This is a genomic window from Massilia timonae CCUG 45783, from assembly GCF_000315425.1.
Lineage (GTDB): Bacteria > Pseudomonadota > Gammaproteobacteria > Burkholderiales > Burkholderiaceae_D > Telluria > Telluria timonae.
Map to the genome: position 1 here is coordinate 218620 of NZ_JH992926.1, position 55148 is coordinate 273767.

Here is a 55148-nt window from a genome sequence, read left to right on the forward strand (position 1 = left end):
TGCGCCATTCGGACACCGTCTGCTGGTTCTTGGTGCTGGTATTGACGAGGCGGTAGGTCAGGTCGCCGGCCGTCTGCATGCGGGTAAGCGAAGTGGCGGCCATGGCCAATAGCAGGGCAAGCACGACGGCAAAGGCAAGCCCCAGGCGGGCGCCTATCTTCAGGTTCTTCACTGGATCAGTCTTTCGTGGTTGGCGGCGCGACCGTCGAGCCGCTCGCGTGAAGCGAGACGGAGGCGGGGCCGATGCATAACAAGCATCAATCGAGATGCCGAAACCAATAGTGTATCGCAATAATCGGATGCATGTTGCCGTGCGGCATCAGTTTGTGACCAATCCGTATCGGAACAGTTGCACGCCCAGTCCTACAGGCTGCGAGGTCGCCCGCCTATTGCCGTCACGAGCCCACCGGCTAAGATGGGCCGACATGATTGAACATGAGGAGATCGCCATGTCGACGCACAACGAAAGCAAGGATGTGAAGGGACGCAGCTGGGATCAGGTGACCGACGGCACCACCAGCGCGGCGACGATGGGCGCCGGCGCGACCGGCGAGGTCGGCGCCAGCGCCGAGCGCAAGGATCCGGCCCAGCGCCAGGGCGATGGCGCAATGCAACAAGGCAGCCAGGGCAGTCAGGCCGGCCGCACCGACGACCTGCTGGCGGGTGGTTCGAACGACGAACAGTCCGACCAGGGCTTCCAGGGTGGGGCCAACCGCCAGTCGGGTCCTGCGGGGACGCTTCAGACTGCGGGCCAGACTGAGGCAGGCGCGGCCGATGCCGACGATGACGAGTACGACCAGGGGACGGCGCGGCGCGGTTAGTCGGCTGGATGCGTCAGGTGCGCAGCAGCGGTCGTTCGGCACAACGCCATGGCCGCCTCGCGCCGTCGGGCGGCGCGCTTACCGACATTCGTCGCTTTTTGATAACTTTCGGCAAGTTTGTGTCAAAATGTGGCGATGAACCACGAGCTTTCCAATATGCCCGCGCTGACGCGGTCCTACCGCGGCCAGTCCCAGGAGCAGCGCCGCGCCGAGCGTCGCAGCCGCCTGGTCGCGGGCGCGATCGCCGTCTACGGCGAGCGGGGCTACCACCAGGCGACGGTGAAGGCGGTCTGCGAGGCGGCCGGCCTGACCGAACGTTATTTTTATGAGTCCTTCGCCAACAGCGAGGCGCTGCTGATCGATTCCTACAATACCGTCACCTACGCGGTGCTGGGCGAGATCCTGCGCGCCGGCGAAGCGGCCGGGCGCGGCCGGGTGGCGCGTTCGCGCGCCATGCTGCACGCGTATTTCGCGGCCCTGCAGCGCGAACCGCAGTCGGCGCGCGTGTTCCTGGTCGAGATCCGGGGCGTGAGCCGCGCCGTGGACCAGGCGTTCGACACCTCGCTGCGCGCCATCGGCCGCGACGTCGCGCGCCTGCTGGACTCGAGCGCCGCGAACGATGAATTGCTGCAGGCGGGGGTGATCGGCGGGGTGATCCACATTGCCCTGCGCTGGATCGAGGACGGCTACCAGCCGCCGATCGAGCGCGCGGTCGAGACGGCGCTGCGCCTGGGCACGGCCCTGGCCGCGCCGCCGCGCAGGCGCGTCCGGCCGGCCTGAGCATGAACGCCGCCCCGAGCGGGGCGGCGCGCCGGTTCAGATGTGCAGGGCGTGGCCGAGCGCGCGCAGCGCGGCTTCCTGCACCGCTTCGCCCAGGGTCGGATGGGCGTGGATCGTGCGCGCGACGTCTTCCAGCTGGGCGCCCAGCTCGATCGACTGGGTGAAGCCGGCCGCCAGCTCCGACACGCCGACGCCCACCGCCTGCCAGCCGAGGATCAGGTGGTTGTCCTTGCGCGCGACCACGCGCACGAAGCCGTCCGTGCCCTCGATCGTCATCGCGCGGCCGTTGGCGCTGAACGGGAAGCTGGCCTGGATGGCGTCGATGCCGGCGGCTTGCGCCTCGGATGGCGACATGCCGGCCACGACGATCTCCGGGTCGGTGTAGCACACCGCCGGAATCGCCGCCGGCTGGAACCAGCGGCGCTTGCCGGCGATGATCTCGGCCACCATCTCGCCCTGGGCCATGGCGCGGTGGGCCAGCATCGGCTCGCCGGTGAGGTCGCCGATCGCCCACACATTGCGCATCGACGTGCGGCATTGCTCGTCGACCTTGATGGCGCGGCCCGCCATGTCGAGCATCAGGTTTTCGAGGCCCCAGCCGGTGGTCGCCGGCTTGCGGCCGACGGCCACCAGCACCTTGTCGGCTTCCAGGTAGGCCTCGACGCCGGATGCGTCGCGCACTTTCACCCGTTCGCCCTCCATCCCCAGCACCGAGGTCGCCAGGCGCAGCTCGACCCCGAGTCGTTCGAGCGACCTCGCCACCGGCTTGACCAGGTCGGCGTCGTAGGCCGGCAGGATGCGCTCGGCCGCTTCGACCACCGTCACCTGGCTGCCCAGCTTGCGGTAGGCCGTGCCCAGCTCGAGGCCGATGTAGCCGGCGCCGACCACCACCAGGCGGCGCGGCACGCTGTCCTGGGCCAACGCCTCGGTGGAGGAGATCACCGGCCCACCGAACGGCATGAACGGCAGCTCGACCGCCTGCGAACCGCTGGCCAGCAGCAGGTGCTCGCAGCGGATGCGCACCGTTTCCTGGCCGTCGGCCTCGACTTCGACGGTCTTGCCGTCCAGGACCCGCGCCCAGCCGTGCACCACGCGCACGTCCTGTTTCTTCAGCAGGGCGCCGACGCCGCCGGTCAGGCGCTTGACGATGCCGTCCTTCCAGGCCACGGTGCGCGCCAGGTCGATCCTGGCGCTGTCCACGGTAATCCCGAGCGGCGACTCCTGGGCCGCGTAGGTTGCGGCCTTGTGGAACTCGTCGGCGGCGTGGATCAGCGCCTTCGACGGGATGCAGCCGACGTTCAGGCAGGTGCCGCCGGGGTTCGCGCCCTCGACCACGATGGCCGGGATGCCCAGCTGGCCGGCGCGGATGCCGGCCACGTAGCCGCCGGGACCGCCGCCGATGATCAGTAAGGTCGTGTTGATCGTCTCCATCGGCTCACTCCACGAACAGGGTTGCAGGGAACTCGAGGTAGCCGCGGATCGCCTGCACGAACTGGGCCGCCACCATGCCGTCGATTACGCGGTGGTCGAACGAGGACGACAGGTTCATCATCTTGCGCGCCACCATGGCGCCATCCCTGATCACCGGGCGGTCGACGATGCGGTTGACGCCGACGATCGCGACTTCGGGGCGGTTGATCACCGGCGTGGTGACGATGCCGCCCAGGGCGCCCAGGCTGGTGATCGTGATGGTGGAGCCGGTGAGTTCGTCGCGCGTGGCCTTGCCATTGCGGGCGGCGTCGGCCAGGCGCGCAATCTCGGCTGCGCTCGACCACGGGTCGCGCGACTCGGCGTGGCGCACCACCGGCACCATCAGGCCGTTGTCGGTCTGGGCCGCGATGCCGATATGGGCCGCGTCATAGGTGGTGAGCAGATTGCGCTCGTCGTCGTAGCGCGCGCTCATCATCGGGAACTCGCGCAGGGCCAGCACCACGGCGCGCATCAGCAGCGGCAGCAGGGTGAGTTTGCCGCGCTCCGCCCCGTAGCGGGCGTTGAGCTGCAGGCGCAGCGCTTCGAGTTCGGTGACGTCGACTTCTTCCACATAGGTGAAGTGCGGGATGTTGCGCTTGGCTTCCTGCATCTTCTCCGCGATCTTGCGGCGCAGGCCAATCACTTGCGTCGCATGTTCGCCATGCTGCTCGGCGTAGCGTTCATCGGGGCCGCCATTGGCCGCGCCGCCGCGGTGGCCGGCCACGTGGGCGTCGAGGTCGGCGTGGGTGATGCGGCCGGCCGGGCCGCTGCCGGCCACGAACTGCAGCTCGACGCCCAGGTCCCAGGCGCGCTGGCGCACGGCCGGCGCGGCCAGCGGTTTGTCGCCCTCGGCGCGCAGTAGCGGCGCGCTCCTGGAAACCGGCGCCGGCCGGGAGGCCGGGGCAGAGACAGGAGCAGAGGCGGACCCCGATGCTTCGTTGGCCGCCACGGCTTCGAGCTGCGGCTCGGCCACTTCTTCGGCTGGCGCGGCGGCGGCGGCGGCGGTGACCGGTTCCTGGCCGGCCCTGGGCGCGCCCTTGTCCTTCAGGTTGCCGGCTCCCTCGACCTCGAGGCGGATCAGTTCCGCGCCCACGGCGAGCGACTGGCCGATCGCGCCGCCCAGGCTCGTGATGGTGCCAGCGACCGGCGACGGGATCTCGACCGTCGCCTTGTCGGTCATGACGTCGGCCAGCACCTGGTCTTCTTTTACGACGTCGCCTGGCTGGACGTGCCAGGCCACCACTTCGACTTCGGCGATGCCTTCGCCGAGGTCGGGCATCTTGATGACGTGAATACCCATCGGATCAACCCTCCATCACGCGTTTCAGGGCCGCGCCGACACGGTCGGGCCCCGGGAAATAAGCCCATTCCTGCGCATGCGGATACGGGGTGTCCCAGCCGGCGACGCGCCCGATCGGCGCTTCGAGCTGGTAGAAGCAGTGCTCTTGCACCAGCGCCGCCAGTTCGGCGCCGAAGCCGCTGGTCTGGGTCGCTTCGTGCACGATCACGCAGCGGCCGGTCTTCTTGACCGAGGCGACGATGGTGCCCAAGTCGAGCGGCCAGATGCTGCGCAGGTCGATCACCTCGGCATCGACGCCGGACTCGCGCGCCGCCGCTTCGGCGACCCAGACCATGGTGCCGTAGGCCAGCACGGTGACGTCATTGCCGGGGCGGACGATGGCGGCTTTATCCAGGTCGACGGTGTAGTAACCCGTTGGGACTTCGCCCTTCGGATGGCCGGACCAGGGCACGACCGGACGGTCGTGGTGGCCGTCGAACGGGCCGTTGTAAAGACGTTTCGGTTCCAGGAAGATCACCGGATCGTCGTTCTCGATCGAGGCGATCAGCAGGCCCTTGGCGTCGTACGGGTTCGAGGGCATCACGGTGCGCAGGCCGCACACGTGGGTGAAGAAGGCTTCGGGGCTCTGGCTGTGGGTCTGGCCGCCGTAGATGCCGCCGCCGCAGGGCATGCGGATCACCATCGACGCCGTGAATTCGCCGGCCGAGCGATAGCGCAGGCGCGCCGCCTCGGACACGATCTGGTCGGTCGCCGGATAAAAATAGTCGGCGAACTGGATCTCGACCACCGGGCGCAGGCCATAGGCGGCCATGCCGACCGCGGTGCCGACGATGCCGCCTTCCGAGATCGGCGCGTCGAACACGCGCGACTTGCCGTATTTTGCTTGCAGCCCATCGGTGACGCGGAACACGCCGCCAAAGTAGCCGACGTCCTGGCCATACACCACGACGTTGTCGTCGCGTTCCATCATCACGTCCATGGCCGAGCGCAGGGCCTGGATCATGGTCATCGACATCGATGCGATGTCCTTGGGTTGATCGTCTCGTGCCATCCTCATACTCCCAACTGCTGACGCTGACGGCGCAGGTGCTCCGGCATGTCTTTATAAACGTCCTCGAACATGGTCGCGGCGCTCGGCGCGCGCTCGTCGCCCAGGGTGCCGTGGCTTTCGGCTTCCTTCTGCGCGGCCAGCACTTCGGCTTCGAGCTCGGCGTGCACGGCCTCGTGCTCGGCATCCGACCACCAGCCCAGATTCGTCAGGTACTGGCGCAGGCGCGCGATCGGGTCGCCCAGCGGGAAGCGGGCATAGTCGTCGGCCGGACGGTAGCGCGATGGATCGTCCGAGGTCGAGTGCGGGCCGCCGCGGTAGGTGACCCATTCGATCAGGGTCGGACCGAGATTGCTGCGCGCTCTTTCGGCGGCCCAGCGCGAGGCCGACAGCACGGCCAGGAAGTCGTTGCCGTCCACGCGCAGCGAGGCGATGCCGCTGCCGATGCCGCGGGTGGCGAAGGTCACGCTCTCGCCGCCGGCGATCGCCTGGAAGCTCGAGATCGCCCACTGGTTGTTGACCACGTTGAGGATGACCGGCGCGCGGTACACATGGGCAAAGGTGAGGGCGGTCGAGAAATCGGATTCGGCGGTGGCGCCGTCGCCGATCCAGGCCGACGCTATTTTCGTGTCGCCCTTGATGCTTGACGCCATGGCCCAGCCCACCGCTTGCGGGTACTGGGTGGCGAGGTTGCCGGAAATGGTGAAGAAGCCGGCCTCGCGCACCGAATACATCACGGGCAGCTGGCGGCCCTTGAGCGGATCGCGCTCGTTGGACAGCAGCTGGCAGATCATGTCGACCAGCGGTACCTGGCGCGCCATCAACAGGCTTTGCTGGCGGTAGGTCGGGAAATTCATGTCGCCGTCGCGCAGGGCGAGGGCGTGGGCGGTGCCGATCGCCTCTTCGCCGAGCGAGACCATGTAGAACGACATCTTCTTCTGGCGCTGGGCGATCACCATGCGCGCGTCGAAGATGCGGGTCTTCATCATGGTGCGCAAGCCGAAGCGCAGCAGCTCGCGGTCGGGTTCCTCGGCCCAGGGGCCGACGGCGTTGCCGTGCTCGTCGAGCACGCGGATCAGTTGTTGGGCGATGTCGCTTGTCTCCAATGGAGCGACATCGATCGGTGGACGCCGGACCGAACCGGCAGCGCTCACCTGGAGAAACGAAAAATCGGTCTTGCAGCCCGGGCGGCCGGTAGGCTCCGGTACGTGCAGCGACAGAGGATTGCTCTGGCTCATATTATGCTTTCCCTTTTGAGGTGTTTTGCAGCAAGAGGCATCATAGACCTTTACTTGACGTTTACGTCAACTGCGCGAAACTATTTTCATATTGCTGTGCACCATAGAAAGCCGCCATTGCTTGCCATTGCGGGTGGCGTTGCCTGGATTGGCGCGACTGCGGCGGTTCATGCGGCATGGGTGCGCCGCACAGCGCGCGGGTGCACGGATGACAATAGAGCATTGAGCGGGCAGGTCGTTGGGCTTGGCTAAACGGACGCAAGCATATGGGTGCCCGGGCGGCGTTTGGCCGCATTCGTCGCACCATCGTGCATTTCGTCGCAAACCGCATGCCGTGCAGAAGGGGCGGCGCTAGCATCGTGCATTCGCGATGAGCTGACCGACAGGACCATTGAAAGCACGCATGCATCCACGACTGCTGTCCAGGATTTCCCGATTTAGCCCGCTACTGGCGACCTTCCTCCTTGCCTGCGGGCCGGCGGCTGCGGCGGATGGCGCGCCGCAGCCCATCAGCGCGGCGCAGTTTCGCGAGGATATCGCCTTCGTCCGCGCCATGATCGCGCGCATGCATCCGGATCCCGGCTTCTCGACCGATCCGCCGGCCCTGCACCGCGCGCTCGACCGGATGGCGCACGAGGCGCCGCTCACGCTCACGCGCGACGAGGCCTGGCGGCGCCTGGCAGCGGTCAATGCGCTGCTGGCCGACGGTCACTTCTTGATCGGCTATCCGGACTGGCGCAAGGAAACGCGTGCGTGGCTGGCGCAGGGCGGCGGCCTGTTTCCGGTCGAGGTGAACGTCGATCCGGATGGCGCACTCCATCTGTCGACAGCGCCGGCCCGGGTGGTCTCGGTCAATGGCGTGGCCGCAGGGGAGCTCGTGTCGACCCTGTCGTCCATGGTGCACGGCGATACGCCGCGATTCCGGGCAAACCTGCTGGGCCAGCGCTGGTGGCTGTACTACTGGAAGCGGTTTGGCGCTCCCGAGACCTACGAACTGGTGCTGGAAGAGGAGGGTGTGCGGCGTACGGTCACCATGCCCGCTCGCCGCACGCTCCCGCACGTCCTGGAACAGGAGGCACGCCAGCCCTTCGATCTCGCGATCGACCGGGATGGCCGCGCAGTGCTGACGGTCGACACCTTCGGCCTGGCCGATCCCGCGCCATTCCTGGCGTTTACGCGTGACGCCTTCGCCCGCATCCGGGCGCAGGGTGTGACCAGCCTGGTGATCGACGTCAGCAAGAACGGTGGAGGCGACGACGTGGTGTGGCTGGACGGCTTGATGCCGTATCTGGCGACGCAACCCTACCGGACCGGCTCGAGCTATCGCGGCCTGGCGCGGGCCCCGGCGGGTGCGCCGGCCAAGCCCATGCAGGGAGAAATCGCGACCTGGCGCCAGCCGCAGCCGGATAATCCGCTGCGCTTCGCGGGCAAGACGTACGTACGGATCGGACCCGGCACCTATTCGTCCGCCATCCTGTTCGCCAACGTGATGCACGATTTCGGCTTCGCGACCCTGGTCGGCGCGGGCGGCGCCGCCAGGCGCTCGCAATCGGGCGGCATCCGCGACGTCGTCCTGCCGCACAGCGGCCTGGCGCTGACCCTGCCGCGCTTCATTCTGGACCCGCCTTCCGGTCGTGCGCCGGAGTCGCTTCTCGAGGAGAATGCGGCAGGTTCGGGCAACTAGCGGGTCTTGCGCCGCTCGCGCAGCCAGTAGCCCAGGCCAAGCACCGCCAGCCATACCGGAATGAGGAATACCGAGATGCGCAGGCCGGGCGTGAGCAGCATCACGACCAGCAGGATGGCGACGAATCCCAGGCAGACGTAATTCGACAGCGGGAACCAGGGGCTGCGAAAGCTCGTCTTCGCGCCGAGCTGGTCCTTGCTGCGTCGAAAACGCAGGTGGCTCCACGAGATCATGGCCCAGTTCAGGACCAGGGCGGTCGTGGCCAGCGTCATCACCATGCCCAGCGCCTCGCGCGGCAGGAAGTAATTGATCAGGATTGCCGACCCGGTCGCCACGGCCGACACGCCCAGCGCCACCAGCGGCACGCCGCGGCGGTTGGTGTACTTCAGCGACGCCGGCGCATTGCCCTGTTCGGCCAGGCCGAACAGCATGCGGCTGTTGGCATACACGCAGCCGTTATACACCGACAGCGCGGCGGTCAGCACGACCAGGTTGAGGACGTTGGCGACCCAGCCGCTGTCGAGCGCCTGGAAGATCAGGACGAAGGGGCTGCCGCCGGTGACCACCTTTTGCCACGGGTACAGCATCAGGAGCACGGCCAGCGCGCCGATGTAGAAGATCAGGATCCGGTACAGCGCGTTGTTGGTGGCGCGCGGGATCGTGCGCGCCGGGTCGTCGGCTTCGGCGGCGGTGATGCCGATCAGCTCCAGGCCGCCAAAGGAGAACATGATCACCGCCATCGCCATCGCGAGGCCGGCCACGCCGTGCGGGAAGAAGCCGCCGTGCTGCCACAGATTGGCCACGCCGGCCTCGGGGCCGGCGCCGCCGCCCACCAGCAGGTAGATGCCGAACACGATCATGCCGACCACCGCGACCACCTTGATCACGGCGAACCAGAATTCCATTTCGCCGAAGGCCTTCACGTTGAGCAGGCTGATGCAGTTGACCAGCACGAAGAAGCCGAGCGCCGAGACCCAGGTCGGCAGGTCCGGGAACCAGTACTGCATATAGATGCCGAGCGCGGTCAGCTCGGCCAGGCTGACGAGGATGTACATCACCCAGTAGTTCCAGCCCGAGACGAAGCCGGCCCAGCGCCCGCAATACTTGTCGGCGAAGTGGCTGAAGGAACCGGCCACCGGCTCGTCGACGATCATTTCGCCGAGCTGGCGCATGATCAGGAAGGCGACCGCGCCGGCGATCGCATAGCCCAGCAGCACCGAGGGGCCGGCCATCTGGATGGTGGAGGCGATGCCGAGGAACAGGCCGGTGCCGATGGCGCCGCCGAGGGCGATCAGCTGGATGTGGCGGTTCTTCAGCCCGCGCTTGAGTTCGTTGTGCCCGTCGGCCATGGTCCGTCTCGTGGTCTTGCCAGAAAGACAGGGATTCTACTGCATCCTTTGGGCCAGGCAAACCTGCGCCGCGAAGTGCGGGCTCGGGCTATGCTGGCGGCAACGGCATGTCGCCGATCACCAACGAGGAGAAACCATGCGCAAGATGATCATGATGGCCCTGGCCGGGCTGATCTGGAAACAGTTTCAAACGAAGGTAATGAAGCGTCCACCGGCGCCCAAGCGCACCTGGCGCTACTGATCCGTCGCGTTTAATCCGTCATACGCTGTGCGGCAGGCCGAGGTTGCGGTTTGCCGGCACGGCGACGTCCATCATGCGCGGGCGCGGCAGGTCGAGCGCGGCCATCAGCGCGATGAAGTCGTCGCGGCTGCGGTTGGCCAGGCGCGCATTGTGGCGCCGCTCCCAGCCGATGGTCGACACCGACTGGCCCTTGTAGTCGTGGCCCGGCCACACCCGCACGTGGTCGTCCAGGGCGAACAGCTTGCGCGTGACGCTGTCGTACAGGCTCTCCGAACTCCCGCTCTGGAAGTCGGTGCGGCCGCAGCCGTCGATGAGCAGGGTGTCGCCGGTGAACAGATTGCCGCGCCACAGATAGCACATGCTGCCGGCCGTGTGGCCGGGCGTGTGGATCACGGCGATGTGCTCGTGCAGGCCGAAGCGGACCTGGTCGCCATCTTGCAGCTGGACTTCGGCCGGCGGGATGTCGCAGCCGCTCGGCACGCAAGCCTTGGCTCCCGTCTGCGCGCGCAGGCGGCCGGCCGAGGTCACGTGGTCGGCATGGGCATGGGTTTCCAGCACGTGGGTCAGGCGCAGGCCGAGGCGCTCGACATGCGCCAGGTCGCGTGTGAAATGGCGGTCGACCGGGTCGATGATGACGGCATCAATGCTGCCCGGCGCGGCCAGAATATAGGTGAAGGTCGACGATTCGGCGTCGAACAGCTGGATCGGATTGACTTGCATGGATAGCTCCTCGGTTGCCGCGCTGTTGTACCACAAGTCGCCGGCGGCGGGTAGGCGCTTCAGGGCCGCAGGCTGGCCAGCTTGTCCTTCAGCGTCGCCTCCGACAGCTCGCCGACGTGACGCAGGCGCAGCTTGCCGTCGGCATCGTAGAACAGGGTGGTGGGATAGCCGGCGGCGCCGGTGCGCGCCGCGACCTGGCCGGCCGGATCGATCACGACGTTCTGCAGGCGCAGCTGCTGGGTGGCCAGGAAACGCCGCACCACCACGCTGGATTCGCCCTGGTTGACGAACACGAAGCCGATGTCCGGGTTGGCCTGCTGCGCCGCCTGCATGGCGGGCATCTCGCGCCGGCACGGTGGACACCAGGTGGCCCACAGGTTGACCACCAGCGGGCGCCCCGCCAGGCTTCGCAGCGGCACCTCGCTGCCGTCGAGCCGGCGCACCATCAGGTCGGGCATCGGCGGACGCGGCGGCGCCAGCGCCTGGGCCGCCACCAGCCCGCCGATCCAGACCGCGCCGCCGGCCAGCACGCTGGCCAGCAGCGGACGGCGCAATTCGGCGCGGCGCCGCGTCAGTTCGGCGCCGATCACGCAGGCGACGATCAGGCCGGCCACCGGCTCGAAGCCGCCGTCGCGGATGTCCAGCGCGCTCCATGGCGCCTTGAGGTAGATGTCGTGGTGCTTGAGGACGAACACGGCCCGCGCGGCGACGAAGCCCGCCACGATCATCCGCCACAGCACCGTGCCGGCGTCATGGCCGCGCCGGCGGCGCAACCAGTCGGCCGTGGTGGTCGCCGCCAGCAGGGCCAGCACGACCAGCGCCGCCGACAGCGGAATGATGAGGGGGCCGAGCCTGACGACGTCCATGCCGATCCTTGTGCGGTTCAAAGCATGAGTATACTTGGACGCCGGGCGCGGCGTGCGAGCGACTGATCAGGTCTCTTCTGCAACCGGTTCCGGCGCGGGCAGCTGCGCCACCAGGATGCGGTCGATGCGGTTGCCGTCCATGTCGACCACCTCGATCCGGTAGCCGTCCCATTCGAAGAACTCGGACGTCTTGGGGATGTAGCCGAACTGGTACAGCACGAAGCCGGCCAGTGTGTGGTATGCCCCGGTGCCTTCGTCCGGGAAGCGCACGTCGGTATTCATCAGGTCGCGGAAGCGGTCGAGGTCCACGCCGCCGTCGAGCAGCCAGCTGCCGTCCTGGCGCTGCACCGCGTCGGGATCGTTCTCTTCGCCGATCACGGTGACGTCGCCCACCAGGGCGCTCATCACGTCGGACAGGGTGACCATGCCCTGGATGTCGCCGTACTCGTCGACGATCAGGGCCAGTTCGGCGCGGTTCTTCTTGAACAGTTCGAGCAGCACCATCGCGCTCACGGTCTCGGGCACGAACAGCAGATCGGACACCGCATCCTCGATGTTCACCGCCTCGAGCGAGCCATGGCGCACCGACTGCGCCAGCAGGTCGCGCACCTTCACGTAGCCCAGGATCTGGGCGCGGTCGCCGCGGTACACGGGGAAGCGGCTGTAGGTGTGGCAGCTGATCAGCTCCAGGATGTCGCGCCGCTGGGCGTCGAGGTCGATCATGACCAGGTCGACCCGCGGCGTCATGAGCGCCTTCAGGTGGCGGTCGTCCAGGCGCAGCGCGCGCGAGACGATGTCGTACTCGGTCTTTTCGAACAGGCCGGCGTCGGTGCCTTCCTTGAACATGCCCGTGATGTCTTCCTCGGTCGGCGCTTCTTCCTTGGCGTCGTGGATGCCGAACAGGCGCACGATCGCCTCGGTGGTCAGCGACAGCACCTTGACGAACGGCGACATGATCACCGACAGCATGTTCAGCGGCGGGGCGATCAGGGTCGCCATCGTCTCCGGATGGCGCATCGCGATGCGCTTGGGCACCAGCTCGCCCAGGACGATGGAGAAGAAGGTGATCGCCAGCACCACCACGAACAGCGCGATCTCGTAGGCGTAGGGCGCCAGGAAGCCGATGGTCTCGATCTGCGGCGTCAGGCGCGACACCAGCGAGGCTTCGCCGAAGGCGCCGGTGAAGATGCCGATCAGGGTGATGCCCACCTGGACGGTGGACAGGAAGTGGCTGGGATTGTCGGCCAGCGCGATCGCGGTGCGGGCGCCGCGGCTGCCTTCTTCGGCGCGCCGTTCCAGGCGCATGCGCTTGGCCGAGACGAGCGCGAGTTCGCTCATCGCGAACACCCCGTTCAGCAGGATGAGAACGAGGATGATCAATATGTCTGACATGCTGGGCTCTTGCCCCATGACCGGTCGTGCCGGGCCGTGGCCGGGCAGGCCACCATGGCCTGCCCGCGAATCATGGCATAAATGACAAAATCCGGGAACACCGCTGCGTGCGCTGCGCGCTTCACTGCCGGCTCAAGGCTCCAGCCGGAAGTGCTTGCGGATGCCGGCCCAGCACTGCTGGTAATCGCCCTGCAGCTGGGGCGAGGCCAGCGCCTGCGCCGTCGGCGCCAGGGCGGCGCGGGTCTCGAACATGAAGGCCATGGTGTCGCCCACCTTGTGCGGACGGCTGGTATCCAGGCTGCTGGCCTTGTCGAAGGTGGCGGCGTCCGGGCCATGGCCGCTCATGCAGTTGTGGATGCTGGCGCCGCCCGGCACGAAGCCCTCGGCCTTGGCGTCGTAGGCGCCGTGGATCAGGCCCATGAATTCGCTGGCCACGTTGCGGTGGAACCAGGGCGGGCGGAAGGTGTCCTCGGCCGCCAGCCAGCGCGGCGGGAAGATCACGAAGTCGATCGTGTCCACGCCCGGCGTGTCCGACGGCGACTGCAGCACCAGGAAGATCGACGGATCGGGGTGGTCGTAGCTGATCGAGCCGATCGTATTGAAGTGGCGCAGGTCGTATTTATAAGGCGCGTAGTTGCCGTGCCAGGCCACGACGTCCAGCGGCGAGTGGCCGATCGGCGCGCGCCACAGGCGGCCGCCAAACTTGCTCACCAGTTCGAAGTCGCCTTCCAGGTCTTCGTAGCGCGCGCTCGGCGTCAGGAAGTCGCGCGGGTTGGCCAGGCCGTTGGAGCCGAGCGGGCCCAGGTCGGGCAAGCGCAGGAGGGCGCCGAAGTTCTCGCAGATATAGCCGCGCGCCGCGCCGTCGGGTAGCAGCACCTGGAAGCGCACGCCGCGCGGGATCACGGCGATTTCCTGCGGCTCCACCTCCAGCAGGCCCAGCTCGGTCGCGATCGACAGCCGGCCAGATTGTGGTACGAGCAACAATTCCCCGTCCGCGTTATAGAAATAGCGGCCATCCATGCCGCGATTGGCCGCGTACATATGGATGGCGCAGCCGCTCATCGACTCGGGCGAGCCGTTGCCGGCCATGGTCACCCAGCCGTCGATGAAATCGGTCGGAGCATGAGGCATCGGCAAAGGGCTCCAGCGCAGCTGGTTCGGCGGCACCGGCGTATCGAAACGGCCCACCAGGCGCGGGGCGTCCAGCGGCGCGAAGCTGCCGTGCACCGCCGCCGGACGGATGCGGTACAGCCACGAGCGCCGGTTATGGCTGCGCGGGGCGGTGAAGGCGGTGCCGGACAGCTGCTCGGCGTACAGGCCATAGGCCACGCGCTGCGGTGAATTGCGGTGCCGGGGCAGGGCGCCGGGCAGGGCTTCGGTGGCGAACTCGTTGCCGAAACCGCTCATGTAGGTTGACGGATGGCCGGGTTCGTGGCTCATGGGGTCTCCTGGACGGTGGATAGCATCTTCGATGGCGCCACTCTAGAATAATCCGCCATGTTTTACGAGATGAATAGATAAATGTAGACTATTCATTTCATCAATATTACTGTCGGGCGAGCACCGGGATGTGGACAATGCGTGTCACGCCGGTCCGGCCGGCAGCCCGGGAAATCCATGATCGAAGCACACGATATAGACCTGAACCTGCTCTCGGTGTTCCAGGAGGTATACAGGGAGCGCCAGATCTCGTCGGCCGCCCGGCGCCTGGGGCTGTCGCAGTCGGCCGTGAGCAATGCGCTGGCGCGGCTGCGGCGCAGCTTCGGCGACGAGCTGTTCGTGCGCACCGCAAGCGGCATGCAGCCCACGCCCCTGGCCAGCCAGATGGCCGAGCCGATCGGGGCGGCGATGGCGCAGGTAGCGCTGGCCCTGAACCAGCGCAGCCGCTTCGAGCCGGGCACCAGCAACCGCCGCTTCATGCTGGCCATGACCGACGTCGGCGAAGTGTATTTCATGCCGACGCTGATCGAGCGCTGCCGCCAGCTGGCGCCCCACGTCGAGATCAGCTCGGTGCGGGTGGGGACGCTGTCGCTCAAGGAAGAAATGGAAGGCGGGCGGGTCGACCTGGCGGTCGGGCCGTTCGAGGACGTGTCCGAGGCGCTGTACCAGCGCCACCTGTTCCGCCAGCCGTTCGTGGCCATGTTCCGCAAGGGGCACCCGCTGGCGCGGGGCGAACTGACCCTCGAGCGCTTCGCGCAAGCCGAGCATCTGCTGGTGGACGCGGCCGACAGTCCCTACGACCGGGTGAACGCGGCGCTGGCCAGGGCCGGGGTCGGACAGACAACGAAATTCCGGGTGCCGCATTTCACCGCGGTGCCGTATATCGTGAGCACGGGCGACCTGGTCGTGACGGTGCCGCAAAAACTGGCCGAGCGCGCGGCCGCGCCGTTCGGGCTCGACTGGGCGACGCCGCCGCTCGACCTGCCGCCGCTGCAGACGAATATTTTCTGGCACCGCCGCTTCAACCAGGATCCGGGCAACCAGTGGTTGCGCGGACTCCTGGCCGACGTGTTCGCGGAAACGTGAGTCAATAACAATGCTTAACTAAAGGAAGAGACAATGGCAGACCTGTTCGACAATCCGATGGGCCTGATGGGCTTCGAGTTCGTGGAGTTCGCATCGCCCACGCCGGGCGTGCTGGAGCCGGTGTTCGAGGCGCTGGGCTTCACCAGGGTGGCAACCCACCGCTCCAAGGACGTGGCCTTGTTCCGCCAGGGCGGCATCAACTTCATCGTCAACAACGAGCCGAAGAGCTATGCCGCGTATTTCGCGGCCGAGCACGGCCCGTCGGCCTGCGGCATGGCCTTCCGCGTCAAGGACGCCCACAAGGCTTATGCGCGCGCCCTGGAACTGGGCGCCCAGGCGGTCGAGATCCCGACCGGCCCCATGGAACTGCGCCTGCCGGCCATCAAGGGCATCGGCGGCGCGCCGCTGTACCTGATCGACCGCTTCGACGAGGGCAAGTCGATCTATGACATCGACTTCGAGTTCATCGACGGCGTCGACCGCAACCCGGAAGGCCATGGCCTGGCCATCATCGACCACCTGACCCACAACGTCTACCGCGGCCGCATGAGCTACTGGGCCGGATTCTACGAGAAGCTGTTCAACTTCCGCGAGATCCGCTACTTCGACATCAAGGGCGAATATACCGGCCTGACCTCGAAGGCGATGACGGCGCCGGACGGCAAGATCCGCATTCCGCTGAACGAAGAAGGCAAGGCCGGCGGCGGCCAGATCGAGGAATTCCTGATGCAGTTCAACGGCGAGGGCATCCAGCACATCGCGCTGCTGACCGACGACCTGATCGCCACCGTCGACAAGCTGCGCGCGGCCGGGGTGCCCTTGATGGCGCCGCCGCCGGACACCTATTACGAGATGCTCGACGAACGCATTCCGGGCCATGGCCAGGATGCCGAGGCGCTGAAGGTGCGCGGCCTGCTGCTGGACGGCGCCGTGAAGGACGGCCATGCGCGCCTGCTGGTGCAGATCTTCGGCGTGCCGCAACTGGGGCCGGTGTTCTTCGAGTTCATCCAGCGCAAGGGCGACGACGGCTTCGGCGAAGGCAACTTCAAGGCCTTGTTCGAGTCGATCGAGCGCGACCAGGTCAAGCGCGGCGCGATCGCCGGGGCGCAGGCGACGGCCGAAGCCTGACGCTTTGCGCGGCCGGCGTACGCACGCACGGCCGCGGGATTTGCTATCCTGTACACTTTTCGGCGGCCGGGTGCGCTACGCGGCCGCCGTCCTGCGTCAGGAGTAGAGGTATGCTGGCTGCGTTCGCGGTCCTGTTGTTGTTCCAGTGCCTGGGCGAAGGCATCGTATTCGTCTTCCATCTTCCCTTGCCGGGGCCGGTCGCCGGCATGCTGCTGTTGATGGCGGCGTTGCTGGTCATGCCGAAGTTGCAGGCGCTGGTCGAGGGGGCCGCCAACACGCTGCTGTCGCACCTGTCGCTGCTGTTCGTGCCGGCCGGCGTCGGCATCCTGGTCGCCGCCAGCAGCGGCAGCGGCCACTGGATCGCGATCCTGGCCTCGCTCGTGGTCAGCACCGTTCTGGCCCTGGCCGTGACCGGCCTGATCCTGCGCGGGATGGACAATCCAACCAGGGATGGCGATGCCTGATTTCGCCGAGTTCAGCCATTTCTGGGTCTATCTTTCCGCCTCGCCGCTCCTGGGCCTGACCATGACCCTGTGCGCCTACCTGGCGGCGCAGCGCATCTTCGCCTTGTGCAAGGCCTCGCCGCTGGCCAATCCGGTGGCGATCGCGGTCGCCCTGATCGTGGCGCTGCTGTGGCTCACCGGGATGTCCTACGAGCGCTATTTTGCCGGCGCCCAGTTCGTCCACTTTTTACTCGGCCCGGCCACCGTGGCGCTGGCGGTGCCGCTGGTACGCCAGCTGCCGCGCCTGCGCCGCGCCGCCTTGCCGCTGGGCGCCGCGCTGCTGGCCGGCAGCGTGACGGCCATCGTGTCGGCCGTGGTGGTGGCGCTGCTGCTCGGCGCGACGCCGGAGCTGGCATATACGCTGGGACCGAAATCGGCCACCTCGCCGATCGCGATGGCGGTGTCCGAGCGCCTGGGCGGCATCCCGGCGCTGACGGCCGCGCTGGTGATCGCGACCGGCATCTTCGGCGCGGTGTTCGGGCGCTACGTCTTCATGCTGCTGGGCGTGCGCTCGGACGCCGCCTGCGGCTTCGCGCTGGGCCTGGCCTCGCACGGCATCGGCACGGCGCGCGCCTTCCAGGTCAGCCCGGAGATGGGCGCCTTCGCCGGCCTGGCGATGGGCCTGAACGGCGCGCTGACCGCGCTGCTGGCCCCGTGGCTGGTGCCGCTCGTGATGGCCTGGATGTCCTGAGGCTACGCTGCGCCGCAACATCGGGCGTCGCGTTAAGCTCGCTCCATCAATCACGATGGAGCAGATCTTGACGACTTACAAGACGATCAGCCTCGCCATCCAGGGCGGGGGCACCTACGGCGCCTTTGGTTGGGGTGTGCTCGACCGGCTGCTGCAAGAGGACGACCTGCTCATCGACGCCCTGAGCGGCTCGAGCGCCGGCGCCATCAACGCGGTGGTGCTGGCCGACGGCTACGCGCGTGGCGGCGGCCGCGAGGGCGCGCGCCGCGCCCTCGACCGGTTCTGGCGCACCCTCGGCAGCGCGGCGGTCCTGAGTCCGCTGCAACGCACGCCGCTCGACCGCATGGCGCCCAAGTTTACGATGGAATTCTCGCCGGCTTACCACCTGCTGGAGATGATGGGGGCGCTGATGGGGCCGGTGCGCGAAGGTCCGCTCACCCTCAATCCTCTGCGTAACTTCCTGACCACCATGATCGATTTCGAGCGGGTGCGCGACTGCGAAGAACTGCAGTTGTTCATCGCCGCCACCAATGTGCGCACCGGAACCGGCAAGCTGTTCAGGCGCGAAGAAATGGACGTGCAGCGCCTGGTGGCCTCCGCCTGCCTGCCGACCGTATTCGCGGCGGTCGAGGTGGAAGGGGAGATGTACTGGGATGGCAGTTATGTCGCCAATCCGCCGCTGGATCCGCTGATGCGGCACTCGACCGCCAGCGACCTGATCATCATCCAGAACAACCCGATCGCGCGCAGCGACATGCCGACCAATATCGCCGACATCGCCAACCGCTCCAACGAAATCGCGTTCAACATCAGCTTCGTGCGCGAAGTCAGCGCGCTGCGTTACCTGAACGGCTTGCCCGACGAGGTCCGCGGGGCCGGGGCGGCGCCCAACAGCAAACACCTGCACCTCATCAGCGGCAACGAATTCCTGCAGGATCACGGCATCTCGGCCAAGATGAATGCCGAGATGCCCTTCCTTCAAATGCTGCACGACCGGGGCGTCGAGACCGCCGACCTTTGGCTCAGGGAGCAGGGCGCCCATCTCGGGGTCAAGTCGACGCTCGACCCGATGCCGGTGTTCTTCCCGGATCAGATCTGAATGTAAACACGCCGCCGGTCTTGCGAGCGGCGGCGTTATCAGTCAGCGCAACAGCCGATCAGGTATTCGCCGGCTGCGTCTTCCAGGTATTCTTCTTCGGCTTGAGCGCGAACGCCGCCAGCAGGGCGCCGGCCACGCCGACCACCATCGCCGCGGTGCTGCCCGAGAAGCCGACGAGGTGTTCCTTGGCCAGCTTGCCGGCCTTCGGTCCTACCAGCTGCATGCGGCGGCGCGTCATCTCGGCGCCCATCTCGGCCAGGCGCTGCTTGCCCAGGATCGCCTCGGCGTCCGGCAGCAGCTTGGTTTCTTCCTCCGCCACGTGGTGCATCACGTCGCGCATCAATTCCATCACCAGGTCGTCGTGGCGCGGATCGGAGCCCGAGGTGGCGCGCAGCTCGGCGATCAGGCGGCGCATTTCGTCGTGCTCGGGCTCGGCCTCGTGGATGAAGGGCTCGCTGCCGTCGCGTCGGCGCATCACCGGATAGAAGATCTCTTCCTCGAGCGTGGCGTGGATTTCCAGGCCGTCGCAGATGGTGTCGGCCAGCGCTTTCTTGACGGTCGGGCTCTTGTCCTTCGAGTACTGGTGGAAGGTGACCATCACGTGCGAGTGGTCGAAGCGGATCATGTCCGTAATGCTTGGGCTCAGTTGCTTGAGATTCATGGTAATACCCCCGTTCGTGATTGTTTGAACAATATGGTAGACCGGCCCCGCCACCGATGACTGTAGGAGCGCGTGCCGGAGGCGTGTCAGTGACCGGCCCACCCGGGCGCACGCATGAGACGGCAGATGGACTTGATTGGGAGATTGTTTATTTGGAATAACAGATTGTCACATTTGTCCTACAAGGACACGGGAGTGCTCCTGACGGTCAATCCACTGTCGACCTGAGAACATGGGGTCATTGCGCTACCGATCCCGGCGGTAGCCTATCCATTGGCAGTGCACGCAGGTCGCGTGGCTGCCGAGGTTGATACGAACCTTCCACTTCAATCGGAGATACCTGTCATGTTTGCACACAACAAGCGCTTGCAATATACAGTCCGTGTCAGCGAGCCGAACCCGGCCCTGGCGAACCTCATGCTCGAGCAGTTCGGCGGACCGCAGGGCGAGCTGGCCGCGGCCATGCGCTACTTTACCCAGGCTGTCGCCGAAGACGATCCAGGCCGCAAGGACATGCTGTTCGACATCGCGACCGAGGAGCTGAGCCACCTGGAGGTGATCGGCCACATCGTCGCCATGCTGAACAAGGGCGCCAAGGGCCGCCTGGCCGAAGCCATCGACACCGAGGCCGAAATGTACCGCGCCATTACCGGCCCGGGCAACGACAGCCACATCACGCAGGTGCTGTACGGCGCTGGCGCTCCGCTGACCAACTCGGCCGGCGTGCCATGGACCGCCGCCTACATCGACTCGATCACCGAGCCGACCGCCGACCTGCGCTCGAACATCGCCGCCGAGGCGCGCGCCAAGATCGTCTATGAGCGCCTGATCGCGCTGACCGACGACCCGGGCGTGAAAGAAGCGCTGGGCTTCCTGATGACGCGCGAAGTGGCGCACATGAAGTCGTTCGAGAAGGCGCTGTACGCGATGGAGCCGAACTTCCCACCGGGCAAAATGCCTGTGGTGCCGGCGTTCGCCAGCGTTTACTACAATATGTCGCAGGGCCCGGGCGAGGTGCGCGGCGCCTGGAACCAGGGCGCCGACTGGGACTTCATCAGCGACCGCGAGAAGCAGATGGCCGTCGACGGCGGCTCGGGCGAGGCCGAAGTGGCCCTGCCGACCGGCGACATCGACGTGCTCAAGCAGATGGCGATGCGCACCATGTCCGACCCCTCGGCCACGCCGCGTACCGGCTCCGAATTGGGCATGATGCAATCGGCAACTGGTGGTACGATGGGTGGATCGGGCGGTAATGCCATGGGCGACGCCAATGTCGGTTCCAAGGGCGGTCCGCTCGACGATACCGGTGTCGGCAACCCGATGGGCAGCGGCAAGCCGCTGAAGTAAACCCCGCCTCGTAGTACGGCCGCGCCGGCGGCCGCCCACGCGGGGAGCGGGGCGGCCTGGCGCGGTCTTTGACAGGAATATGCATGGATATCCAAACCGACAAGAGCAACCACCCTCGTGGCCTTCCGCGCTGGCTGACCCCACGCCGCGCCATCGGTTTCGGCATCTGCGCCATCGGCTTCCTCGTCCTGCTCGGCAGCATGATCGAGCAGATCATGAATGCCAATCCCAAGATGCTGGCGGCGCTGGCGGGCGGCAGCACGGCGGCGGCGGCGACCGCGCTGGGCACCCTGCCGGTCCTGTTCGCACAGAATTTCACCAAGCGCACCTACGATTGCTTCCTCGGCTTCGGCGCCGGCGTCATGCTCGGCGCCACCGCGTTTTCCCTCGTGATTCCCGCCCTGAGCGCCGCCAAGACGGCCGGCGCCGGCAACTGGGAATCGAGCCTCATGGTCGGCGCCGGCATCATGTTCGGCGCCGGCGCCATCCTGCTGCTCGGGCGCGCGGTGCGCACCGAGGGCATCCTGTCCAACGAGCCCGACAAGGTGTCGCCGCGGCGCGCATGGCTGTTCGTGTGGGCCGTGGCCCTGCACAACCTGCCCGAAGGCCTGGCGATCGGCGTGGCCTTCGCCGGCATCGACGTCGAGAAAGCCACCTCGCTGGCCACCGGCGTGTCGATCCAGGACGTGCCCGAAGGCCTGGTGGTGGCGCTCGCGCTGCACGCCGTCGGCTACAGCCGCCTGACCGCGGTCGCCATGGGCGTGGCCTCGGGCCTGGTCGAGCCGATCGCCGCAGTCTTCGGCGTGGCCCTGATCGGCATCTCGGCCGGCCTGCTGCCGTATGCGCTGGCCGCCGCCGCCGGCGCCATGCTGCTGGTGATCGTCAACGACGTGATCCCCGAATCGCGCCAGTCGGGCAACGGCACCCAGGCCAGCATTGCGCTGATCTTCGGCTTCATCCTGATGACGGTGCTCGACACGGCGCTGTCGTGAGATCCGGCGACCGTTGACCGCTGTAGTGGGATGGTCGTAGGATAAAGATCATCCCATCCCTGCAAGCACGGCATGACCATCCCATCCAAACGGGAACAAACCCATCAGCGCATCCTCGAGGTCGCGGCGCGCGCGCTGCGGCGCAACGGTTTCGCGGGCGTCGGCGTGGCCGAGGTCATGAAGGGCGCCGGCCTGACCCACGGCGGCTTTTATGCCCACTTCGACTCGCGCGAGGCGCTGCTGGTCGAGGCGCTCGAGCATGCCGATGCGGCGTCCACGGACAATCTCGATCGCCGCACAGCTGCCTTGCGCGCGGACGGCGCCAGCCCGCTGGCCGCGCTGGTCACGGCCTACCTGTCCGAAGAACACCTGGCTGCCCGTGAGTCGGGCCTGGGCTGCGTGGTCGGCGCGCTCGGCTCGGAAATGGCGCGCCAGGAAGCGCCGCTGCGCGAGGTCGCGCGCAGCCGCATCGAGCGGCTGGTGCGGCAGGTCCAGGCGGCGCTGGAAGAAGAAGGGCGCACCGACGCCGCTGGCCAGGCCCTGGCGTTGGCCGGCGCGATGGTCGGCGCCCTGCAGATCGCGCGCACCTTCGGCCCCGACCCGCAGGGCGGTGCGATGCTGGCGGCCAGTCGACAAGCCTTGCTGGCCCAGTACCGGCGCTAGCGTCGCCAAATCCAGCCCTGTCAGTACGCAGCCCATTTTTCTGGACTAGAATATGATGATCGTCATATTCGATGGCGCGACCAACCAGAAAGGGATAGCCATGCAACTCGACAATGCCACCGTCCTCGTCACCGGCGCCAACCGTGGCCTGGGCCTCGAATTCGCGCGCCAGGCGCTGGCGCGCGGCGCCAGGAAGGTCTATGTGGGGGCGCGCGATCCCGCCAGTGTCACCCTGGCCGGCGTGACCCCGGTCCGGCTCGACGTCACCGATCCAGGTAGCGTGGCGGCGGCGGCGCGCGAGCTGGGCGACGTCGGCCTGGTCATCAACAACGCCGGCATCGCCCATTTCCAGCAGGTGCTGGCCGATGGCGTCGAGGACGCGCTGCGGGCGATGCTGGAGACGAATGTCTTTGGCATCCTGGGCATGAGCCGGGCTTTCGCGCCCGTGCTGGGCCGCAATGGCGGGGGCGCCCTCCTGAACGTGCTGTCGGTGGCGAGCTGGATCAGTTCGCCGATGCTGGCGGCCTACGGGGTTTCGAAGTCGGCGGCCTGGGGGCTGACCAATGCGCTGCGCAACGAGTTGCGCGGGCAGGGCACGCAGGTGCTGGCCCTGCACGTGGGCTTCATCGACACCGACCTGACGCGCGACATTGCATTGCCCAAGCTGGCCCCGGCCACCGTGGTGGAGCGCGGCTACGCGGCGCTGGAGGAGGGCGCCGACGAAGTCATGATCGACGAACTCACCCAGGCGGTGAAGGCCGGGCTGTCGCGCGTTCCAGGCATCTACACCGAAGAGGTCAGGCGCAACAATGCGTGAGTAATGCACGGTCCGGCGCCGGCTATACTCGGGCCATATGCCCCGAGCCCGACCACCGCGCCACGATGCGAACAGCCGCCTGGAGGGTCTTGCCCTCACGCTGTTGCTCCATGCGGCGCTGGTGGCCGGCTGGCAGCAGGCGCGCAAGATGCGGCTGCCCGTGCAGGGCGAGCCGGAGTTCGTCCAGTGGGTACGGGTGGCGCCGCGCCTGCCGGAGGCGGCGGTGGCCGAAATCATCCCTGACCGGCCGCGCGCGCATGCCGCGCCACGACCCATGGCATCTTCCGCGCCGCCTGCGCCGGCACGAGAAGCGATTGCGGCCCCCGTTCCGGCCGAGGCCGTGGCTGCGCCGGCACCGACTACAGAGCCGGCTGCCGGCACTGCGCGCCGGATGATCGAGCAAGCCATGCGCGACGCCGGCGCCATGGACCGCGCCGTGCGCAAGGACAGCAAGCCGACCATCGTCGCGCCGCCGGACAGCCCGCAGATCCGCATGGCGAACAAATTCAGGGAAGCCGCCGCGCTGGCGCCGAACAAGTGGTACGAGGCGCCCAAGATCGTGGAACTGGTCAACGACGGCGGCGATGGGGCGCGCCGTTTTCGCGTCCTGACGGCGCTCGGCATCTATTGCATCACCGAGCGCTCGCCGGCCACCAGCATCGACATGATCGAAAAGCACGGCAAGCAGCGGATCACGAACTGCGGCCACGAGCACGAGCAGCCGGCCAATCCCCAGGAATGGCGTACGGCGCGCGACTGAGTCGCTCCGCGATGCGCCCCCATAAAAAAACGACGGCCCCGCAGGGCCGCCGTCATATCACGTCAAGCGACAGGCATCAGTCGCGAATCTCCAGCTTGCGGTTCAGGCTCAGCGCCGCCAGCGAGACGACCGCGCCCGACAGCAGGTACAGGCTGACGTAGCCCAGGCCGAAGTGGGCCGACAGGCCGAGGGCGACCAGCGGTGCGAAGGCCGCGCCGACCAGCCATGCCAGGTCGGACGTCAGGGCCGCGCCGGTGTAGCGGAAACCCTTCTGGAAGTTCGAGGTGGTGGCGCCCGCCGCCTGGCCGTAGGAGAAGCCGAGCAGGGTGAAGCCGATCAGGATGAAGGCGTTCTGGCCGCCGGTGCCGCTATTGATCAGGAACGGGATCGAGGCCGAATACAGGGCGATCAGCGCCGCCGCGGTGCCGAGGGTGGTGCGGCGACCGAGCTTGTCGGCGACGATGCCCGAGATCAGCATGGCGACCGCTGCGAGACCGGCGCCCCACATCTGGATGTGCAGGAACTCGTCCATCGGACGGGTATCGTAGAGCTGGATCCACGACAGCGGGAACACGGTCACCAGGTGGAACAGGGCGTAGCTGGCCAGGGCAGCCATGGCGCCGATGGCGATATTGCTGCCTTGCTTGCTCACCAGTTCGCCGACCGGGGCCGGATCGAGGTGGTGCGAGTCGAGCAGGCGCGAGTACTCGGGCGTGCTGGCCAGGCGCAGGCGGGCGAAGGTGCCGACCACGTTGATGGCGAAGGCCACGAAGAACGGGAAGCGCCAGCCCCAGGTCAGGAAGTCTTCTTCGGCCGTATAGGTGATCAGGAAGGCGAAGATGCCGGCCGCGATCACGAAGCCAAGCGGTGCGCTCAATTGTCCGAGCATCGCGTACCATCCGCGCTTGTTCTCGGGTGCGCTGAGCGCCAGCAGCGACGGCAGCCCATCCCACGAACCGCCCTGGGCGAAACCCTGGGCGATACGCAGGCCCGCCAGCAGGATGATCGCGGTGGCGCCGATTTCACTATAGCTCGGGAGCATGGCGATGACGACGGTGCTGGTACCCATCATGAGCAGCGAGATGCCGAGTTTCATGTCGCGGCTCCAGCGCTTCTGGATCGCCATGAACACGACCGTGCCGATCGGGCGTGCGATGAAGGCGAGGGCGAAGATGGCGAAGGAATACAGCGTGGCGTCGAGCCGGTCGGCCCATGGGAAGAAAATGGCAGGGAAGACGAGCGCCGACGCGATTGCGTACGTGAAGAACTCGAAGTATTCCGCCGCACGGCCGATGACCACGCCGACGGCGATGTCGCCGGGACTGACGTGGGCATCCCGGGCATTGATGTTGCGAGCCCCGCTGTGCGGGTGTGTGATTGGAGCGGCCCCTGCGCCGCCGTACGTCGTCGTGCTTTGCATATTGTGTTCTCCAGAGAAGTCGACGGTCGCCACTGTTGTTGAAATTACATTTCGGCAAAGGTGGGACAATGTGTCCAATGTTCTTCGGCGACCGTTGGCATTACAGTAGCATGTTCTCCTTCCATGTAACGTTAGATACCTAGCATGATTCCTAAAATTGTCCGCCGCGGACTCCCATTACTTCCGCTTGCAGCGCTGGCCGGCTGCAACACGGTCGTCATGAATCCCACCGGCGATATTGCGAAGCAGCAGGCCGATCTGATCACCATATCGGTTGTGCTGATGTTGTTGATCATCGTCCCTGTGATGATCCTGACTGTCCTGTTCGCCTGGCGCTATCGCAAGAACGCCAACGCGAAGTACGAACCCGATTGGGACCACTCGACCAAGCTCGAGCTCATCATCTGGGGCGCTCCGCTCCTGATCATCATCGTCCTTGGCCTGATCACCTGGGTCAGCACCCACAAGCTCGATCCTTACCGTCCGCTCGAACGCCTGGACGAACACCGTCCGATCCCGGCATCGACCAAGCCGCTCGAAGTGCAGGTCGTGGCGCTGGACTGGAAATGGCTGTTCATCTATCCGGAGCAGGGCATCGCCTCGGTCAACCAGCTGGTGACCCCGATCGACACCCCGGTGCGCTTCAAGATCACCGCCTCGACCGTGATGAACACCTTCTATATCCCGACCCTGGCCGGCATGATCTATGCGATGCCGGGCATGGAGACGGAACTGAACGCGGTCCTGAACAAGACCGGTGACTACCGCGGCCTGTCGGCCAACTTCAGCGGCGACGGTTTCTCGCACATGAAGTTCGCCTATAAAGGCGTCACCAACGAAGAGTTCAACACCTGGGTGCAGGAAATGAAGGCCAATCCGGCCGTCCTCGATCGCGCCGACTACCTGGTGCTGGAAAAGCCGACCGCCAAGGAGCCTGTGCGCCACTATGGCCAGGTCGAGCCGGCGCTGTTCAACCGTGTCGTCAACCGCTGCGTGGCGGAAGGCAGCATGTGCATGAACCAGCAGATGCACGAAGACGAGAAGCGCAACCAGATGGCCGCCGCCATCCGCCAGCAATCGCAGGGCGGGAAGTCGCAGTTGGCGGAAGCGCTGGAAATGTGCGTCGCTCCTATTAATACCTTGATGAAGTAATCATGCAAGAATCATTCGACTTGACGAAGTTCATCTTCGGTCGGCTGGGCTGGGACGCGATCCCGCTCCATGAGCCGATTCTGATCGCTACCTTCGCAGGCGTGATCGTCGGCGGCCTGGCCCTCGTGGCCATCCTGTCGTACTTCCGCCTGTGGGGCACCCTGTGGAAGGACTGGATCACCAGTATCGACCACAAGAAAATCGGGATCATGTACATGATCCTGGGCCTGATCATGCTGCTGCGCGGCTTCGCCGACGCCCTGATGATGCGCGCCCAGCAGGCGATCGCCTTCGGCGACAACGCCGGCTTCCTGCCGCCGCACCACTACGACCAGATCTTCACCGCCCACGGCGTGATCATGATCTTCTTCGTGGCGATGCCGTTCGTGACGGGCCTGATGAACTACGTGGTGCCGCTGCAGATCGGCGCGCGCGACGTGGCCTTCCCGTTTCTGAACAACTTCTCGTTCTGGATGACCACCATGGGCGCCGTGCTGATCATGGCATCGCTGTTCGTGGGTGAGTTCGCACGCACCGGCTGGCTGGCGTATCCGCCGCTGTCGGGCATCCTGGCAAGTCCGGGTGTCGGCGTCGACTACTACATCTGGGCGCTGCAGATCGCGGGTGTCGGCACGACCCTGTCGGGCGTCAACCTGATCGTCACCATCATCAAGATGCGCGCGCCGGGCATGGACCTGATGAAGATGCCTGTCTTCACCTGGACCTCGCTGTGCACCAACATCCTGATCGTGGTCACCTTCCCGATCCTGACCGCCGTGCTGGCCATGCTGGGCATGGACCGCCTGCTCGACACCGCGTTCTTCACGAGCGACCGTGGCGGCAACCCGATGATGTACGTCAACCTGATCTGGATCTGGGGCCACCCGGAAGTCTACATCCTGATCCTGCCGGCCTTCGGTATCTTCTCCGAAGTCGTCTCGACCTTCTGCGGCAAGCGCCTGTTCGGCTACACCTCGATGGTGTACGCGACCTGCGTCATCATGGTCCTGTCGTACCTGGTGTGGCTGCACCACTTCTTCACCATGGGTTCGGGCGCCAGCGTCAACGCGTTCTTCGGCATCACGACGATGATCATCTCGATCCCGACCGGCGCCAAGATCTTCAACTGGCTGTTCACCATGTACCGCGGTCGTATCCGCTTCGAACTGCCGATGATGTGGACCGTGTCGTTCATGCTGACCTTCGTGATCGGCGGTATGACCGGCGTCATGCTGGCCATCCCGGCGGCCGACTTCGTGCTGCACAACTCGCTGTTCCTGATCGCGCACTTCCACAACGTCATCATCGGCGGTGTCGTGTTCGGTATCTTCGCCGGTATCAACTACTGGTTCCCGAAAGCCTTCGGCTACAAGCTGGACCGTTTCTGGGGCCTGGTCTCGTTCTGGCTGTGGTCGATCGGCTTCTGGGTCGCGTTCACCCCGCCGTACATCCTGGGCTTCATGGGCTACACCCGTCGCGTCAGCCATTTCGACGATCCTTCGGTGCAGTGGCTGTTCCAGATCTCGTTCGTGGGCACCCTGATGATCGCTGGTGGTATCGCCGCGCTGCTGATGCAGGTCTATGTCAGCTTCCGTGACCGCAACACCGCTCGCCTGCGTGACTTCACCGGTGATCCGTGGGAAGGCCGTACGCTGGAATGGTCGACCTCGTCGCCCCCGCCGGACTACAACTTCGCGTTCACCCCGGTGGTGCATGACAACGACACCTTCGCCGACATGAAGAAGAACGGCTACCGTCGTCCGCTGAAGGACTTCGTGGCGATCCACATGCCGAAGAACACCGGCGCCGGTTTCGTGATCTCCGCGATCTCGTGCGTGGTCGGCTTCGGCATCATCTGGCACATGTGGGCGCTGACCGTGGCTTCCTTCGTCGTCATGATGGCCGCGATCATCATCCATACCTTCAACTACAAGCGCGACTACTACATTCCGGCCGAAGAAGTGGCCCGTACTGAAGCAGAGCGCACCCGTATGCTGGAAAGCCATGTCTGAACTTAAAGCAACTGTAACCGGCGGCAGCGTCGCCGACGACGTGAGCGGACGTTACTTCGTCCGCGACCACCACCCGGAGCAGGGCACGCTGCTGGGCTTCTGGCTCTACCTGATGAGCGACTGCCTCATCTTCGCGTCCCTGTTCGCGACCTACGCGGTGCAAGGCCGCTCGTACGCCGGCGGTCCGACCGGCGCCGAGCTGTTCGAGCTGCCGCTGATCGCGCTGAACACCGCGTTCCTGCTGGTGTCCTCGCTGACCTTCGGCTTCGCCATGATCGCCGCGCAAGCGAAGAACCTGGCCAAGACCCGCATGTGGCTGGTCGTGACCGGCATCCTGGGCCTGGCCTTCCTGTGCGTGGAAATCTATGAGTTCCAGCACCTGATCCACATGGGCGCCGGTCCGCAGCGTTCGGGCTTCCTGACCGCGTTCTTCGCGCTGGTCGGCACCCACGGCCTGCACGTGACCTTCGGCTTCATCTGGCTGGTGACCCTGTTCTTCCAGTTGGGCAAACACGGCCTGACCCCGGAGAACTTCCGTCGCCTGTCGTGCCTGTCGCTGTTCTGGCACTTCCTGGACCTGATCTGGATCTTCGTCTTCACCTTTGTCTATCTGATGGGAGTCCTGCCATGAGCGACCACCACGACCACGGCCATCATGGCCACGACGTCTACGTGACGCACTACAGCGCCAAGGACTACATGATCGGCTTCGCCCTGTCGGCGATCCTGACGATCATTCCGTTCTGGCTGGTGATGGGCAACGTGCTGGCGCCAGAGACCACCAAGTGGGTCATCCTGGCCTTCGCCGGCGTGCAGCTGATCGTGCAGATGATGTACTTCCTGCACCTCAACTCGAAGTCGGAAGGCGGCTGGAACATGATGGCCGCCATCCTGACCATCGTCATCCTGGTCATCGTGCTGGCCGGTTCAATCTGGGTCATGCATCATATGAATTCGAATATGATGCCTGGCATGGGTCCGAACAGCACCCACGACATGACCTAATGGCAGCAGTGCACGAACAGCCGGCGGCGCCGGCGCATCCTCAGCGCTCCGCCTTCGCGCGGCGCGCCCTGGCGGTGGCGGCCCTGCTGCTGTTCGTGCTGTTTGCCGGTCTGGGCACCTGGCAGGTGTTTCGCCTGCAATGGAAACTGGACCTGATCGAACGCGTCGACGCACGCGTTCATGCGGATCCCGTTGCGCCGCCCCTGGCGTCGCAATGGCCGCAAGTCTCACGCGAGTCCGATGAATACCGGCGCATACGCCTGTCGGGCCGCTATCTCTACGAATTGACCACACCGGTGCAAGCGCTGTCCGAGCTCGGCGCCGGTTTCTGGCTGCTCACGCCGTTCTGCACGGAAGAGGGCCACATCGTTCTCATCAACCGCGGTTTCATCCCGTCGAGCGGCAATATCGCGCAGCAGTACCCGGCCAACAAGGCCGCTGGCGACCCGTGCGCGGCCGCCGCTGGCACGCCGGTCGCGGTCACCGGCCTGCTGCGCATCGCCGAACCGAAAAGCGGTTTCCTGCGCGACAACGACCCCGTCAACAACCGCTGGTATGCGCGCGAAGTCGGCGCCATCGCCGCCGCGCGCGGCCTCGATCCCGCGCAGGTCGCGCCGTTCTTCGTCGACGCCGGCAAGGGCCAGGACCCGAAGGACGCCCCGGAAACGGCGGTCGGCGGCCTGACCGTGATTTCTTTCCCAAATAATCACCTCGTCTACGCGCTCACTTGGTATGCTCTGGCCCTGATGGTGGCCGCCGCCACGTGGTGGGTCGCCCGCTACGAGGCCAGGCGCGGCGCCACCGACGATTGAAGCGGCCGGCGCACGCCGAACCGCCGCACGGACCGCAGCACCGACCGCAGCTCAGATATAACGGGTTTTGATGCAATCTCCGCTGGATTTCTTCGCCAGGGCGGCGCGCTCGTCGCCGTCCGCCGCCGCCGCCAACGTCGAGTTCGCGGCCGGCCACAAGAACATGCTGCAGCTGATCGAGCTGCGCTGGATCGCCGTCATCGGCCAGATCACCACCATCGCCTCGGCGATCCTGATCTTCCGCATCGAGCTGCCGCTGGTGCACATGCTGCAGGTGCTGGCCTGCCTGATCGCCTTCAACGTCGCCAGCCACCTGCGCTGGCACGAGCGGCGCCCGGTGTCGAACGGCGAGATGTTCCTGGCGATCCTGGTCGACGTCTCCAGCCTCACCGTGCTGCTGTACCTGTCGGGCGGCACCACCAATCCGTTCGCCTTCCTCTACCTGCTGCAGGTGATCGTCTCGGCCGTGCTGCTCGACGTGCTGTGGACCTGGAGCATCGTGCTGGTCACGATCGCCTGCATGGCCGGCCTGGCCATCTATGCCCAGCCGCTCGCGCTGCCGTTCGACCATGCGCGCGGCATCGGCAGCCTGTACGTGCAGGGCCTGCTGGTGTGCTTCGCGCTCAACGCCGCGCTGCTGGTGATGTTCATCTCGCGCATCTCGGACAATGTGCGCGACAAGGCCACCCAGCTGGCCGCGCTGCGCCAGCGCGCGGCCGAGGAAGAGCATATCGTGCGCATGGGCCTGCTCGCCAGCGGCGCCGCCCACGAGCTGGGCACGCCGCTGTCGACGGTCTCGGTGATCCTGGGCGACTGGAAGCGCATGCCGGCCTTCCGCGACGACCCCGAACTGCTCGAAGAGCTGACCGAGATGCAGACCCAGCTCAAGCGCTGCAAGGCCATCGTCAGCGGCATCCTGCTGTCGGCCGGCGAGGCGCGCGGCGAGTCGGCCGAACGCACCACGGTCAGCCGCTTCCTCGACGAGCTGGCCGAAGGGTGGGAGGCCAGCCGTCACGTGCGCACCTTCATCTACAATAACCGGATCGCCGAAGACCTGCCGGTGGCGAGCGACTCGGCGCTGCGCCAGACGGTCGACAACCTGCTCGACAACGCACTCGAGGCCTCGCCCGACTGGGTCTATATGGATGCCCACATCGACGAGCGCACCCTGGTGCTGACCGTGTTCGACCGCGGCCCGGGCTTCGCGCCCAGCATGCTGGCCCACTTCGGCAAGCCGTATCACTCGACCAAGGGCAAGCCCGGCGGCGGGCTGGGGCTGTTCCTGGCGGTGAACGTCGTGCGCAAGCTCGGCGGCACGGTCACGGCGCGCAACCGGCGCCACGACGAAGGCGGCGGGGCCGAGGTGTCCGTGCGCCTGCCCCTGGCCGCGATCGAACTAGAGGAAACAGACGATGCAGAATCCTGAGCCGCTGCTGCTCATCATCGAAGACGACGAAGCCTTCGCCCGCACCCTGAGCCGCTCCTTCGAGCGGCGCGGCTACCGCGTGCTGGGCGCCACGGGTCATGACGAGGCGCAAGCCCTGCTGGCCCACCACAACCCCGGCTACGCCGTGGTCGACCTGAAACTCAAGGGCAATACCTCGGGCCTGGCCTGCGTGCAGCTGCTGCACGAGCACGACCCGGACATGCTGATCGTGGTGCTGACGGGCTTTGCCAGCATCGCCACCGCGGTCGAGGCGATCAAGCTGGGCGCCGTGCAATACCTGGCCAAGCCGTCCGACGCCGACGACATCGAAGCCGCTTTCGGCCACGTGGCCGGCAGCACCGACGTCGAGGTCACCAATCGCTCGACCTCGATCAAGACGCTGGAGTGGGAGCGCATTCACGCGGTGCTGGCCGAGACCGATTTCAATATCTCGGAGGCGGCGCGGCGCCTGGGCATGCACCGACGCACGCTGGCGCGCAAGCTCGAAAAGCAGCGGGTCAAGTAGGTGCGTACCCCCATGGCCATGCTGGGCCTGGTGCTCGCCCTGGGCGGCTGTGGCCGCAGCGATACCGCAGCCGATGCAAGCGTGGCTGCCGCCGGCGCGCCGTCACCGGCCCGGATCGAGGCCGGACGCAAACTGTTCGCGCGCTGCGCCGGCTGCCACCAGATCGGGCCGAATGCGGGCACCATCTTCGGACCGCACCTCAATGACGTGCTCGGCCGCAAGGCGGGCGGCGTGGCCGGCTACGCCTATTCGCCGGCGCTGAAGGCGTCGACGCTGGTGTGGGACGAACGCAACCTGGCCGCGTTCATTCGCGATTCGGAGGCGGTGGTGCCCGGCAACAAGATGCGCTTCATGAACTTCATGAGCGAACAACAGGCAAGCGACATCGTCGCCTACCTGGCCACGCAGGGCAGTCGCGAGGGCCGCTAGCCCAGCTTGCTGAGCGCGAACGCGGCGAGAAAGCCGGCGGCCACGATCAGGCCGGCGAAGTCATGGGTCTCGTCGAACGCTTCGGGAATCATGGTGTCGACCACCATTGCCAGCACGCCGCCGGCGGCCACGGCGGTGGTCGCGGCCAGCATTTCGGGCGGAAAGCGGTGAAACACCGTGTAGCCGAGCAGGGACGCCAGCCCCGACGCCACGGCGATGCCGGTCCAGACACCATAGATATGGGCCGCCGAGCGGCCCGCATGGCGCATGCCGGATGCGCTCGACAGGCCTTCCGGCAGGTTGGACAGGAACACCGCCGCGACCACCGCCACGCTGACGCCTTTGCCGCCCAGCAGCGACAAGCCGATCACGATCGATTCCGGGATGCCGTCGAGCAGGGCGCCGACGGCGAGGGCGGCGCCGCTGCCTTCCTGCCGCGCGACCGTCAGGCGCGCCGCCGAGCGTTTGCGATGGCGTGCGCCTTTTCGCGCCAGCCACCAGTTCGCGGCGGTGTAGAACAGGGCGCCGAGCAGGAAGCCGCCCGCGGTGGAAGCGAAACCGCCGGTCTCGATCGCCTCGTCCATCAATTCGAACGACAGGGCCGAGATCAGCACGCCGCTGCCGAAGGCCATGACGGCCGCGACCAGCCGTTGCGGCACCTTGAAACGCACGCCGATGAAGGCGCCCAGGAGCAGGGCGGCGCCCGCCAGCAATCCCCAGCATCCTGCCTGTAGCCACCCCGGCAATGTCTCCAAAGCACCTCCAAATATTTCATCCATGATAATATTTTCGCGCACATATGGTGCGCACGAACGACTGAACAAAGGGATTCCCACCTTGACCGGCGGGTAGGGTCGCCTATCGCCTGTCTGTACATTCGCACAAATAGGGTTGCCACGATTATATTTTTCGTGCAGTATAGCTGTGTGGCAACCGGTAGCGTCCGGATGCCCGATCAGCGATGAGGCGGCTCAACCCGTTTCTTTTCGCCCCCCGCGTCCGTCGGGGGGCATTTTTCGATACGCGGCGCAGCGTTCCCACATCTGCCGCGTCTGGCGCTCCCCGCGCCGAATCGGACCATCGTGCCTGCGCGGCTCCCTGCCGCCGGTTGGCGCGTCCCACCGGAGGATTGGATGAGCGAGCTGCTTTCACTCACGCATGCGCTGGCCTGGCCGCTGGCGCTGACGCTGGCCTGGATGACGGGCGAACTGCTGTACCGCTGGGCCAACGTGCCGCGTATTTCCATCTATGGCTTGTGCGGCTTCGTGTTCGGCAACCTGTCGAGCGGCTATCTGCCCCCGGCCCAGGCCGACAATTTCATGATGCTGGCCAACCTCGGTTTCGGCCTGATGCTGTTCGAGCTCGGCTACCGCATCAACCTGCGCTGGCTGCGCACCAATCCCTGGCTGCTGCTCACCTCGGTGCTGGAAGCCGGCCTGACCTGGGCCGCGGTGTATTACGTCTCGCGCATCTGCGGCCTCGCCGTGCTGCCGGCCTGCCTGCTGGCGGCCCTGGCCATGGCCAGCTCGCCGGCCGGCCTGCTGCGCATCGTCAACGAGCAGGGCGGCGGGGGCCAGGTGACCGAGCGCGCCATGCACCTGACCGCGCTGAACTGCGTGCTGGCCGTGTTCGTGTTCAACGTGACGGTGGGCTTCGGCGTGTTCCAGACCTCGGGCGACGTGGTCCACGCCAGCTGGACCGGCCTGGTGGTGCTGGCGGCATCCAGCGGCCTGGGCGCGGCGCTGGGCTGGCTGCTGCCGCTGTGGCAGCGCGTGGCCGGCCACGTGCGCAGCAATTCGACCCTGACGTTCGCGGTGTTCGTGTTCCTGCTGGTGGCGATCACCCATGTGCTGAAACTGTCGCCGGTGCTGGCGGCGCTGACCTTCGGCCTGGTGGCGCGCCACCGCCGCGTCACCCTGAGCCCGGCCCAGCGCAATTTCGGCGCCCTGGGCGACCTGCTCACCGTGCTGCTGTTCTTCTTTGTCGCCACCACCATCGCCTGGCAGCCGACCGCCGAAGGCCTGATGCTGGGCCTGTTGCTGCTGCTGGTGCGCGCGCTGGTGAAAGTGGCGGTCTGCACCGCCACCGCGCGGGTGTCGGGCATTTCGGCGCGCAAGGGCGCGCTGACCGGGGTGGCGATCATGCCGCTGACGGTGTTCGCCATCATCCTGATCGAGCAGACCCGGCGCTCGGGCGTCGACCTGTTCGACACCCTGGCGCCGCTGGCGCCGCTGGCCGCGATGGCCATGATTCTCGAGGTGCTGGCGCCGATCCTGACCCAGATCGCGCTGACCGGCGCGCGCGAGTCGGGCTTTGCCAAATCTAAGAATGTCGTGAAGGAGGACAAGGATGCCGCTGCCTGAATTTGCGCGCTCGGAACCGCTGACCATGGGCGTCGAGCTGGAGTTGCAGCTCGTCGGCCTGTCGGATTTCGACCTGGCCCCGGCCTCGCCGGACATGCTCGACCTGCTGGCGCGCGCGCCTTTCCCGGGCGCCGTCACGCCCGAGATCACCGAGAGCATGATCGAGATTAACAGCAGCATCCACACCGGCTACGCGCCGCTGGTGGACGAGCTGCGCCTGATCCGCGACACCCTGCTGCGCGCGGGCGACCGCCTGAACGTGGGCGTGTGCGGCGGCGGCACCCATCCGTTCCAGCAATGGACCGAGCGCCGCATCTACGAAAAGCCGCGTTTTCGCGAAGTGTCGGCGCTGTACGGCTACCTGGCCAAGCAGTTCACCGTGTTCGGCCAGCACGTGCACATCGGTTGCGGCAGCGGCGACAACGCCCTGTTCCTGCTGCACGCGCTGAACCGCTACATCCCGCACTTCATCGCGCTGTCGGCCTCGTCGCCCTTCCTGCAGGGCAGCGACACCCAGTTCCACTCCTCGCGCCTGAATTCGGTGTTCGCCTTCCCGCTGTCGGGCCGCGCGCCATTCCTGCTGAAGTGGGAGGACTTCGAGCGCGATTACTTCAAGCGCATGGAAGACACCGGCATCGTGCGCAGCATGAAGGACTTCTACTGGGACCTGCGCCCCAAGCCGGAATACGGCACCATCGAGCTGCGCGTCTGCGACACCCCGCTCACGGTCGAGCATGCCGCGGCCCTGGCGGCCTACCTGCAAGCCCTGTGCAGCTACCTGCTGGCGGGTGACGAAGCGCCGCCGCGCGAGGACGATTACCTGGTCTACAACTACAACCGCTTCCAGGCCTGCCGCTTCGGGCTGGACGGCAATATCGTGCTGCCGCAGGAGCACCAGCAAGTTAGCCTGCGCGACGATATCCTGGCCACCCTGGCGCGCATTGCCGCGCATGCCGAGCAGCTCGGCTCCAGCGCCGCGCTGGCCCATCTGGCCCGGGTGACGAAGGCGGTCGGCGACGCCGAACAGCTGCGCATCGTGCATGAGCACGAGGGCAGCGTGGAAGCGATGGTCAATCTGGCGCTAGGGAAATTCCGCGGCGAGGTGTAGACGCTAGGATTGGCTCAGCGGGATCTTGCCCGCCGCCTCATCCGCATCCAGGCGGGCGATGAGGGTCGCCAGGTCCTGTTCCAGGCGCAATAGGGTCGCTTCATCCAGCGTCGCCAGCGCGCTCGGCAGCACACCGGCCGCCGGGCCGGGGACGCGGCGCAGCACTTCCTGACCGGCCGGCAAGATGCGCAGCGCGACGTTGCGCCGGTCCGCGCCTTCGCGCGCCGCCGCCACATAGCCGCGCTCGACCAGGCCGCGCACCAGGTTGCTGGCGGTCGACTGGTGGATGTCCATCGCGCGCCCCAGGCTGGTGGCGCCGATGCCCGGCTGGCTCTCGATCACCGACAGCGCCCAGACCTGGGCCCCGCCCAGGCCGGCGTCGCGCTCGAGCTGGCGAAAATGCGTCTTGACGGCATTGAAGACGATACGAAACTGACGCAGCACGCGCTGCGGCGGGGCGTCGCTGGGTGCGGGCAGGGATTCTGGATGGGGTTCGTGCGGCATGGGCGAGATGATAATGCAACAGGCCGCATAGCGGGGCCGGCCGCACCGTTTTTTTGGGTCCGGGATTCACCCTAAACCGCTGTTCTGCGCTAGCATCGATTCATGCGCAACGCATCCGCCAGCCCTGGTGTTCCGGAACGCGGCCTGTCTCGGGCCGCGATAGGCACCTGCCTGCTCGGCCTGGTGCTCACGTCGCTGCTGTGCGGCACCGTGCGCAAGATGGAATACGACCGTGCCCATGCCGAATTCGACCAGCGCGCCGTGGTGCGGGTCGCGGCCGTCACCCGCGCCTTCGCCGAGGCCACCGACGCCGCGCGCGCCGTCAACCTGTTCTTCCGCGCCTCGACCGAGATCACGCGCGCCGAGTTCGACGCCTTCGCCCAGCCGCTGGTGGCGCGCCACGGCTACCTGCAGGCGCTGGTGTTCCAGCGCTTCGTCAGCCATGGCGAGCGGGCCGCCTTCGAGGCCGAGCGGCGCGCGTTCTGGCCCGGCTTCGAGATCCGCGAACGCCTCAAGACCGGCGCGTCCGTTCTGGTTCGGGCAAGCATGCGCTGGCGCTACCTGGTGAACGACTACGTGGCGCCGATCGTCGGCAATGAGGTCATCTTCGGCTACGACACCTGGTCCAACGCGCCGCAACGGGTGTATACCCAACGTGCGATCGACACCGGCGAGCCGGCCGCCAGCCCCATCGTCGACTTGCTGCAGGGCGGCGGCACCCGCCACGGGATCCTGATCCTCCTGCCGGTTTACCGGCCCGGCACCCAGCCTTTGGCGCCGCCGGAGCGGCGCGCGGCCGTGGTCGGCACCACCGAGGTGGTGATCGACGTCGCCCAGCTGGTGGGCGGCACCCTGGAATCGGTGCGCCTGCTGGACGACGACAATTTCGCGCTGTCGCTGCGCGGTCCCGACGCCCTCGGCAACCTGGTCACCGCCTACCAGCACGGCAGCCTGGCCACTCCGGAGGGTTGGTGGGAGCGCCTGCTGGACGGCATGAGCCTGCGCCACGTGGAAGAGTTCGAGATCGCCGGCAGTCCATGGCAGGTGGTGGTCGAGGAACAACCGCTGGCGCTGGGCAACCACATGGCCGAGCTGGTGGCCATGGTGCTGGGGCTGATCCTGAGTTTCGCCGCCGCCGGCCTGGTGCAGCAGCGGGTGGCGCGTACGCGCCGCATCGAGGCCCTGGTCGAGCAGCGCACCGCGGCGCTCGAGCGCGCGACCGGCTCGCTGCGGCTGTACGAGCGCGCGATGGAGGCCAGCGCCAATCCGATCCTGCTGGTCGACGCACAACAGCCGGGCTACCCGATCGAATACGCCAACCCGGCCTGCGAGCGCACCTTCGGCTATCCGGCGCGCGAACTGGCCGGCCAGCCCCTCAAGCTGCTCGCCGGCCTGGACGCCGACCAGCCGTCAGTGGAAGAACTGCGGCGCGCGCTGCATCAGCAGCGCGAGGAACACGCGCTGATCACGGCCCACACCCGCGACGGGGTGGAGCTGATCAGCGACGTCTACGTGGCGCCGGTGCGCCGCGCCGACGGCCAGGCCGGACATTTCGTGGTCACCGTCTACGACGTCACCACCGCCAAGCGCTACGAAGCCGAGCTCGAACGCCATGCCCACTACGACACGCTCACCGGCCTGGCCAACCGGTCCTTGCTGTCCGACCGCATCGAGCGCGCCACCGCCAATGCCGGCGGCATGCCGGTATGGACCGTGCTGCTCGACTTCGACCACTTCAAGCTGATCAACGACACCCTCGGCCGGCGCGCCGGCGACGAGGCGCTGCGCATGCTCGCGGCGCGCATCAAGGGCGCGCTGCGGCCGGTGGACACCGCGGCCCGGGTCGGCGGCGACGACTTCGTGCTGGTGCTGGTCGGCGTGGCCGACGAGCGCCAGGCCGCGGCCCGCATCCAGCAGGTGCGCGAGGCGGTGAGCGAACCGATCCACCTGGCCGGCCAGCGCCTGGTGCTCAGCTGCAGCGCCGGCGTGGCGGCGTTCCCGGTCGACGGGCTGGACGCCGACACCCTGGTCAAGCACGCCGAGATCGCGATGTACCGCGCCAAGGCCATCGGCCGCAACGGCGTGCAGTTCTACGCGCCGCACATGAACGCCCAGGCCTTCGACCGCCTGGCCCTGGAGAGCGCGCTGCGCCATGCGCTGCAGGAAGACCAGTTCGAGCTGCATTTCCAGCCGCAGGTCGACCTGGCCACCGGCTGCGTGGTCGGCAACGAGGCGCTGATCCGCTGGCGCCATCCGCTGCTGGGCACGGTGCGCCCCGACCGCTTCATCGCCCTGGCCGAAGAGACCGGCCTGATCGTGCCGATCGGCGCCTGGGTGCTGCGCACCGCCTGCCGCCAGAACCGGCGCTGGCAGCGCGCCGGCCTGGGGCCGCTGCGCATCGCGGTCAACCTGTCGGCGCGCCAGTTCGCCGAGCCGGACCTGGTCGACACCGTGGCCCAGGTGCTGGTCGAGACCGGGCTGGCGCCGGCTTCGCTCGAGATCGAGCTGACCGAAAGCATGATGATGGCCGACGCCGACGCCGCCATCCGCACCATGGAATGCCTCAAGCGCATGGGCGTCAAGCTGTCCATCGACGATTTCGGCACCGGCTATTCGAGCCTGCAATACCTCAAGCGCCTGCCGGTGGACGTGCTCAAGATCGACCGCTCCTTCGTGCAGGACATCGTGGGCAACCCGGACGGCGCGGCCCTGGTCGACGCCATCATCTCGCTGGCGCACGGCCTGCGCATGCAGGTGATCGCCGAAGGGGTGGAGACGATCGAGCAGCTCGACTACCTGCGCGGCTGCGGCTGCGACGAGGTCCAGGGCCACGTCTACAGCCGGCCGCAGCCGGCCACGCGGGTCGAGGCGCTGCTGCGCGCGGGGAGGGTGGAGCCGGCTGCCAGCACCGCCTAGGCCGCTCGCGTCAGCGCGCGTCCCGTGCCGTCGCGGCGGTCGCGGTCAGCTATACTTGCCCACATTGTTACCTTGATCAGGGCAGGAATAGCGAGTGGACCAGAAACAGAACAACGAGAACACGGAAACCGCGGACAGCGCGCCCACCGTGCAACAACGCATCAAGCAAGTCTCGCGGCGCCTCGCCCGGCGCCTGCTGGCCGGCGCCTCGACCCGGGCCGGCGCCCTCAAGAGCGGCGCCCATGCGCGCCTGCACGGCCGGCCGCTGCCGGTCAAACTGGCGCTGATCTCGCTCTGGAGCCTGGCCGCCGGCCTGATGGCGATCCTGGCCTGGCTCCTGATCCTGATCCCGTTCACCCCCGGCATCGACGACCTGGAACAGGTCAGCCGCTCGCGCCCGACCGTGATCCTGGACGCCGGCGGGCGGCCGCTCGGCACCTTCGAGAAAGGCCTGCAGGAACGCGTCAGGCTGTCGCAGGTTTCGCCGCACGTGGTCGAGGCGCTGATCTCGACCGAGGACCACCGCTTCTACCAGCACCACGGCGTCGACTTCAAGCGCGTGGCCGGCGCGCTGTGGGCCAGCCTCAAGGGCGACCCGCAGGGCGGCTCGACCATCACCCAGCAGCTGGCGCGCAATATGTTCCCGCAAGAGATCGGCCGCGCGCGCAGCGTGAACCGCAAGATGAAGGAACTGATCACCGCGATCAAGATCGAGAACACCTACAGCAAGACCCAGATCCTCGAAGCCTACCTGAACACCGTGCCTTTCCTGTACAACGCCTACGGCATCGAGATGGCGGCGCGCACCTATTTCGGCAAGCCGGCTTCCCGGCTCGACGTGCTGGAGTCGGCGACCCTGGTCGGCATGCTCAAGGGCACCCATTACTACAATCCGGTGGCCAATCCCGAGCGCTCGCTGGCGCGCCGCAACGTGGTGCTGGGCCAGATGCGCAAGCATGGCGCCTTCGACGACAAGCGCTACGCGCAACTGGTCAAGCGCCCATTGCGCCTGCGCTTCGCGCGCCTGCCCGACCGCAGCGGCAAGGACGACCATTTCACCCATCACGTGCGCAAGTGGCTGCTCGACTGGGCCGACGAGAACGACTACAACCTGCAGCTGGACGGCCTGGTGGTGCGCACCACGCTCGACCCGGAACTGCAGGCGGCGGCCGAGCGCGCGGTGCGGCGCCAGGCCGACATCCTGCAGGCGATCGCCGACGTCGAATGGGCCAACCCCAACGTGCCGCGTTCGACCGCCACCGCCACCTATACCGCGATCCGCCCGAACATCGCCCCGTTCTCCTACTACTGGATCACCAATGCGCGCGTGCTGGACGCTTTCGTGCGCGAGAGCGGCGCCTACCGCAACGCGGTCGAGGAGGGCGAGGAACCGGCCGCCGCGCTCAAGCGCCTGAAGGCCGATCGCGGCTTCATGAACGAACTCAAGAGCGCCAAGTCGCGCCTGGAAGCCGGCTTCGTCGCGGTCGACCCGGCCAGCGGCGAGGTCAAGGCCTGGGTCGGCAGCCGCGACTTCGAGCGTGACCAGTACGACCACGTGGCCCAGGCCGCACGCCAGCCGGGATCGACCTTCAAGCCCTTCGTCTACGGCGCGGCGCTCGAGCGCGGCATCCCGCCCGACCAGGCCTACCGCGACGTGGTGCTCGAATTCAAGGGCGACGACGGCAGCGTATGGAAACCCACCGACATGGACGGCAACAGCGGCCGCTCGATGCCGATGCGCGACGGCCTGGTGTTCTCGAAGAACACGATCACGGCCCAGGTGAGCCAGGATGTGGGCATCGGGCCGATCGTGCGCCTGGCCCAGGGCCTGGGCATCCGCCAGAGCCGGCTGGAGGCGGTGCCCTCGCTGGCTCTGGGCACCAGCCCGGTCACCCTGCTCGAGATGGTGAGCAGCTACGCCACCATCGCGGCCCTGGGCGAGTACCGCACGCCGATTTTCGTGCGCGCCATCGAGGACCGCGAAGGGAATGTGATCGCCGATTTCGGCGTCGGCCAGCCAGAGCGCGCGATGTCGCGCGAGTCGGCCGAAGCGCTGATCGACATGCTGCGCGGCGTCGTCACCCGCGGCACCGGCAACGGGGTGCGCAGCCGCTTCGGCATTCGCGGCGACCTGGCGGCCAAGACCGGCACCAGCCAGAACAACCAGGACGGCTGGTTCATCATGATGCACCCGAACCTGGTGGCCGGGGCCTGGGTCGGCTTCAACGACAACCGCGTCACTATCCGCAGCAGCTATTGGGGGCAGGGCGGCCACAATGCGGCGCTGGTGGTGGGCGACTTCTTCCGCGGCGCGTTCGATGCCGGCAGCCTGGACGCCCAGGCCACGCTGCCCGGCTGGCGCGCGCCGGAGCCGCGCCGCTACGTGGAGGAAGAAGAGCCCGAGGAAATCTATCTCGACGAGGCGGTGGAGGTGGCGCCGGAAGGCGGCCCCGAAGAGATCGAGATTCCCCTTCCGCTAGAGCCCAGCGAGGTCATCGAGCCGCTCGAGGCCGCGCCTATCGCGCCGCCGACCTCGGCGCCGGTCCCGGTGCCGCTTCCGCCGGAGCTGTAGCCGAGGCCGGAGCGGCGATCAGGGCCGGATCGGCCTTCAGCAGCGGATAGGGGTTGATGGCGCCGCCGGTGTCGTACACGCCGTAGTGCAGGTGCGGCGGCGTGCCCTTGGCGTTGCCCGTATCGCCGACATAGCCCAGCACCCGGCCGGCCTCGATGCGCATGCCGGGTTCGACGTCCGAATAACCATCCAGGTGGGCGTAATAGTGGCGCTGGCCGCCGGGTCCCAGCACCCAGACCACCAGGCCGCCGAGGCGGTTGGTGCCCACCCGGGTCACGATGCCCTCGGTGCTGGACACGACCGGCGTTCCGCGCCGGGCGAAGATGTCGATCCCTTCGTGCTTGCGGCCCTCGCTGCGCGTGCCGCCCCAGGTGTCGCGCAGCGCGCGTGGACGCACGCCCTCGACCGGCACCGGCAGCGCCTGGGGCTTGGGCATGGCCGCCAGGCGCATGGTGTACAGGGCGCGCTCGATGTAGGGCTCCAGCAGGCCATACGCCAGCACCAGAAAGACGGCGAGGAACAGGGTACGCAGGAGAGTGGCCATCGAGCGCCCGTCTACAGGATCGGCGTGCCGCCAGTCACGGCGATGCGCGCCCCCGAGATATAGCTCGCTTCATCGGACGCCAGCATCACGAACACCGGCGCCACCTCCTTGGGCTGGCCGGCGCGCTTCATCGGCACCTGGCTGCCGAAGTTCTCGACCTGGTCGGGCGGCATGGTCGACGGGATCAAGGGCGTCCAGATCGGGCCCGGCGCCACCGAGTTGACGCGGATGCCCTTGTCCGCCAGCAGCTGGGCCAGGCCGGCGCTGAAGTTCGCGATCGCGCCCTTGGTGGTGGCGTACGGCAGCAGGGTGGGCTTGGGATTGTCCGAGTTGATCGAGGTGGTGTTGATGATCGAGGAGCCGGGCGACATGTGCTTCACCGCGGCCTTGCAAAGGTGGAACATCGCGGTGATGTTCACCTTGAAGGTGTAGTCCCATTCGTCGTCGGGGATCTCGTCGAGCGAGTCGTGCGACATCTGGAAGGCGGCGTTGTTGACCAGCACGTCGATGCGGCCGAATTCGGCCACCGCCTTGTCGATGATGGCGCGGCAATGCGCGCGGTCGGCGATGTCACCCGGCACCAGGATCGCGCGGCGGCCGGCTTCCTCGACCAGGCGCGCCGTTTCCTTCGCGTCGTCGTGCTCGTCGAGGTAAGAGATCAGGACATCGGCGCCCTCGCGCGCGAAGGCCAGCGCCACCGCGCGACCGATGCCGCTGTCCCCGCCGGTGATCACGGTGGCCTTGTCCTGCAGCCGGCTTGATCCGCGGTAGCTCGTTTCGCCGTGGTCGGCTTGCGGGGTCAGCTCGGCTTCATGGCCGGGCGGTTGCTGCTGTTGCTTCGGAATATCCATCGTGTGCTCCATGTCTGGGTGCAAAGGGTAGGGAAATGAACGGGCAATAGAGAGCGCGGACCGGCCGGCGGCTGGTCCGCGCGATCGAACGGGAAGCGGTTCAGCGGCCGAGGTGTTCGCGCACCGCGCTGGCGCTCACGCCGACCTGGTCGACGGCGCGCTGCAGTTCCTCGCGTGTAACGCCCAGCGCGTCGGTCCAGTAACGCACCTCGTGCTCCTCGTGCATATTGATGCGGGAACGGTCCTGCTGACCGCGTTTGTTCAAGTCATCCGACATGATGTGCTCCTGATAAGACGATGAGTCACAGGGTGACAGCCTCGGGAGCCAGGTTCCGTTAGGTGCCACACGCTAGGGGGCGATCGGGGCAGGCAAGAGCGCGGCCTGGCGCGCCGGCATGCCAGGCGGCGCGTTTTGAGGTACGCTTGCGGTATTCGAATAGCAATAAACCAGGAGACTCCATGGCTGCCCCCTACGCTAGCAACCAACCCGAACGCAGCGCCATCGACGCCACCCAGGGCCTGGTCGCCCTCGACTTCGGCGCCAACTGGTGCGGCTATTGCCGCGCCGCCGAGCCGCTGATCGACCAGGCGCTGGGCGACTATCCGGCCGCCCGCCACATCAGGGTCGAGGACGGCCCCGGCCGCCCGCTGGGCCGCTCGTTCCGCATCAAGCTGTGGCCGACGGTGGTGGTGCTCAAGGATGGCCAGGAAGTCGCGCGCGTGGTGCGTCCGGTCGACGCCGACGCGGTGCGCCAGGCCCTGGCCCAGGCGGGTGCATGAGCGAAGCCACGCTGGAAAGCCAAGCGGCGGGCAACAAACCCCGCACCGTCCTGTTTGCAAGCCTGATCGGCACCACGATCGAGTTCTACGATTTCTACATCTATGCCACCGCCGCGGTGCTGGTGTTTCCGCGCCTGTTCTTCCCGGCCGCCGACCCGGGCGCGGCCGTGCTGCAGTCGCTGGCGACCTTCGCCATCGCCTTCTTCGCGCGGCCGGTCGGCTCTGCCGTGTTCGGCCACTTCGGCGACCGCATCGGGCGCAAGGCGACCCTGGTCGCGGCCCTGCTCACGATGGGCCTGTCGACCATCCTGATCGGCCTCTTGCCCACCTATGCCCAGATCGGCGTGGCGGCGCCGCTGCTGCTGGCGCTGTGCCGCTTCGGCCAGGGCCTGGGCCTGGGCGGCGAATGGGGCGGGGCGGTGCTGCTCGCCACCGAGAACGCGCCGCCGGGCAAGCGCGCCTGGTACGGCATGTTCCCGCAGCTGGGCGCGCCGATCGGCTTCTTCCTGTCGGGCGGCGTGTTCCTGCTGCTGGGCGAGCTGATGAGCGACGAAGCCTTCTTCGCCTGGGGCTGGCGGATTCCCTTCCTGGCCAGCGCCTTGCTGGTGGCGGTGGGCCTGTACATCCGCCTGAAGATCACCGAAACGCCCGACTTTCAAAAGGTGCTGGACCAGAAGGCGCGGGTCAAGGTGCCGATGGTGGCGGTGCTGCGCGACCACCGCCGCGCGCTGCTGCTCGGCACCCTGACCGCCTTGTCGACCTTCGTCATCTTCTACCTGATGACGGTGTTCGCGCTGAGCTGGGGCACCGCGCAGCTGGGCTACACGCGCCAGGAATTCCTGGTGCTGCAGCTGTTCGCGGTGGTGTTCTTCGCGCTCACGATTCCGCCGTCGGCGCTGCTGGCCGACCGCCGCGGACGGCGCAGCGCGATGATGCTGGTGAGCGCCGCGATCGCCGTGTTCGGCCTGCTGTACGGGCCGCTGTTCGGCGCCGGCGGCTGGGTCGCGGTGACCCTGTTCATGGTCCTCGGCATGTGCCTGGTCGGCTTCACCTATGGCCCGCTCGGCACCTTGCTGGCCGAGATGTTCCCGCCCGAGGTGCGTTACACCGGCGCCTCGCTCACCTTCAACTTCGCCGGCATCCTCGGCGCCTCGGTGGCGCCCTATATCGCCCTGTGGCTGGCCACGAACCACGGGCTGGAATACGTCGGCTATTATCTGAGCGGCGCGGCGCTCATCAGCCTGGTCGCCCTGGCGCTGGCCAGGGACCTGGCGCCGTCGCCCGCCAGGTGAGCGGGCGCAGCTTCGGACGCCTCGCGGCGCGTGCTCCCGCGGCCGACGACGAGGCCTTCCTCGAGGCGCTCTACCTCGACTCCCGTCCCGACCTCGGCGCGCTGCCGGTCCCGCGTGGCGTCATCGAGGGCATCGCGCGCCACCAGCGCGCCATGCAGCTCGACGATTATGCGCGGCGCTTCGCCGCGCCCGAGACCTGGCTGGTGACCGAAGAGGAGCGCCCGGTAGCGCGCATCGTGCTGGCCGAAGAGGCCGGCGCGCTGCGCGTGGTGGACCTGTCGGTGGCGCCGGCCGCGCGGCGCAAGGGCATTGCCCGGTGTATCCTGCGCGCGCTGCAGGAGGAACGCGCGCGCGTCACGCTGCGTGTGCGCAGCGGTAACCTGGCCGCACGCCGGCTGTACGGGGCGCTGGGCTTCACGCTCCTGCACGCCGATGACGCCGCCATGGAACTCGAGTGGCGCCTGACAGAAGCGCATCCGGATCGAGGCGCGCGGCGTCCGGGAGATGCGCCAGGCGATGACCTGGCGCGGGTGACGAACGCCTAGAACGAATAGACCATCGTCAGCGAGGTCTGGGTATCGGTGTTCTTCTTGTCTTCCGGGACGTCGCTGTCGTTGCGCACGCTGAAGCCGGCCTTCATCTGCATGCTGCCGTTGATCTTGGTGCTGAGCGACGTTTCGGCCACCGAGTGGGTGTTGCCGGTGCCTTTCTCGACGCTGACGGTCTGGGCGAAGAAGGCCGATGGGCTGACCTGCCAGCGGAACTGGGCCGCGCTGCGCACCGTCATGCCGCGTTCTTCTTCCTCGTTGTCGCGCTTGCCGACCGAGTAACCCGGACCGATCTCGACGTCGAGCGTCTTGTCGGGCGCCGTGTACCAGCGCGAGCCGTAACCGATGCCGACCGTCGAATACTTGCGATAGGCGCCGAACCGGTCGTCGGTGTGGGTGGCCAGCACGAAGGCGCGGCGGCCGTCGCCCAGCAGCTTGAGCGAGGCCTTGGCCGAGGTGGCCCAGCGCTGCGCCGAGCGGCTCTTCACGGGCTCGCCGAACTCGTCCTCGTACTCGTCTTCCTTGAAGTACCCGCTGGCGATGAATTCATGGCTCCAGCGCGCGGTCTCGTGACGGGCGTCGATCTTGCCCGTGACCGAGGTGCCGTTGGTATTGCCCGAGGTCGTGATCGCGCCGAGTTCGGCGGAGGTGAACCAGCCGCCGTCGGGAATCGCCGGCATCGCAACGGTGAGCGGCGCATGGACGTCGCCGACTTGCGGAAGGTCCGGAGCGGCGAGCGCCACACCGGGGAGGCCGGCCAGGGCCAGCGCCAGGATCGAAAATGGTTTCATCAGCATCTATGCGGTCGCATGGGCTGCGCCGTACCGCGTGGCATGCGCAGGGCGACCGGCCCATCGTTCGTGGATCGTGCGCGACCGTGGTGATAGCCGCGAGTTGGCGGACATTGTAACGCAAAGACAGCGCGATGCGATGCAATCGGGCATGAATGGGCGCTTGTTTAGTCGAGGCCGGCGCGAACGACCGGTCACTTTTATCGAGCGACTCAAGTGCCGACGTAGACGATCTTGAAAGCGAACAGCGCCGCGATCACCCACACCACCGGCTTGACCTCGCGCGCGCGGCCGGTCAGCAGCTTGAGCACCGCATAGCTGATGAAGCCGAAGGCGATGCCTTCGGCGATCGAATAGGTGAACGGCATGCCCAGGGCGGTCACGGCGGCCGGGATGCTCTCGGTGCTGTCGCCCCATTCGACGTCGCCCAGGTCGGACAACATCAGGCAGGCCACGAACAGCAGCGCCGGCGCGGTGGCGTAGGGCGGCACCACGGCCGCCAGCGGCGCGATGAACAGGCAGGCCAGGAACAGCGCGGCCACGGTCAGGGCGGTGAGGCCGGTGCGCCCGCCGGCCTGCACGCCGGACGCGCTTTCCAGGTAGGCGGTGGTGCTCGAGGTGCCCAGCACGCTGCCGGCGACGATCGCGCCGCTGTCGGCCAGCAGCGCCTTGTTCATCCGGTCCATCTTGCCCTCGACCAGCAGGCCGGCGCGGCGCGCCACGCCCATCAGGGTGCCGGTGGCGTCGAACAGCTCGACCAGGAAGAACACCAGCACCACGTTCAGGATGCCGGCGGCGAGGGCGCCCGGGATGTCGAGCTGGAACAAGGTCGGTTCGATCGACGGCGGCAGCGAGAACAGGCCCTGGTAGGTGTTCCCGCCGAAGAAGAAGCTGAGCACCGTCACCAGCACGATGCCGATCAGGATCGCGCCGCGCACGCGCAGGCGGTCCAGCGCCACGATGGCGAAGAAGCCGACGATCGCCATGATCGCGGCCGGCTGGTGCAGGTCGCCGGCCTTGACCAGGGTGGCTTCGTTGGCCACCACGATGCCCGCGTTCTTGAGGGCGATCAGGGCCAGGAACATGCCGAGGCCGACCGTGATCGCGACCCGCATCGAGCGTGGGATGCCGTCCACGATCATGGCGCGCAGGCCCACCATGGTGACCAGGATGAACAGGCAGCCCGAGATGAACACGGCGCCCAGCGCCGCCTGCCACGGGATGCCCATGCCGAGCACCACGGCGTAGGCGAAATAGGCGTTGAGCCCCATGCCGGGCGCCATCGCGATCGGGTAGTTGGCGTACAGGCCCATGATGGCGGTGCCGCCGGCGGCCACCAGGCAGGTGGCGACGAACACCGATTCCTTCGGCATGCCGGCGTCCCCCAGGATCGAGGGGTTCACGAAGATGATGTAGACCATCGTCAGGAAGGTGGTCAGTCCGGCCATCATCTCGGTGCGGATGTTGGTCTTGTTTTCGCTGAGTTTGAAGAGTCGTTCGAGCATGGGGGACTTTCTGGATTCGTTTTTTGCCCGAAGCATAACACCGGGACACGCCGCTTGCAGCCCGCGGCGCTACGCCGGGCCGCGCGGCGGTGTTACCATGCCGGCTCGAACCTCCATCTATTTTGTCCACACTATGCCGAAGAACAAGCGTCCCGCACCCCGCACCTCGAACAACACGCGCGAACCCGACACCGATGCCCAGGCGCGGCTGATGGCCGACATGGCCCTCGAGATCGCCGAGCGCGAGGACGAAGCGGCGCAAGGCGACGAACAGGCCGAGGCCCTGGCCAGCCTGGTGCGCAAGGCGATCCGCAAGAAGCACGACGAGGTGCTGTACGAGGCCATCGAACTGGCGCGCTACACCGATCCGCTGGCCTGCCGCCTGCTGCGCGCGCGCGTGGAAGAAGAAGCCGCCACCCTGCGCATCCGGCGCGAAGACGGTCCGGAAGTCGAGATCGACGCGTTCCTGGTGCCGCTGTTCGTGCGCAGCCGCGGCGGCCTGGACGGGCGCGAGAACTTCCAGGATCTTGACGCCTTCGAGCGTCTCTCGGCCAGCTTCCAGGAGCACGGCCTGGACAGCAAGGGCGCGAAAGTGGTGCTGCTGCAGCATGCCTACGACCTGGCCGAGATCGATCACATCGCCTACGGCACGCTGCACCAGATGCTGCGCGAAGCCGCCGCTTCGCTGCTCGAAAAAAAGCTGCAGCCGGCGCCGACCATCGAGGCCAGCATGCGCGGCTGGACCGGCGAGCCGGTGGCGCCCGACGAGACGGCGCTCGAGCTGCGCTTCCTGCTCGGCTTCTCGCTCAAGCGCGCCGACGATCCGTTCTACCGGGTCCCGCAGGACGAAGCGGGCAGCGACGCCTATTTCGCGGCGCGCATGGAACGCTACCGCGCCTGGACCGAGGCGGTGGCCCCGCTGGTGGCGCGAGCCCTCGCGCGCGAGCCGGACCGCCTGGAGCTGAACTTCCTGTACCAGGACCTGTTCTACGGCGCCAAGGAGCAGGGCGTGGCCGAACTGGCGACGCTCGGCGTGCTGGCCGAGGCCAAGCGCCTGCTGGCAGCCAAGGACCTGGCGCCGGACGCGGTGCACGCCGCGGTGGCGCCGCTGGACATGGGCGAGCACGTGGTTCTGCGCGCCAACCTGTATGCGCTCGACGGCGGCCAGCCGTGGGGCACCGTCGAAAAGCCGGTCGACCTGGCCGCCGACCTGGCCGCCGAGGTGGACGAATTGTGCGATGCACTACTGGCGCTCGGCCTGGAGGGCGTATCGATTGCCGCCGGGTTCAGCGCCGACGGGCACGCCGAAGGCGCCGAGCCTTATCACCCCGCCTGACGCCCCGTTTTCGAACCGTCCGCAACGCCCCGCCCCCCCCGATTTCGGCCGTCGGGGCGGTAAACCGGCGATTTCGGCCCCCGATTTCAGTGCAAACAGTAAAGTTTTTGCCGTTTTTTCGTAGTGGATTTTCCTGTGTTGGTGTAGGAGGCCCCTTACAAAAAATTGCCTCCCAGACGGACTCTCCCTATGAGGCCCAGCAGTAGGGCGGCAATATTTAGTTACATCTGGTGCAATGTTGCTCTGCACAACTGAAAATATTAGGAAAATTGCATGATACGATTCCGTGGTCAGACCGGCTTCCCGGGCGCCGCCACGGCCTTGTGAGAGAGAGAGGGACCGGTCCGGTTTTACTTGCCAACTACTAGAACGCCGCCGAGGCGAAAGGAAATCGACATGCCGACCCTGATCGTGTTTTGCCACCTCCGCTGGGATTTCGTGTTCCAGCGTCCCCAGCACCTGATGACCCGCCTGGCCGAACACTACAACATCCTCTTCATCGAAGAGCCGATGCACACCGAGGGCGAGGCACGTCTGGAAAAGACCGACGTCGCACCGAACATCACCGTCTGCCGTCCGCACACGCCGATCCAGCAGTTCGGCTTCCACGACGACCAGCTGCCGACCCTGCAGGCGCTGCTGGCCAACCTGGTGCCCAAGGACGAGGCCCCGATCGTCTGGTTCTACACCCCGATGGCGCTGCCGCTGCTGCAGGTCTTCAAGCCGTCCAAGGTGATCTATGACTGCATGGACGAGCTGGCCATGTTCAAGAATGCGCCGAAGCAGCTGCTGCAGCGCGAAAGCGCGCTGCTGAACATCGCCGATGTCGTCTTCACCGGCGGCCCGAGCCTGTACCAGTCGAAACGCGACCGCCACGCCAATGCCCACTGCTTCTCGAGCAGCGTCGACGCCAAGCACTTCCGCCAGGCACAGGATCGCGCCATCTCGCACCCGGACCAGGCCCATATCGCGCATCCGCGCCTGGGCTTCTACGGCGTGATCGACGAGCGCTTCGACGTCGACCTGGTCTCGAGCATGGCCGACGCCCATCCGGACTGGCAGATCGTGCTGGTCGGCCCGGTCGTCAAGATCGACCCGGCGACCCTGCCGAAGCAGCCGAACGTCCATTACATGGGCCAGCGCACCTATGACCAGCTGCCGCAGTTCCTGGCCGGCTGGGACGTCTGCCTGTTGCCGTTCGCCATGAACGATTCGACCAAGTTCATCAGCCCGACCAAGGTGCTCGAATACATGGCGGCCGAGCTGCCATGCGTGTCGACCCCGATCACCGACGTCAAGGTGCCGTATGGCGACGTGGTGGAGATCGCCGAGTCGCACGGCGACTTCATCGCCGCCTGCGAGCGCCAGCTGGCGCTGAGCGACGACGCGCGCCAGGCCATGGTGCAACGCATGCGCGAAGTGGTGGCCGGCACCTCGTGGGACCTGACCGCCAGCCGCATGCACGAGCTGATCGGCAACGCCGTCCCGGGCAACAAGGTCGAACGCTTCTTCGCCAACAGCCAGGAAGCGGCGCGCATGCCGGCCGAAACGCTGCCGGTGGCCCAGGTCGGCTGATTGGATCCAGGCCGCTTGAACCCGGCCTGGCCCCCTGACACGTCGTCCCCGCACAGGCGGGGTCATACCCGCCTGAGCACTTCCTCGATCGCCTCCACCGTCGCCGGCTTGGTCAGGTGTTGGTCGAACCCCGCCGCCTTGGTCCTGGCCCGGTCGGCTTCGCCGCCCCATCCCGTCAACGCCACCAGCCGGATGCCCGCCAGGCGGGCGTCTTCCCGGATCGCCGTCGCCACCTCGTAGCCGGACATGCCCGGCATGCCGAGGTCCAGGAACACCACGTCCGGCATCAGGCTGGGCAGCATGCGCAGCGCCTGGCGGCCGTCGTTGGCCACCGGCGCGCGGTGGCCCATCATATTGAGCAGGGCGGCCAGGGTCTCGGCCGCGTCGCGGTTGTCGTCGACCACCAGCACGCTGCGCCCCGTCGGCGCGGCCTCGGGCGTCGTTCCGGTCGTCCCGTCCTGGTCCGCGAGCGCCGCCTGTGCAGCGGCGAGCAGCGGCAGGCGCACCGTGAAGACGCTGCCGGCATTGGTGCCGGCGCTGGATGCGCTCACGCTGCCGCCGTGCAGCTCGACCAGGCTGCGCACCAGCGACAAACCGATGCCGAGCCCGCCGGATCCTGGCTGCTGCGCCTGCCCGACCTGGGTGAACATGCGAAATACCTCTTCCAGCGCCTCGGGCGCGATGCCGATTCCGTTGTCGGTCACCGTCACCACCGCCTCGTCACCATCGCGCCTGGCCTCGAGCGCGATGCGTCCGCCCTTGGGCGTATAGCGCGCCGCATTGTTCAGCAGATTGCTCACCACCTGGGTCAGGCGGGTCGGGTCGGCGTCGAGCACCAGGGCTTCGTCAGGGAGGCGCAGGTCGAAAGCGTGGCGCCCCGCCTCGATCAGCGGCATGCTGGTCTCGACCGCGGCCGTCAGGACCGTCGCCAGCTCGACCCGCTCGCGCCGCAGCTCGACCTGGCCGCGCGTGATGCGCGCCACGTCCAGCAGATCGTCGACCAGGTTCACCAGGTGGTCGAGCTGGCGCTCCATGATGTCGTGCACGCGGCTGACAGCCTCGCGGTCGGCGGGCGAGCGCCGGATGAACTGCAGCCCGCTGCGGATCGGCGCCAGCGGATTCCTCAGTTCGTGCGCCAGGGTGGCCAGGAACTCGGTCTTGAGGCGGTTGGCTTCGGACAGGTCGGCCGCCATGCGCCGCAGCGCGGCGTCGGAGCGGCGCCGTTCGGTAATGTCGGTAAACAGCACCGCGACCCGGCGCCGTTCGGGCGGCCCCAGCCGCGTCGCGTGCACGTCGTACCAGCGGTGCAGGCCGCGCGCCTCGTTCTCGAAGCGCACCGCCTCGCCGGTTTGCGCCACCCGGCCATAGGTGTCGAACCAGTGCTGCTCGTGGTTGGGCACCAGCTGGCGGATCGTCTTGCCCACCGCATCGAGCAGGCCGGTATGCTTGACGAAGGCCGGATTGGCCTCGACGAACAGGTAGTCGCAGGGCTGGCCTTCACTGTCGTAGATCATGTCGATCACGCACAGGCCTTCGTCGATCGAGTCGAACACGGTGTGGTAGCGCTCTTCGGTGGCGCGCAGCTGCTGCTCGGCCTCGCGCTGGCGCGTGGCGTCCATGACCACCCCGTGCACCTCGCACGGCGCGCCATGGTCGTCATACTCGACGTGGCCGCGCGCGATCATCCAGCGCCAGCCGCCGGCGTCCGCCCGGATGCGGTAGGTGGCGGCATAAAGGCCTTCGCCGTCGATCGCGGCATTGATCTGCGCCACCGTCGGTTCGATGTCGTCCGGATGGAAGGCCGCCAGGTAGGTGGCGAGCGGCGCGTCCAGGCGCCGCTCCTCTGCAACCCCGAACAGCGCCGCCATGCGGGCGTCGGCCCGGACCCGGTCTTGCAGGATGTCCCACGACCAGATGCCAAGCTCGGCGGCCTCGACGATGCGTTCCAGGCGCGAACGGGTCTGCTCCAGTGCCGTCTCCGCCCGCTGCCGCTCTTCCTGGCTGTTGAAGGCCTCGATGTAGAAACGCGCCTTGGCGCGCAGGATCGTGGGGGAGAGCGGTTCGGTAAGCACGGCGATGGCGCCGGCGTCGTACAGCAATTCCTGGGGGAAGGGCAGGGGTTGCGGCAGGCCGAGCGCCACGATCGGCGTGCGGCTGGAGCGCGGGTTCGCGCGCACCGCGCGAATGGTGGCGAGCATGCCCTCGGCGTCGCCCGAAAAGCCGACCAGGATCAGGGCGAAATCGCCCTTGCGGGCCTGTTCCAGGCCGTCGGACTGGGTGGTCGCCCGCACGATGGCCTGGTCCAGTTCGCGCGAGACCTGGTTGACGATCGGGTCGTCGATCGCGCGCTTGCAGATGAAAAGAACACGCCTGTGGCTGGCGTGCGGTATGGTGTCAGTCAGGGACATCTTGGCCCGGAAAATTGGTTATGGTTATTTCGGCAATCTAAGTGTGTCGCCGGGCCATGTCAACGATTTTGCGCTTTTTCGGTGCGCCGGCGCCCCCTGTCAGGATTTGTCCGGCACCTGCTGCGAGGGCACCGGCGTGCGCAGCGCCTCGGGAACGGCGTCGGCGATGCCCTGCGACGGCGCCTGGCCGATGCGGCGCGCCTCGTCGGAATGCTGGTCGAGGTTCACTTCTTCGGCCACGTCGAAGCGGCCGTCCTCGGCGCCTTCGTCGCCCGGCAACAGGTTGTCGGAACGGTTGTCCTGGCCTCCGGCGGGAACCGGAACGTCCTGCTTGCGGTCAGAGTGATCGGGAGCGCTCATGTGGACCTCCATGAAATGGTAGACATGGTCCGATTATGGCGCAGGGCCCCTGCGCCGGGCGCACGCGAGCGTCGCGTGCGGGCGCTCACGGGCCCCGCTTTTTGCGCGGCAAATTCTTTTCCAGGATGGCCCACAAGATCAAGCCATAGGCCAATAACCGGATCAGGTAGTGCAGCGGCGAATCCTCGCCGCCGCCGTCGCGCAATACCGCATACACGCGGTGCAGCCCTTCGATCGCGAACGACAGGGCGAAATACAGGAAGAAACGGTCGCCGCTGGCGCGCCAGAAGCGCAGGAAGAACAGGGCGATGATCAGGGAAGCCATGGCGATGGCGCCGGCCAGCAGATTGGTCATCGCTTCAGTCCTTTTCGTAGATCAGGCCGTAGAGCAGGAGCAGGCAGGCCACCAGCGCGCTCGCCTGGCGCCAGGGCAGCAGGTCGACCTGGGTGGGAAACACGACCTTGTCCAATAACAGCAAGAGATTATTCAAGGTCATGCCCGCAAAACAGGCGCCGCTCCAGAACAGCAGCCGCAGCCGCGTGCGCCGGTAGCCGGCGAACAGCAGCACGGCGCAGGTCAGCGCGGTCAGCATGCAGAGGGTATAGATCACTTCGCCCATATCACATCGTCCCGAAGGGTATGCTCATCATTCTTGTCGGCGCCCGGCGCCGGCTCTTTGCGTCTAATTTGTGTCTGACTACGACATCCAGTTTATTGCATGCAGATCAGTGGCCGCGTCTTCCCTTCATTCGTCCTTGCGCAGGCGGAAAGCGTCGGCGAACTGCTGGGCCTGGCGCTCGAGGCTGGAGTGGATCA

Annotated in this window: 54 protein-coding genes (2 of these 54 only partly in view); 30 read left to right on the top strand and 24 right to left on the bottom strand. The window is 67.1% G+C overall.

The features are described 5' to 3' along the window. Positions 1–172: the start of a methyl-accepting chemotaxis protein gene (locus tag HMPREF9710_RS23745; protein WP_005670703.1), read on the bottom strand. 1433 nt of this gene lie to the left of the window's left edge; only the first 172 of its 1605 coding nucleotides appear in the window; it begins with the start codon at positions 170–172; the stop codon falls past the left edge of the window. A gap of 277 nt (positions 173–449) precedes the next feature. Between HMPREF9710_RS23745 and HMPREF9710_RS23750 the strand changes: the two genes are divergently transcribed. Then, on the top strand, positions 450–821 hold the full coding sequence (locus HMPREF9710_RS23750; RefSeq protein ID WP_005670705.1) for a hypothetical protein: 372 nt from the start codon (positions 450–452) through the stop codon (positions 819–821). Positions 822–956: 135 nt separating this feature from the next. Beyond that, positions 957–1601 (top strand): TetR/AcrR family transcriptional regulator, encoded by a 645-nt coding sequence (locus HMPREF9710_RS23755; RefSeq protein ID WP_005670707.1) that lies wholly within the window; start codon positions 957–959, stop codon positions 1599–1601. Between the two features lie 36 nt (positions 1602–1637). Here the strand turns inward: HMPREF9710_RS23755 and lpdA are convergent, their stop codons facing one another. Genes lpdA through HMPREF9710_RS23775 form a run of 4 tightly spaced genes read right to left on the bottom strand, consistent with a single transcriptional unit; the run spans position 1638 to position 6657 of the window. After that, positions 1638–3032, bottom strand: coding sequence for a dihydrolipoyl dehydrogenase (gene lpdA, locus HMPREF9710_RS23760; protein ID WP_005670709.1), 1395 nt, complete (start codon positions 3030–3032; stop codon positions 1638–1640). A 4-nt stretch (positions 3033–3036) separates the two neighbouring features. Further along, complete coding sequence (locus tag HMPREF9710_RS23765; protein WP_005670710.1) at positions 3037–4371, bottom strand: dihydrolipoamide acetyltransferase family protein; 1335 nt, start codon at positions 4369–4371, stop codon at positions 3037–3039. A gap of 4 nt (positions 4372–4375) precedes the next feature. Next, entirely contained in the window at positions 4376–5386 is a 1011-nt protein-coding gene (locus HMPREF9710_RS23770; RefSeq protein WP_005670712.1) for an alpha-ketoacid dehydrogenase subunit beta, read from the bottom strand. Positions 5387–5424: 38 nt separating this feature from the next. Next, positions 5425–6657 (bottom strand): 3-methyl-2-oxobutanoate dehydrogenase (2-methylpropanoyl-transferring) subunit alpha, encoded by a 1233-nt coding sequence (locus tag HMPREF9710_RS23775; protein WP_005670714.1) that lies wholly within the window; start codon positions 6655–6657, stop codon positions 5425–5427. Positions 6658–7060: 403 nt separating this feature from the next. Between HMPREF9710_RS23775 and HMPREF9710_RS23780 the strand changes: the two genes are divergently transcribed. Beyond that, a complete protein-coding gene (locus HMPREF9710_RS23780; RefSeq protein ID WP_051205181.1) occupies positions 7061–8341 on the top strand; it encodes a S41 family peptidase in 1281 nt (426 codons plus the stop codon). On the opposite strand, the gene HMPREF9710_RS23785 is transcribed toward HMPREF9710_RS23780, so the two are convergent. From HMPREF9710_RS23785 to hmgA, 5 genes are all read right to left on the bottom strand, one after another. Further along, positions 8338–9690 (bottom strand): amino acid permease, encoded by a 1353-nt coding sequence (locus HMPREF9710_RS23785; RefSeq protein WP_005670717.1) that lies wholly within the window; start codon positions 9688–9690, stop codon positions 8338–8340. The two genes, HMPREF9710_RS23780 and HMPREF9710_RS23785, sit on opposite strands and share 4 nt — an antisense overlap. 259 nt (positions 9691–9949) lie before the next feature. After that, positions 9950–10651 (bottom strand): MBL fold metallo-hydrolase, encoded by a 702-nt coding sequence (locus HMPREF9710_RS23790; RefSeq protein WP_005670722.1) that lies wholly within the window; start codon positions 10649–10651, stop codon positions 9950–9952. 59 nt (positions 10652–10710) lie between these two features. Then, complete coding sequence (locus tag HMPREF9710_RS23795; protein ID WP_005670724.1) at positions 10711–11517, bottom strand: TlpA disulfide reductase family protein; 807 nt, start codon at positions 11515–11517, stop codon at positions 10711–10713. Positions 11518–11583: 66 nt separating this feature from the next. Beyond that, entirely contained in the window at positions 11584–12909 is a 1326-nt protein-coding gene (locus tag HMPREF9710_RS23800) for a hemolysin family protein (protein ID WP_005670726.1), read from the bottom strand. Between the two features lie 132 nt (positions 12910–13041). Beyond that, positions 13042–14349 (bottom strand): homogentisate 1,2-dioxygenase, encoded by a 1308-nt coding sequence (gene hmgA, locus HMPREF9710_RS23805; protein WP_005670727.1) that lies wholly within the window; start codon positions 14347–14349, stop codon positions 13042–13044. A gap of 177 nt (positions 14350–14526) precedes the next feature. On the opposite strand from hmgA, the gene HMPREF9710_RS23810 reads away from it, so the two are divergent. The 5 genes from HMPREF9710_RS23810 to HMPREF9710_RS23830 all read left to right on the top strand — a co-directional run bounded on the left by HMPREF9710_RS23810 (position 14527) and on the right by HMPREF9710_RS23830 (position 18856). Then, entirely contained in the window at positions 14527–15435 is a 909-nt protein-coding gene (locus tag HMPREF9710_RS23810) for a LysR family transcriptional regulator (RefSeq protein WP_005670729.1), read from the top strand. Between the two features lie 33 nt (positions 15436–15468). Continuing rightward, positions 15469–16563, top strand: coding sequence for a 4-hydroxyphenylpyruvate dioxygenase (hppD, locus tag HMPREF9710_RS23815; RefSeq protein WP_005670732.1), 1095 nt, complete (start codon positions 15469–15471; stop codon positions 16561–16563). Positions 16564–16673: 110 nt separating this feature from the next. After that, entirely contained in the window at positions 16674–17027 is a 354-nt protein-coding gene (locus tag HMPREF9710_RS23820; RefSeq protein ID WP_005670734.1) for a CidA/LrgA family protein, read from the top strand. Next, positions 17020–17757, top strand: a complete 738-nt coding sequence (locus tag HMPREF9710_RS23825; protein WP_005670736.1) for an LrgB family protein — start codon at positions 17020–17022, stop codon at positions 17755–17757. The genes HMPREF9710_RS23820 and HMPREF9710_RS23825 overlap by 8 nt, the downstream gene beginning before the upstream one ends. A gap of 67 nt (positions 17758–17824) precedes the next feature. Continuing rightward, positions 17825–18856, top strand: a complete 1032-nt coding sequence (locus HMPREF9710_RS23830; RefSeq protein ID WP_157225730.1) for a patatin-like phospholipase family protein — start codon at positions 17825–17827, stop codon at positions 18854–18856. A gap of 58 nt (positions 18857–18914) precedes the next feature. On the opposite strand, the gene HMPREF9710_RS23835 is transcribed toward HMPREF9710_RS23830, so the two are convergent. Beyond that, a complete protein-coding gene (locus HMPREF9710_RS23835; RefSeq protein ID WP_005670741.1) occupies positions 18915–19517 on the bottom strand; it encodes a hemerythrin domain-containing protein in 603 nt (200 codons plus the stop codon). A gap of 345 nt (positions 19518–19862) precedes the next feature. Here HMPREF9710_RS23835 and HMPREF9710_RS23840 point away from each other — a divergent pair, with 345 nt between their 5' ends. The 5 genes from HMPREF9710_RS23840 to HMPREF9710_RS23860 all read left to right on the top strand — a co-directional run bounded on the left by HMPREF9710_RS23840 (position 19863) and on the right by HMPREF9710_RS23860 (position 24096). Then, a complete protein-coding gene (locus HMPREF9710_RS23840) occupies positions 19863–20864 on the top strand; it encodes a manganese catalase family protein (protein WP_005670742.1) in 1002 nt (333 codons plus the stop codon). Positions 20865–20947: 83 nt separating this feature from the next. Further along, positions 20948–21856 carry a ZIP family metal transporter gene (locus HMPREF9710_RS23845; protein ID WP_005670744.1) on the top strand — a complete coding sequence of 303 codons (909 nt, stop codon included), beginning with the start codon at positions 20948–20950 and terminating at the stop codon, positions 21854–21856. A gap of 72 nt (positions 21857–21928) precedes the next feature. After that, entirely contained in the window at positions 21929–22519 is a 591-nt protein-coding gene (locus HMPREF9710_RS23850) for a TetR/AcrR family transcriptional regulator (protein ID WP_005670746.1), read from the top strand. A gap of 100 nt (positions 22520–22619) precedes the next feature. Beyond that, entirely contained in the window at positions 22620–23336 is a 717-nt protein-coding gene (locus HMPREF9710_RS23855; RefSeq protein WP_040778302.1) for an SDR family oxidoreductase, read from the top strand. Between the two features lie 37 nt (positions 23337–23373). Next, positions 23374–24096, top strand: a complete 723-nt coding sequence (locus HMPREF9710_RS23860; RefSeq protein ID WP_157225731.1) for a hypothetical protein — start codon at positions 23374–23376, stop codon at positions 24094–24096. A 76-nt stretch (positions 24097–24172) separates the two neighbouring features. On the opposite strand, the gene HMPREF9710_RS23865 is transcribed toward HMPREF9710_RS23860, so the two are convergent. Then, positions 24173–25516 carry an MFS transporter gene (locus HMPREF9710_RS23865; protein WP_005670752.1) on the bottom strand — a complete coding sequence of 448 codons (1344 nt, stop codon included), beginning with the start codon at positions 25514–25516 and terminating at the stop codon, positions 24173–24175. 144 nt (positions 25517–25660) lie between these two features. Here HMPREF9710_RS23865 and cyoA point away from each other — a divergent pair, with 144 nt between their 5' ends. From cyoA to HMPREF9710_RS23905, 8 genes are all read left to right on the top strand, one after another. Beyond that, positions 25661–26668 (top strand): ubiquinol oxidase subunit II, encoded by a 1008-nt coding sequence (gene cyoA, locus HMPREF9710_RS23870; protein WP_005670754.1) that lies wholly within the window; start codon positions 25661–25663, stop codon positions 26666–26668. A gap of 2 nt (positions 26669–26670) precedes the next feature. Further along, positions 26671–28680 (top strand): cytochrome o ubiquinol oxidase subunit I, encoded by a 2010-nt coding sequence (cyoB, locus tag HMPREF9710_RS23875; RefSeq protein WP_005670755.1) that lies wholly within the window; start codon positions 26671–26673, stop codon positions 28678–28680. Further along, positions 28673–29311, top strand: coding sequence for a cytochrome o ubiquinol oxidase subunit III (gene cyoC / locus HMPREF9710_RS23880; protein ID WP_005670756.1), 639 nt, complete (start codon positions 28673–28675; stop codon positions 29309–29311). The genes cyoB and cyoC overlap by 8 nt, the downstream gene beginning before the upstream one ends. After that, a complete protein-coding gene (cyoD, locus tag HMPREF9710_RS23885) occupies positions 29308–29685 on the top strand; it encodes a cytochrome o ubiquinol oxidase subunit IV (protein WP_005670758.1) in 378 nt (125 codons plus the stop codon). The genes cyoC and cyoD overlap by 4 nt, the downstream gene beginning before the upstream one ends. After that, positions 29685–30497 (top strand): SURF1 family protein, encoded by an 813-nt coding sequence (locus HMPREF9710_RS23890; RefSeq protein ID WP_005670760.1) that lies wholly within the window; start codon positions 29685–29687, stop codon positions 30495–30497. The genes cyoD and HMPREF9710_RS23890 overlap by 1 nt, the downstream gene beginning before the upstream one ends. 70 nt (positions 30498–30567) lie before the next feature. Continuing rightward, positions 30568–31923 carry an ATP-binding protein gene (locus HMPREF9710_RS23895; protein WP_005670761.1) on the top strand — a complete coding sequence of 452 codons (1356 nt, stop codon included), beginning with the start codon at positions 30568–30570 and terminating at the stop codon, positions 31921–31923. Further along, complete coding sequence (locus tag HMPREF9710_RS23900; protein ID WP_005670764.1) at positions 31910–32449, top strand: response regulator transcription factor; 540 nt, start codon at positions 31910–31912, stop codon at positions 32447–32449. The genes HMPREF9710_RS23895 and HMPREF9710_RS23900 overlap by 14 nt, the downstream gene beginning before the upstream one ends. Next, on the top strand, positions 32450–32878 hold the full coding sequence (locus HMPREF9710_RS23905; protein WP_229409925.1) for a c-type cytochrome: 429 nt from the start codon (positions 32450–32452) through the stop codon (positions 32876–32878). Here the strand turns inward: HMPREF9710_RS23905 and HMPREF9710_RS23910 are convergent. Continuing rightward, entirely contained in the window at positions 32875–33591 is a 717-nt protein-coding gene (locus HMPREF9710_RS23910; protein WP_229409926.1) for a ZIP family metal transporter, read from the bottom strand. The genes HMPREF9710_RS23905 and HMPREF9710_RS23910 overlap by 4 nt on opposite strands. Positions 33592–34011: 420 nt before the next feature. Here HMPREF9710_RS23910 and HMPREF9710_RS23915 point away from each other — a divergent pair, with 420 nt between their 5' ends. Both HMPREF9710_RS23915 and HMPREF9710_RS23920 read left to right on the top strand, forming a co-directional pair. Further along, a complete protein-coding gene (locus HMPREF9710_RS23915; RefSeq protein ID WP_005670768.1) occupies positions 34012–35241 on the top strand; it encodes a cation:proton antiporter in 1230 nt (409 codons plus the stop codon). Beyond that, positions 35228–36349 (top strand): YbdK family carboxylate-amine ligase, encoded by a 1122-nt coding sequence (locus HMPREF9710_RS23920; RefSeq protein ID WP_005670770.1) that lies wholly within the window; start codon positions 35228–35230, stop codon positions 36347–36349. Before HMPREF9710_RS23915 ends, HMPREF9710_RS23920 begins: the two co-directional genes overlap by 14 nt. 3 nt (positions 36350–36352) lie before the next feature. Here HMPREF9710_RS23920 and HMPREF9710_RS23925 read toward each other — a convergent pair whose 3' ends face one another. Further along, entirely contained in the window at positions 36353–36853 is a 501-nt protein-coding gene (locus tag HMPREF9710_RS23925; protein ID WP_005670771.1) for a MarR family winged helix-turn-helix transcriptional regulator, read from the bottom strand. 102 nt (positions 36854–36955) lie between these two features. Between HMPREF9710_RS23925 and HMPREF9710_RS23930 the strand changes: the two genes are divergently transcribed. Both HMPREF9710_RS23930 and HMPREF9710_RS23935 read left to right on the top strand, forming a co-directional pair. Beyond that, positions 36956–39769, top strand: coding sequence for a bifunctional diguanylate cyclase/phosphodiesterase (locus tag HMPREF9710_RS23930; RefSeq protein WP_005670772.1), 2814 nt, complete (start codon positions 36956–36958; stop codon positions 39767–39769). Positions 39770–39863: 94 nt separating this feature from the next. After that, the gene (locus HMPREF9710_RS23935; protein ID WP_005670774.1) at positions 39864–42341 is read left to right on the top strand and encodes a penicillin-binding protein 1A; all 2478 of its coding nucleotides are present in this window, start codon (positions 39864–39866) and stop codon (positions 42339–42341) included. Here the strand turns inward: HMPREF9710_RS23935 and HMPREF9710_RS23940 are convergent. The 3 genes from HMPREF9710_RS23940 to HMPREF9710_RS27405 form a co-directional block, all read right to left on the bottom strand. Further along, the gene (locus HMPREF9710_RS23940) at positions 42286–42885 is read right to left on the bottom strand and encodes a M23 family metallopeptidase (RefSeq protein WP_005670776.1); all 600 of its coding nucleotides are present in this window, start codon (positions 42883–42885) and stop codon (positions 42286–42288) included. The two genes, HMPREF9710_RS23935 and HMPREF9710_RS23940, sit on opposite strands and share 56 nt — an antisense overlap. Before the next feature lie 11 nt (positions 42886–42896). After that, a complete protein-coding gene (locus HMPREF9710_RS23945; protein WP_005670778.1) occupies positions 42897–43736 on the bottom strand; it encodes a glucose 1-dehydrogenase in 840 nt (279 codons plus the stop codon). A 100-nt stretch (positions 43737–43836) separates the two neighbouring features. Further along, a complete protein-coding gene (locus HMPREF9710_RS27405) occupies positions 43837–44013 on the bottom strand; it encodes a DUF3606 domain-containing protein (RefSeq protein WP_005670779.1) in 177 nt (58 codons plus the stop codon). A 182-nt stretch (positions 44014–44195) separates the two neighbouring features. Here HMPREF9710_RS27405 and HMPREF9710_RS23950 point away from each other — a divergent pair, with 182 nt between their 5' ends. From HMPREF9710_RS23950 to HMPREF9710_RS26790, 3 genes are read left to right on the top strand one after another with little or no spacing between them, the layout of a single operon-like run. Continuing rightward, entirely contained in the window at positions 44196–44516 is a 321-nt protein-coding gene (locus tag HMPREF9710_RS23950; RefSeq protein WP_005670781.1) for a thioredoxin family protein, read from the top strand. Continuing rightward, positions 44513–45808, top strand: a complete 1296-nt coding sequence (locus tag HMPREF9710_RS23955) for an MFS transporter (protein WP_005670783.1) — start codon at positions 44513–44515, stop codon at positions 45806–45808. The genes HMPREF9710_RS23950 and HMPREF9710_RS23955 overlap by 4 nt, the downstream gene beginning before the upstream one ends. Next, positions 45805–46353: a GNAT family N-acetyltransferase gene (locus HMPREF9710_RS26790; protein ID WP_005670785.1), complete on the top strand. Its 549-nt coding sequence runs from the start codon at positions 45805–45807 to the stop codon at positions 46351–46353. Before HMPREF9710_RS23955 ends, HMPREF9710_RS26790 begins: the two co-directional genes overlap by 4 nt. Here HMPREF9710_RS26790 and HMPREF9710_RS23965 read toward each other — a convergent pair. Continuing rightward, positions 46350–47153 (bottom strand): DUF481 domain-containing protein, encoded by an 804-nt coding sequence (locus HMPREF9710_RS23965; RefSeq protein WP_005670787.1) that lies wholly within the window; start codon positions 47151–47153, stop codon positions 46350–46352. The genes HMPREF9710_RS26790 and HMPREF9710_RS23965 overlap by 4 nt on opposite strands. A 206-nt stretch (positions 47154–47359) precedes the next feature. Next, complete coding sequence (locus HMPREF9710_RS23970; protein ID WP_005670789.1) at positions 47360–48652, bottom strand: NCS2 family permease; 1293 nt, start codon at positions 48650–48652, stop codon at positions 47360–47362. Positions 48653–48749: 97 nt separating this feature from the next. On the opposite strand from HMPREF9710_RS23970, the gene HMPREF9710_RS23975 reads away from it, so the two are divergent. After that, complete coding sequence (locus HMPREF9710_RS23975; protein ID WP_229409927.1) at positions 48750–49988, top strand: hypothetical protein; 1239 nt, start codon at positions 48750–48752, stop codon at positions 49986–49988. 396 nt (positions 49989–50384) lie between these two features. Next, positions 50385–51563: a glycosyltransferase gene (locus tag HMPREF9710_RS23980; RefSeq protein ID WP_005670793.1), complete on the top strand. Its 1179-nt coding sequence runs from the start codon at positions 50385–50387 to the stop codon at positions 51561–51563. Between the two features lie 62 nt (positions 51564–51625). On the opposite strand, the gene HMPREF9710_RS23985 is transcribed toward HMPREF9710_RS23980, so the two are convergent. From HMPREF9710_RS23985 to HMPREF9710_RS24005, 5 genes are all read right to left on the bottom strand, one after another. Then, positions 51626–53971: an ATP-binding protein gene (locus HMPREF9710_RS23985; RefSeq protein WP_005670795.1), complete on the bottom strand. Its 2346-nt coding sequence runs from the start codon at positions 53969–53971 to the stop codon at positions 51626–51628. Positions 53972–54070: 99 nt separating this feature from the next. Continuing rightward, a complete protein-coding gene (locus tag HMPREF9710_RS23990) occupies positions 54071–54331 on the bottom strand; it encodes a hypothetical protein (protein WP_005670796.1) in 261 nt (86 codons plus the stop codon). Positions 54332–54416: 85 nt separating this feature from the next. Next, positions 54417–54686, bottom strand: a complete 270-nt coding sequence (locus HMPREF9710_RS23995) for a DUF5985 family protein (protein WP_005670797.1) — start codon at positions 54684–54686, stop codon at positions 54417–54419. Positions 54687–54690: 4 nt separating this feature from the next. Further along, entirely contained in the window at positions 54691–54951 is a 261-nt protein-coding gene (locus HMPREF9710_RS24000) for a DUF5985 family protein (RefSeq protein ID WP_005670799.1), read from the bottom strand. A gap of 126 nt (positions 54952–55077) precedes the next feature. Further along, a protein-coding gene (locus tag HMPREF9710_RS24005; protein ID WP_005670801.1) for a hypothetical protein crosses the window boundary here: on the bottom strand, positions 55078–55148 show its final stretch. 322 nt of this gene lie beyond the right edge of the window; the window shows 71 of its 393 coding nt (coding positions 323–393); its start codon lies off the right edge, out of view; it ends in the stop codon at positions 55078–55080.

What these genes read in the sequence shown, in the direction of transcription:
- HMPREF9710_RS24000 (WP_005670799.1), bottom strand. Translation starts at nt 54,951, where the DNA reads ATGGGCGAAGTGATCTATACCCTCTGCATGCTGACCGCGCTGACCTGC.
- HMPREF9710_RS23895 (WP_005670761.1), top strand. Translation starts at nt 30,568, where the DNA reads ATGCAATCTCCGCTGGATTTCTTCGCCAGGGCGGCGCGCTCGTCGCCG.
- HMPREF9710_RS23865 (WP_005670752.1), bottom strand. Translation starts at nt 25,516, where the DNA reads ATGCAAAGCACGACGACGTACGGCGGCGCAGGGGCCGCTCCAATCACA.
- HMPREF9710_RS23940 (WP_005670776.1), bottom strand. Translation starts at nt 42,885, where the DNA reads ATGGCCACTCTCCTGCGTACCCTGTTCCTCGCCGTCTTTCTGGTGCTG.
- HMPREF9710_RS23795 (WP_005670724.1), bottom strand. Translation starts at nt 11,517, where the DNA reads ATGGACGTCGTCAGGCTCGGCCCCCTCATCATTCCGCTGTCGGCGGCG.
- HMPREF9710_RS23915 (WP_005670768.1), top strand. Translation starts at nt 34,012, where the DNA reads ATGAGCGAGCTGCTTTCACTCACGCATGCGCTGGCCTGGCCGCTGGCG.
- HMPREF9710_RS23835 (WP_005670741.1), bottom strand. Translation starts at nt 19,517, where the DNA reads ATGAATCTCAAGCAACTGAGCCCAAGCATTACGGACATGATCCGCTTC.
- HMPREF9710_RS23790 (WP_005670722.1), bottom strand. Translation starts at nt 10,651, where the DNA reads ATGCAAGTCAATCCGATCCAGCTGTTCGACGCCGAATCGTCGACCTTC.
- HMPREF9710_RS23950 (WP_005670781.1), top strand. Translation starts at nt 44,196, where the DNA reads ATGGCTGCCCCCTACGCTAGCAACCAACCCGAACGCAGCGCCATCGAC.
- HMPREF9710_RS23995 (WP_005670797.1), bottom strand. Translation starts at nt 54,686, where the DNA reads ATGACCAATCTGCTGGCCGGCGCCATCGCCATGGCTTCCCTGATCATC.
- HMPREF9710_RS23800 (WP_005670726.1), bottom strand. Translation starts at nt 12,909, where the DNA reads ATGTCAGACATATTGATCATCCTCGTTCTCATCCTGCTGAACGGGGTG.
- HMPREF9710_RS23945 (WP_005670778.1), bottom strand. Translation starts at nt 43,736, where the DNA reads ATGGATATTCCGAAGCAACAGCAGCAACCGCCCGGCCATGAAGCCGAG.
- HMPREF9710_RS23980 (WP_005670793.1), top strand. Translation starts at nt 50,385, where the DNA reads ATGCCGACCCTGATCGTGTTTTGCCACCTCCGCTGGGATTTCGTGTTC.
- hmgA (WP_005670727.1), bottom strand. Translation starts at nt 14,349, where the DNA reads ATGAGCCACGAACCCGGCCATCCGTCAACCTACATGAGCGGTTTCGGC.
- HMPREF9710_RS23755 (WP_005670707.1), top strand. Translation starts at nt 957, where the DNA reads ATGAACCACGAGCTTTCCAATATGCCCGCGCTGACGCGGTCCTACCGC.
- cyoA (WP_005670754.1), top strand. Translation starts at nt 25,661, where the DNA reads ATGATTCCTAAAATTGTCCGCCGCGGACTCCCATTACTTCCGCTTGCA.
- cyoB (WP_005670755.1), top strand. Translation starts at nt 26,671, where the DNA reads ATGCAAGAATCATTCGACTTGACGAAGTTCATCTTCGGTCGGCTGGGC.
- HMPREF9710_RS23775 (WP_005670714.1), bottom strand. Translation starts at nt 6,657, where the DNA reads ATGAGCCAGAGCAATCCTCTGTCGCTGCACGTACCGGAGCCTACCGGC.
- HMPREF9710_RS23825 (WP_005670736.1), top strand. Translation starts at nt 17,020, where the DNA reads ATGCCTGATTTCGCCGAGTTCAGCCATTTCTGGGTCTATCTTTCCGCC.
- HMPREF9710_RS23785 (WP_005670717.1), bottom strand. Translation starts at nt 9,690, where the DNA reads ATGGCCGACGGGCACAACGAACTCAAGCGCGGGCTGAAGAACCGCCAC.
- HMPREF9710_RS23965 (WP_005670787.1), bottom strand. Translation starts at nt 47,153, where the DNA reads ATGCTGATGAAACCATTTTCGATCCTGGCGCTGGCCCTGGCCGGCCTC.
- HMPREF9710_RS23780 (WP_051205181.1), top strand. Translation starts at nt 7,061, where the DNA reads ATGCATCCACGACTGCTGTCCAGGATTTCCCGATTTAGCCCGCTACTG.
- HMPREF9710_RS23810 (WP_005670729.1), top strand. Translation starts at nt 14,527, where the DNA reads ATGATCGAAGCACACGATATAGACCTGAACCTGCTCTCGGTGTTCCAG.
- HMPREF9710_RS23930 (WP_005670772.1), top strand. Translation starts at nt 36,956, where the DNA reads ATGCGCAACGCATCCGCCAGCCCTGGTGTTCCGGAACGCGGCCTGTCT.
- HMPREF9710_RS27405 (WP_005670779.1), bottom strand. Translation starts at nt 44,013, where the DNA reads ATGTCGGATGACTTGAACAAACGCGGTCAGCAGGACCGTTCCCGCATC.
- HMPREF9710_RS23845 (WP_005670744.1), top strand. Translation starts at nt 20,948, where the DNA reads ATGGATATCCAAACCGACAAGAGCAACCACCCTCGTGGCCTTCCGCGC.
- HMPREF9710_RS23985 (WP_005670795.1), bottom strand. Translation starts at nt 53,971, where the DNA reads ATGTCCCTGACTGACACCATACCGCACGCCAGCCACAGGCGTGTTCTT.
- HMPREF9710_RS23975 (WP_229409927.1), top strand. Translation starts at nt 48,750, where the DNA reads ATGCCGGCTCGAACCTCCATCTATTTTGTCCACACTATGCCGAAGAAC.
- HMPREF9710_RS23925 (WP_005670771.1), bottom strand. Translation starts at nt 36,853, where the DNA reads ATGCCGCACGAACCCCATCCAGAATCCCTGCCCGCACCCAGCGACGCC.
- lpdA (WP_005670709.1), bottom strand. Translation starts at nt 3,032, where the DNA reads ATGGAGACGATCAACACGACCTTACTGATCATCGGCGGCGGTCCCGGC.
- HMPREF9710_RS23820 (WP_005670734.1), top strand. Translation starts at nt 16,674, where the DNA reads ATGCTGGCTGCGTTCGCGGTCCTGTTGTTGTTCCAGTGCCTGGGCGAA.
- HMPREF9710_RS23955 (WP_005670783.1), top strand. Translation starts at nt 44,513, where the DNA reads ATGAGCGAAGCCACGCTGGAAAGCCAAGCGGCGGGCAACAAACCCCGC.
- cyoD (WP_005670758.1), top strand. Translation starts at nt 29,308, where the DNA reads ATGAGCGACCACCACGACCACGGCCATCATGGCCACGACGTCTACGTG.
- HMPREF9710_RS23850 (WP_005670746.1), top strand. Translation starts at nt 21,929, where the DNA reads ATGACCATCCCATCCAAACGGGAACAAACCCATCAGCGCATCCTCGAG.
- HMPREF9710_RS23750 (WP_005670705.1), top strand. Translation starts at nt 450, where the DNA reads ATGTCGACGCACAACGAAAGCAAGGATGTGAAGGGACGCAGCTGGGAT.
- HMPREF9710_RS23970 (WP_005670789.1), bottom strand. Translation starts at nt 48,652, where the DNA reads ATGCTCGAACGACTCTTCAAACTCAGCGAAAACAAGACCAACATCCGC.
- HMPREF9710_RS23765 (WP_005670710.1), bottom strand. Translation starts at nt 4,371, where the DNA reads ATGGGTATTCACGTCATCAAGATGCCCGACCTCGGCGAAGGCATCGCC.
- hppD (WP_005670732.1), top strand. Translation starts at nt 15,469, where the DNA reads ATGGCAGACCTGTTCGACAATCCGATGGGCCTGATGGGCTTCGAGTTC.
- HMPREF9710_RS23920 (WP_005670770.1), top strand. Translation starts at nt 35,228, where the DNA reads ATGCCGCTGCCTGAATTTGCGCGCTCGGAACCGCTGACCATGGGCGTC.
- cyoC (WP_005670756.1), top strand. Translation starts at nt 28,673, where the DNA reads ATGTCTGAACTTAAAGCAACTGTAACCGGCGGCAGCGTCGCCGACGAC.
- HMPREF9710_RS23900 (WP_005670764.1), top strand. Translation starts at nt 31,910, where the DNA reads ATGCAGAATCCTGAGCCGCTGCTGCTCATCATCGAAGACGACGAAGCC.
- HMPREF9710_RS23855 (WP_040778302.1), top strand. Translation starts at nt 22,620, where the DNA reads ATGCAACTCGACAATGCCACCGTCCTCGTCACCGGCGCCAACCGTGGC.
- HMPREF9710_RS23990 (WP_005670796.1), bottom strand. Translation starts at nt 54,331, where the DNA reads ATGAGCGCTCCCGATCACTCTGACCGCAAGCAGGACGTTCCGGTTCCC.
- HMPREF9710_RS23770 (WP_005670712.1), bottom strand. Translation starts at nt 5,386, where the DNA reads ATGTCGATGACCATGATCCAGGCCCTGCGCTCGGCCATGGACGTGATG.
- HMPREF9710_RS23890 (WP_005670760.1), top strand. Translation starts at nt 29,685, where the DNA reads ATGGCAGCAGTGCACGAACAGCCGGCGGCGCCGGCGCATCCTCAGCGC.
- HMPREF9710_RS23860 (WP_157225731.1), top strand. Translation starts at nt 23,374, where the DNA reads ATGCCCCGAGCCCGACCACCGCGCCACGATGCGAACAGCCGCCTGGAG.
- HMPREF9710_RS23840 (WP_005670742.1), top strand. Translation starts at nt 19,863, where the DNA reads ATGTTTGCACACAACAAGCGCTTGCAATATACAGTCCGTGTCAGCGAG.